The 56423-nt window shown below is 40.2% G+C and carries 63 protein-coding genes and 2 pseudogenes (1 of these 65 running past the window's edge); 22 read left to right on the top strand and 43 right to left on the bottom strand.

Annotation, left to right across the window (positions count from 1 at the left end):
* On the bottom strand, positions 1-656 hold the 5' portion of the coding sequence (locus C6Y06_RS16815) for a LysR family transcriptional regulator (protein WP_106037263.1). Its footprint begins 199 nt before the window's first position; only the first 656 of its 855 coding nucleotides appear in the window; its start codon is at positions 654-656; the stop codon falls past the left edge of the window.
* Between the two features lie 134 nt (positions 657-790).
* Here C6Y06_RS16815 and C6Y06_RS16810 point away from each other — a divergent pair, with 134 nt between their 5' ends.
* A complete protein-coding gene (locus C6Y06_RS16810; RefSeq protein ID WP_106037262.1) occupies positions 791-1885 on the top strand; it encodes an NADH:flavin oxidoreductase in 1095 nt (364 codons plus the stop codon).
* A 29-nt stretch (positions 1886-1914) separates the two neighbouring features.
* On the opposite strand, the gene C6Y06_RS16805 is transcribed toward C6Y06_RS16810, so the two are convergent.
* Positions 1915-2274 carry a winged helix-turn-helix transcriptional regulator gene (locus C6Y06_RS16805; protein WP_106037261.1) on the bottom strand — a complete coding sequence of 120 codons (360 nt, stop codon included), beginning with the start codon at positions 2272-2274 and terminating at the stop codon, positions 1915-1917.
* A gap of 193 nt (positions 2275-2467) precedes the next feature.
* Between C6Y06_RS16805 and C6Y06_RS16800 the strand changes: the two genes are divergently transcribed.
* Together C6Y06_RS16800 and C6Y06_RS16795 are read left to right on the top strand one after the other, a co-directional pair.
* Positions 2468-3325, top strand: a complete 858-nt coding sequence (locus C6Y06_RS16800) for an arginase family protein (RefSeq protein ID WP_106037260.1) — start codon at positions 2468-2470, stop codon at positions 3323-3325.
* Positions 3326-3373: 48 nt separating this feature from the next.
* Positions 3374-4243, top strand: coding sequence for an arginase family protein (locus C6Y06_RS16795; RefSeq protein ID WP_223251471.1), 870 nt, complete (start codon positions 3374-3376; stop codon positions 4241-4243).
* A gap of 408 nt (positions 4244-4651) precedes the next feature.
* Here the strand turns inward: C6Y06_RS16795 and C6Y06_RS20365 are convergent.
* A pseudogene (locus C6Y06_RS20365) lies at positions 4652-4930 on the bottom strand (maltose acetyltransferase domain-containing protein); the annotation flags it as partial.
* Between the two features lie 16 nt (positions 4931-4946).
* Positions 4947-6023 (bottom strand): isocitrate/isopropylmalate dehydrogenase family protein, encoded by a 1077-nt coding sequence (locus C6Y06_RS16785; RefSeq protein WP_060596432.1) that lies wholly within the window; start codon positions 6021-6023, stop codon positions 4947-4949.
* Positions 6024-6200: 177 nt separating this feature from the next.
* On the opposite strand from C6Y06_RS16785, the gene C6Y06_RS16780 reads away from it, so the two are divergent.
* The 3 genes from C6Y06_RS16780 (at position 6201) to C6Y06_RS20460 (ending at position 8072) form a co-directional block, all read left to right on the top strand.
* Positions 6201-7373, top strand: coding sequence for an MFS transporter (locus C6Y06_RS16780; protein ID WP_034660790.1), 1173 nt, complete (start codon positions 6201-6203; stop codon positions 7371-7373).
* A gap of 194 nt (positions 7374-7567) precedes the next feature.
* The gene (locus C6Y06_RS16775) at positions 7568-7903 is read left to right on the top strand and encodes a hypothetical protein (protein ID WP_034660789.1); all 336 of its coding nucleotides are present in this window, start codon (positions 7568-7570) and stop codon (positions 7901-7903) included.
* 43 nt (positions 7904-7946) lie between these two features.
* A complete protein-coding gene (locus C6Y06_RS20460) occupies positions 7947-8072 on the top strand; it encodes a hypothetical protein (RefSeq protein WP_008343787.1) in 126 nt (41 codons plus the stop codon).
* A gap of 53 nt (positions 8073-8125) precedes the next feature.
* On the opposite strand, the gene parC is transcribed toward C6Y06_RS20460, so the two are convergent.
* The 3 genes from parC to C6Y06_RS16755 all read right to left on the bottom strand — a co-directional run bounded on the left by parC (position 8126) and on the right by C6Y06_RS16755 (position 13364).
* Entirely contained in the window at positions 8126-10564 is a 2439-nt protein-coding gene (gene parC / locus C6Y06_RS16770) for a DNA topoisomerase IV subunit A (protein ID WP_060596430.1), read from the bottom strand.
* Positions 10565-10566: 2 nt separating this feature from the next.
* On the bottom strand, positions 10567-12534 hold the full coding sequence (gene parE, locus C6Y06_RS16765) for a DNA topoisomerase IV subunit B (RefSeq protein WP_060596429.1): 1968 nt from the start codon (positions 12532-12534) through the stop codon (positions 10567-10569).
* A gap of 416 nt (positions 12535-12950) precedes the next feature.
* On the bottom strand, positions 12951-13364 hold the full coding sequence (locus C6Y06_RS16755; RefSeq protein WP_034660785.1) for a CoA-binding protein: 414 nt from the start codon (positions 13362-13364) through the stop codon (positions 12951-12953).
* Between the two features lie 154 nt (positions 13365-13518).
* On the opposite strand from C6Y06_RS16755, the gene plsY reads away from it, so the two are divergent.
* Together plsY and C6Y06_RS16745 are read left to right on the top strand one after the other, a co-directional pair.
* Positions 13519-14100, top strand: coding sequence for a glycerol-3-phosphate 1-O-acyltransferase PlsY (gene plsY, locus C6Y06_RS16750; RefSeq protein WP_060596428.1), 582 nt, complete (start codon positions 13519-13521; stop codon positions 14098-14100).
* A gap of 98 nt (positions 14101-14198) precedes the next feature.
* The gene (locus C6Y06_RS16745; protein WP_003210876.1) at positions 14199-14486 is read left to right on the top strand and encodes a HesB/YadR/YfhF family protein; all 288 of its coding nucleotides are present in this window, start codon (positions 14199-14201) and stop codon (positions 14484-14486) included.
* A gap of 39 nt (positions 14487-14525) precedes the next feature.
* Here C6Y06_RS16745 and C6Y06_RS16740 read toward each other — a convergent pair whose 3' ends face one another.
* The 7 genes from C6Y06_RS16740 to acnA form a co-directional block, all read right to left on the bottom strand.
* Complete coding sequence (locus tag C6Y06_RS16740; protein WP_034660782.1) at positions 14526-14837, bottom strand: hypothetical protein; 312 nt, start codon at positions 14835-14837, stop codon at positions 14526-14528.
* A 3-nt stretch (positions 14838-14840) separates the two neighbouring features.
* The gene (locus C6Y06_RS16735) at positions 14841-15263 is read right to left on the bottom strand and encodes an acyl-CoA thioesterase (protein ID WP_034660781.1); all 423 of its coding nucleotides are present in this window, start codon (positions 15261-15263) and stop codon (positions 14841-14843) included.
* Positions 15264-15366: 103 nt separating this feature from the next.
* Complete coding sequence (tlp, locus tag C6Y06_RS16730) at positions 15367-15609, bottom strand: small acid-soluble spore protein Tlp (RefSeq protein WP_003211760.1); 243 nt, start codon at positions 15607-15609, stop codon at positions 15367-15369.
* Between the two features lie 13 nt (positions 15610-15622).
* Positions 15623-15766: an acid-soluble spore protein N gene (locus tag C6Y06_RS16725; RefSeq protein ID WP_008357830.1), complete on the bottom strand. Its 144-nt coding sequence runs from the start codon at positions 15764-15766 to the stop codon at positions 15623-15625.
* 51 nt (positions 15767-15817) lie between these two features.
* Complete coding sequence (locus C6Y06_RS16720; protein ID WP_003211002.1) at positions 15818-15943, bottom strand: FbpB family small basic protein; 126 nt, start codon at positions 15941-15943, stop codon at positions 15818-15820.
* A gap of 71 nt (positions 15944-16014) precedes the next feature.
* Positions 16015-16518 (bottom strand): TlpA family protein disulfide reductase, encoded by a 504-nt coding sequence (locus C6Y06_RS16715; protein ID WP_106037258.1) that lies wholly within the window; start codon positions 16516-16518, stop codon positions 16015-16017.
* A 72-nt stretch (positions 16519-16590) separates the two neighbouring features.
* Entirely contained in the window at positions 16591-19320 is a 2730-nt protein-coding gene (gene acnA, locus C6Y06_RS16710; RefSeq protein WP_034660778.1) for an aconitate hydratase AcnA, read from the bottom strand.
* Positions 19321-19540: 220 nt separating this feature from the next.
* Here acnA and sspO point away from each other — a divergent pair, with 220 nt between their 5' ends.
* The 4 genes from sspO to C6Y06_RS16690 all read left to right on the top strand — a co-directional run bounded on the left by sspO (position 19541) and on the right by C6Y06_RS16690 (position 21043).
* The gene (sspO, locus tag C6Y06_RS16705) at positions 19541-19687 is read left to right on the top strand and encodes a small acid-soluble spore protein SspO (RefSeq protein WP_003210995.1); all 147 of its coding nucleotides are present in this window, start codon (positions 19541-19543) and stop codon (positions 19685-19687) included.
* 16 nt (positions 19688-19703) lie between these two features.
* Positions 19704-19850 (top strand): small acid-soluble spore protein P, encoded by a 147-nt coding sequence (locus C6Y06_RS16700; RefSeq protein WP_066030853.1) that lies wholly within the window; start codon positions 19704-19706, stop codon positions 19848-19850.
* A gap of 102 nt (positions 19851-19952) precedes the next feature.
* Positions 19953-20354, top strand: coding sequence for an Hsp20/alpha crystallin family protein (locus C6Y06_RS16695; RefSeq protein WP_066030854.1), 402 nt, complete (start codon positions 19953-19955; stop codon positions 20352-20354).
* Positions 20355-20614: 260 nt separating this feature from the next.
* A complete protein-coding gene (locus tag C6Y06_RS16690) occupies positions 20615-21043 on the top strand; it encodes a DUF2621 domain-containing protein (RefSeq protein ID WP_034660775.1) in 429 nt (142 codons plus the stop codon).
* A 21-nt stretch (positions 21044-21064) separates the two neighbouring features.
* On the opposite strand, the gene C6Y06_RS16685 is transcribed toward C6Y06_RS16690, so the two are convergent.
* Together C6Y06_RS16685 and C6Y06_RS16680 are read right to left on the bottom strand one after the other, a co-directional pair.
* Entirely contained in the window at positions 21065-21547 is a 483-nt protein-coding gene (locus tag C6Y06_RS16685) for a CcdC family protein (RefSeq protein ID WP_034660774.1), read from the bottom strand.
* 94 nt (positions 21548-21641) lie between these two features.
* Positions 21642-22349 carry a cytochrome c biogenesis CcdA family protein gene (locus C6Y06_RS16680; protein WP_034660773.1) on the bottom strand — a complete coding sequence of 236 codons (708 nt, stop codon included), beginning with the start codon at positions 22347-22349 and terminating at the stop codon, positions 21642-21644.
* Between the two features lie 208 nt (positions 22350-22557).
* On the opposite strand from C6Y06_RS16680, the gene C6Y06_RS16675 reads away from it, so the two are divergent.
* Complete coding sequence (locus C6Y06_RS16675) at positions 22558-22731, top strand: aspartyl-phosphate phosphatase Spo0E family protein (protein WP_369810454.1); 174 nt, start codon at positions 22558-22560, stop codon at positions 22729-22731.
* Between the two features lie 261 nt (positions 22732-22992).
* Here the strand turns inward: C6Y06_RS16675 and C6Y06_RS16670 are convergent, their stop codons facing one another.
* The 6 genes from C6Y06_RS16670 to yneA form a co-directional block, all read right to left on the bottom strand.
* The gene (locus C6Y06_RS16670) at positions 22993-23211 is read right to left on the bottom strand and encodes a YneF family protein (protein ID WP_003212379.1); all 219 of its coding nucleotides are present in this window, start codon (positions 23209-23211) and stop codon (positions 22993-22995) included.
* 84 nt (positions 23212-23295) lie between these two features.
* Positions 23296-23742 carry a sporulation inhibitor of replication protein SirA gene (gene sirA / locus C6Y06_RS16665; protein ID WP_012010100.1) on the bottom strand — a complete coding sequence of 149 codons (447 nt, stop codon included), beginning with the start codon at positions 23740-23742 and terminating at the stop codon, positions 23296-23298.
* 197 nt (positions 23743-23939) lie between these two features.
* Positions 23940-25943 carry a transketolase gene (gene tkt, locus C6Y06_RS16660; protein WP_034660772.1) on the bottom strand — a complete coding sequence of 668 codons (2004 nt, stop codon included), beginning with the start codon at positions 25941-25943 and terminating at the stop codon, positions 23940-23942.
* Positions 25944-26130: 187 nt separating this feature from the next.
* Complete coding sequence (locus C6Y06_RS16655; protein WP_034660771.1) at positions 26131-26361, bottom strand: DUF896 domain-containing protein; 231 nt, start codon at positions 26359-26361, stop codon at positions 26131-26133.
* A 69-nt stretch (positions 26362-26430) separates the two neighbouring features.
* Complete coding sequence (locus tag C6Y06_RS16650; protein ID WP_003211322.1) at positions 26431-27078, bottom strand: YneB family resolvase-like protein; 648 nt, start codon at positions 27076-27078, stop codon at positions 26431-26433.
* Positions 27079-27095: 17 nt separating this feature from the next.
* The gene (gene yneA, locus C6Y06_RS16645; RefSeq protein WP_034660770.1) at positions 27096-27407 is read right to left on the bottom strand and encodes a cell division suppressor protein YneA; all 312 of its coding nucleotides are present in this window, start codon (positions 27405-27407) and stop codon (positions 27096-27098) included.
* A gap of 159 nt (positions 27408-27566) precedes the next feature.
* Here yneA and lexA point away from each other — a divergent pair, with 159 nt between their 5' ends.
* Positions 27567-28187 (top strand): transcriptional repressor LexA, encoded by a 621-nt coding sequence (lexA, locus tag C6Y06_RS16640; RefSeq protein ID WP_003212311.1) that lies wholly within the window; start codon positions 27567-27569, stop codon positions 28185-28187.
* Positions 28188-28234: 47 nt separating this feature from the next.
* Here lexA and C6Y06_RS16635 read toward each other — a convergent pair whose 3' ends face one another.
* Entirely contained in the window at positions 28235-28672 is a 438-nt protein-coding gene (locus tag C6Y06_RS16635) for a hypothetical protein (RefSeq protein ID WP_034660769.1), read from the bottom strand.
* A 294-nt stretch (positions 28673-28966) separates the two neighbouring features.
* On the opposite strand from C6Y06_RS16635, the gene C6Y06_RS16630 reads away from it, so the two are divergent.
* Positions 28967-29509 (top strand): IseA DL-endopeptidase inhibitor family protein, encoded by a 543-nt coding sequence (locus tag C6Y06_RS16630; protein WP_034660768.1) that lies wholly within the window; start codon positions 28967-28969, stop codon positions 29507-29509.
* Between the two features lie 33 nt (positions 29510-29542).
* Here the strand turns inward: C6Y06_RS16630 and C6Y06_RS16625 are convergent, their stop codons facing one another.
* From C6Y06_RS16625 to C6Y06_RS16595, 6 genes are all read right to left on the bottom strand, one after another.
* The gene (locus C6Y06_RS16625) at positions 29543-30391 is read right to left on the bottom strand and encodes an STAS domain-containing protein (protein ID WP_095285214.1); all 849 of its coding nucleotides are present in this window, start codon (positions 30389-30391) and stop codon (positions 29543-29545) included.
* Between the two features lie 147 nt (positions 30392-30538).
* Complete coding sequence (locus C6Y06_RS16620) at positions 30539-30919, bottom strand: NucA/NucB deoxyribonuclease domain-containing protein (RefSeq protein ID WP_045210079.1); 381 nt, start codon at positions 30917-30919, stop codon at positions 30539-30541.
* 267 nt (positions 30920-31186) lie between these two features.
* Positions 31187-32095: a trypsin-like serine peptidase gene (locus C6Y06_RS16615; protein ID WP_095285213.1), complete on the bottom strand. Its 909-nt coding sequence runs from the start codon at positions 32093-32095 to the stop codon at positions 31187-31189.
* A gap of 192 nt (positions 32096-32287) precedes the next feature.
* Complete coding sequence (locus C6Y06_RS16610) at positions 32288-35431, bottom strand: bifunctional cytochrome P450/NADPH--P450 reductase (RefSeq protein ID WP_106037257.1); 3144 nt, start codon at positions 35429-35431, stop codon at positions 32288-32290.
* Positions 35432-35452: 21 nt separating this feature from the next.
* Entirely contained in the window at positions 35453-35998 is a 546-nt protein-coding gene (locus C6Y06_RS16605; RefSeq protein WP_249114887.1) for a TetR/AcrR family transcriptional regulator, read from the bottom strand.
* A 455-nt stretch (positions 35999-36453) separates the two neighbouring features.
* Entirely contained in the window at positions 36454-38670 is a 2217-nt protein-coding gene (locus tag C6Y06_RS16595) for an RNA ligase (RefSeq protein ID WP_106037256.1), read from the bottom strand.
* Positions 38671-38780: 110 nt separating this feature from the next.
* On the opposite strand from C6Y06_RS16595, the gene C6Y06_RS16590 reads away from it, so the two are divergent.
* Positions 38781-38972, top strand: a complete 192-nt coding sequence (locus tag C6Y06_RS16590) for a hypothetical protein (RefSeq protein ID WP_060596417.1) — start codon at positions 38781-38783, stop codon at positions 38970-38972.
* 12 nt (positions 38973-38984) lie between these two features.
* On the opposite strand, the gene C6Y06_RS16585 is transcribed toward C6Y06_RS16590, so the two are convergent.
* From C6Y06_RS16585 to C6Y06_RS16555, 7 genes are all read right to left on the bottom strand, one after another.
* Positions 38985-39893 (bottom strand): DMT family transporter, encoded by a 909-nt coding sequence (locus C6Y06_RS16585; protein WP_106030936.1) that lies wholly within the window; start codon positions 39891-39893, stop codon positions 38985-38987.
* A 143-nt stretch (positions 39894-40036) separates the two neighbouring features.
* Positions 40037-40759: a LutC/YkgG family protein gene (locus tag C6Y06_RS16580; protein WP_106037255.1), complete on the bottom strand. Its 723-nt coding sequence runs from the start codon at positions 40757-40759 to the stop codon at positions 40037-40039.
* The gene (locus tag C6Y06_RS16575) at positions 40759-42180 is read right to left on the bottom strand and encodes a LutB/LldF family L-lactate oxidation iron-sulfur protein (RefSeq protein WP_106037254.1); all 1422 of its coding nucleotides are present in this window, start codon (positions 42178-42180) and stop codon (positions 40759-40761) included. Before C6Y06_RS16575 ends, C6Y06_RS16580 begins: the two co-directional genes overlap by 1 nt.
* Before the next feature lie 21 nt (positions 42181-42201).
* Positions 42202-42918 (bottom strand): (Fe-S)-binding protein, encoded by a 717-nt coding sequence (locus C6Y06_RS16570; RefSeq protein ID WP_106037354.1) that lies wholly within the window; start codon positions 42916-42918, stop codon positions 42202-42204.
* Positions 42919-43108: 190 nt separating this feature from the next.
* Positions 43109-43960: an SDR family oxidoreductase gene (locus C6Y06_RS16565; protein ID WP_106037253.1), complete on the bottom strand. Its 852-nt coding sequence runs from the start codon at positions 43958-43960 to the stop codon at positions 43109-43111.
* A 131-nt stretch (positions 43961-44091) separates the two neighbouring features.
* Entirely contained in the window at positions 44092-44505 is a 414-nt protein-coding gene (locus tag C6Y06_RS16560; RefSeq protein WP_106037252.1) for an Rrf2 family transcriptional regulator, read from the bottom strand.
* A 48-nt stretch (positions 44506-44553) separates the two neighbouring features.
* Positions 44554-45027 carry a VOC family protein gene (locus tag C6Y06_RS16555; protein ID WP_106037251.1) on the bottom strand — a complete coding sequence of 158 codons (474 nt, stop codon included), beginning with the start codon at positions 45025-45027 and terminating at the stop codon, positions 44554-44556.
* A 160-nt stretch (positions 45028-45187) separates the two neighbouring features.
* Between C6Y06_RS16555 and C6Y06_RS16550 the strand changes: the two genes are divergently transcribed.
* Positions 45188-45631 (top strand): DUF2188 domain-containing protein, encoded by a 444-nt coding sequence (locus tag C6Y06_RS16550; protein ID WP_106037250.1) that lies wholly within the window; start codon positions 45188-45190, stop codon positions 45629-45631.
* A gap of 23 nt (positions 45632-45654) precedes the next feature.
* Here the strand turns inward: C6Y06_RS16550 and ku are convergent, their stop codons facing one another.
* Positions 45655-46503 carry a non-homologous end joining protein Ku gene (gene ku, locus C6Y06_RS16545; protein WP_106037249.1) on the bottom strand — a complete coding sequence of 283 codons (849 nt, stop codon included), beginning with the start codon at positions 46501-46503 and terminating at the stop codon, positions 45655-45657.
* Positions 46504-46617: 114 nt separating this feature from the next.
* Between ku and C6Y06_RS16540 the strand changes: the two genes are divergently transcribed.
* On the top strand, positions 46618-48483 hold the full coding sequence (locus C6Y06_RS16540) for a DNA ligase D (RefSeq protein WP_106037248.1): 1866 nt from the start codon (positions 46618-46620) through the stop codon (positions 48481-48483).
* A 34-nt stretch (positions 48484-48517) separates the two neighbouring features.
* Complete coding sequence (locus tag C6Y06_RS16535; RefSeq protein WP_106030930.1) at positions 48518-49213, top strand: YoaK family protein; 696 nt, start codon at positions 48518-48520, stop codon at positions 49211-49213.
* Positions 49214-49240: 27 nt separating this feature from the next.
* Here the strand turns inward: C6Y06_RS16535 and C6Y06_RS16530 are convergent, their stop codons facing one another.
* Together C6Y06_RS16530 and C6Y06_RS16525 are read right to left on the bottom strand one after the other, a co-directional pair.
* Positions 49241-49477 carry a hypothetical protein gene (locus C6Y06_RS16530; protein WP_060596409.1) on the bottom strand — a complete coding sequence of 79 codons (237 nt, stop codon included), beginning with the start codon at positions 49475-49477 and terminating at the stop codon, positions 49241-49243.
* A 461-nt stretch (positions 49478-49938) separates the two neighbouring features.
* Positions 49939-51051 (bottom strand): response regulator aspartate phosphatase, encoded by a 1113-nt coding sequence (locus C6Y06_RS16525; protein WP_060596408.1) that lies wholly within the window; start codon positions 51049-51051, stop codon positions 49939-49941.
* Positions 51052-51809: 758 nt separating this feature from the next.
* Here C6Y06_RS16525 and C6Y06_RS16520 point away from each other — a divergent pair.
* Both C6Y06_RS16520 and C6Y06_RS16510 read left to right on the top strand, forming a co-directional pair.
* A complete protein-coding gene (locus C6Y06_RS16520) occupies positions 51810-52055 on the top strand; it encodes a hypothetical protein (protein WP_034660753.1) in 246 nt (81 codons plus the stop codon).
* 508 nt (positions 52056-52563) lie between these two features.
* Positions 52564-52935: an iron chaperone gene (locus tag C6Y06_RS16510; protein ID WP_034660752.1), complete on the top strand. Its 372-nt coding sequence runs from the start codon at positions 52564-52566 to the stop codon at positions 52933-52935.
* 52 nt (positions 52936-52987) lie between these two features.
* Here the strand turns inward: C6Y06_RS16510 and C6Y06_RS16505 are convergent, their stop codons facing one another.
* Positions 52988-53569, bottom strand: coding sequence for an undecaprenyl-diphosphatase (locus C6Y06_RS16505; RefSeq protein WP_060596382.1), 582 nt, complete (start codon positions 53567-53569; stop codon positions 52988-52990).
* A gap of 141 nt (positions 53570-53710) precedes the next feature.
* A complete protein-coding gene (locus C6Y06_RS16500) occupies positions 53711-54253 on the bottom strand; it encodes a GNAT family N-acetyltransferase (RefSeq protein WP_034660750.1) in 543 nt (180 codons plus the stop codon).
* A 113-nt stretch (positions 54254-54366) separates the two neighbouring features.
* On the opposite strand from C6Y06_RS16500, the pseudogene C6Y06_RS16495 reads away from it, so the two are divergent.
* Positions 54367-54753: pseudogene (locus tag C6Y06_RS16495) on the top strand (macro domain-containing protein); the annotation flags it as partial.
* A 271-nt stretch (positions 54754-55024) separates the two neighbouring features.
* Here the strand turns inward: C6Y06_RS16495 and C6Y06_RS16490 are convergent.
* A complete protein-coding gene (locus C6Y06_RS16490) occupies positions 55025-55498 on the bottom strand; it encodes an antitoxin YezG family protein (protein WP_034660749.1) in 474 nt (157 codons plus the stop codon).
* Positions 55498-56423, bottom strand: a 926-nt coding sequence (locus C6Y06_RS16485) for a DNA/RNA non-specific endonuclease (protein WP_223251469.1), incomplete at its 5' end; no start/stop codon positions are given. The genes C6Y06_RS16485 and C6Y06_RS16490, both read right to left, overlap by 1 nt.

The raw sequence follows: 56423 nt of genomic DNA, 5'->3' as shown, positions 1-56423 counted from the left end.
TTAACACAGTGTTTTATTGCTTCAATGCTTTGAAACTCTATACTATCTTTTATATAAAGTTCATTTGATATAATGTAATCATCGAAAACTGATTTATAACTACATCTTAAATCAGAATATAATGCAGTATTTAATGTGTCCCCTTTGCTGTGTGGACTAATGAAGACCATTCTCTCTCGTACTAATTCTTCGATATACAACTCCTCCTGTGTCCAGTTCTTGTTTTCCAAAATCAAAGCTAAATCAATGTCACCACTTTGAAGGCTCTTGGTAACATCGTAATTTTCTAATGACTTAACGTAAAGACTCACTTTCGGATATTTCTGCTTAAATTCGAGGAGAATAAGAGGAATCCGGCAAATAGTTAAGGATTCTGATATTCCTATAGTTAGATCTCCTTGAGGTTCCTTATCAATAGTTAGTGATTGTTCATATAGTTCAATTATTTGATTTGCATAAGGAAGATATTGCTCTCCGAAGTGAGTCAATATTACTCTCTTTCCTAATCGGTCGAAAAGGGGCCTACCTAATTCTTTTTCTAATTCTTTAACATGTGTAGTTATAGAAGATTGAGCATAACCCAAATGCTCAGCTGCTTTATTAAAACCATTTTTGTTAACAATTGTCTTGAAAGTAATTAAATGTCGAAGTTCCAACTTAATATCTCCTTTTAGGATAGTTTAATAATATTGAACTACCCTATCTAATATATTCATTTTACTAAACTGTATTATTCATTTAAGCTAATAACCAAGAGGTTGTCAAACAATAATTTTAGGAGGTAAAAGAAATGAAAAAAAATATATTATTTGATACTTTTAAAATTAATAAAACGGAGTTAAGAAATAGAATTGGACTAGCACCAATGACACGAATTAGTGCTACAAAGGATGGTTATGTTACAGACAAGATGGTTAAATACTACCGTTCTTTCGCAAAAGGGGGATTTGGGTTAATAATAACTGAAGGTACGTATATTGATGATAAAAATAGCCAGACATATCAATATCAACCAGGTATTGCATTCGACGGACAAGCAGTAGTTTGGAAAAAGATTGTAGATGCAGTTCATGAAGAAGGTAGCAAGATTTTTATGCAATTACAGCATAGTGGACCACTTTCACAAGGAAATCATTTTTCAGAGGAAACGATTGCTCCGTCGTCAGTAAAGCCACAAGGGGAACAACTTAAATTCTATTTCGGAGAAGGAGAGTATAAAATACCTCGAGCAATGACTAAAGAGGAAATGGATAATGTGAAAAAAAGCTTTGTAAAAGCTGCTCAGAGGGCAGAATCTGCTGGATTTGATGGGGTTGAAATCCATGGGGCCAATGGTTATCTCTTAGATGCTTTTCTTACAGAGTATACCAACCTACGTACAGATGAATACGGAGGAAGCACAGAAAATCGTGTAAGGTTTTTAGTTGAAATTGCATCCGAAGTAACTAAATCTGTAGGAGATGATTTCATAGTTGGCATGCGAATCTCTCAATCGCAAGTAAATGATTATACCTATAAATGGTCAGGAAAAGAGGAAGATGCAAAAATCATTTTTGGTTCTCTAGGTCAATCAGGATTAGACTATATTCACGTAACGGAGTATAAAGCCTGGCAGCATGCATTTGATGGAGGAGAAAAATCCTTAGTTTCTTTAGCAAAGAAATATAGCCAGTTACCAATAATAGCAAACGGTCAATTAGATAATATTGAAAGAGCAACTGAAATGTTAAGTAACGGTGATGCTGATGTTGTAACAATAGGAAAAGGTGCTTTAGCTAATCACGACTGGGTAAAAAAAGTTGAAAAGGAAGAACCATTAACCGTTTTTAATCCAGACGAAGTTCTTTATCCAGTAGCTAATATAAAAGATTTTGAAATCAATTAAACCAAATAAGCTAACCCAAACGCGTTAGCTTATTGTGGTTCTATTTCAGAAGGCGGTTGATTTTCTATACCCCATTCACACATTTCTTCCAAAATCGGAATGAGTGAAGCTCCTTTAGCTGAAAGATAATATTCAACTTTTGGGGGAATCTGTGGATATTCTTTCCTAACTATTAATTCACTCAATTCTAGTTCCTTGAGTTGTGAACTAAGTGTCTTAAATGTTATGTTACCAATCATTCTATGCAACTCATTGTAGCGGATCGGATGGTTTTCTGCTAGTAAATATAGGATTACCATCTTCCATTTTCCGCCAATCAAGGACAAAGTATAACCAAAAGGAGTATCCTGTATATTCTTGATTTTACCACGATATCCATTCATTGTCATTGAGATCATCCTTTCAAATAAACATCTGTATGAACTAAAATGATTGTATAGACGTCTTTTATTAGTTTACAGTGAACTGTAAGACTTGAAAAGGTACTATCTTTTTAGATAGTACCTTTCATTTTAGTGCGTACTATTAATTGATTTTAATTGGTTTATACTGAAATTAGTTGAAAAGTAAAGGAGATTAAAAATGACAAATAAAACAATTCGTCTTCTAATGCCGCAATGGCAAGGTGGAAATAATCCTAATTATTCATTTGGTGCTGAACTTCTCGCTTGGTTAGCTCCACAAAATGAACAGCCGCTTATAAAAGTTCCTGTTTATGACCCGGATGAGAGTCCCCTTGAATTGGAAAGAGGGGTTCGCGGTAGAACCCAAGTAATAAATCAGTTGAAGTCTGCTCAACAAATTATTGCTGCCCATCAGCCAGATAGCATCATTATGTTTGGTGGTGATTGTCTGGTTGAACAAGCACCTTTTGCTTATTTAAACGAACGCTATAATGGAGAACTAGGACTGATATGGATTGATTCACATCCTGATGTATCTAGTCCAAAAGATTTTGAGAACAGCCATACTATGGTATTAGGGAATTTATTAGGAGAGGGAGATGCGGAATTTGCAAATGAAGTAAAAGTTCCATTAAAGCCAAGCAATGTCTTTTTTGCTGGACTTGAAGAAACATTTTCCCATGAAACAGAATTAATACAAAGACTCGGTATGAAAACGGCAAGTACAAAAGAACTGATAAATAATCCTAATGCTATTAAAGAGTGGATTGTTGAACAAAATATTAAACATCTAGCTATTCACCTTGATTTAGATGTTCTTGATCCTAGTGCATTCCGTTCTTTGATTTTTGCAAATCCGGATTCAAAAGAAACGATAGACTTTCCTATGGGTAAAATGCATTTTCCACAATTGACGGAGATAATCCAGGATGCATCAAAAGAAACAAATGTGGTAGGATTGGGCATCACGGAGCATTTGCCTTGGGATTCTATTAATTTAAAAAAGCTTTTAAGTACTATACCTATCTTTGTTTAAGTAACAATCCTATCTTACTAAACATGTATTAATTTAAATGGAGGTATTATGGATAACGAAGAGAAGACATTACGATTGATCATGCCACAATGGCAGGGCGGTAACAACCTTTCGTATCACTTTGGAGCTCAGTTACTAGCATGGCTTGCTCCACCCACAGATGATGAAACAATCGAAGTACCTATTTCCACGGATCCTACTAATGATGAAAAAGAAGAGGGAATCGTAGCCAAAAAGCAAATCATTAAGCAAACTTCTTTAGCTTTAAATATTCTTCATGAACGAAATCCAGACCGGGTGGTTGTTTTAGGAGGAGACTGTAGCGTAGAACTTGCACCGTTCGCTTATCTTACAGAAAAATATAAAGAGGAATTGGCTATACTTTGGATAGATGCCCATCCGGACATTAAAACAGCAGAGCTATATCCGCATTATCATGCCATGGTACTGGCAACACTTCTTGGAGAAGGGGATCCTAATTTCGCTTCGCTTGTCCCTCGAAAAGTTAATCCAAGCAATTTACTATTTGTAGGGATTAATGATGAGAAAGAAAAAGCACCTTCAGTTTACGAAAAATATAAATTTCCTAATGTGAGTTCAGAGGAATTTGCTTCATCTAGCGAAAATGTACTGGCAGCATTGCGAGCAACAGGTGCTTCTCGGATTGCCGTTCATTTTGATCTGGATGTATTGGATTTACGCGAGTTCCGTTCGCAAGGTATTGCTAAACCAGAGCGCTATGGTGAATATGTAAGTAAAGGGTTAAAACGTTCATCCATTCAATCTGTAACTCGCCTGATTCAAGATGTTAGCAATGAATTTGATATTGTTGGGTTAGGTATTACGGAACATCTGCCTTGGGATGCACTTACACTTTCAAATATGCTTAATAACTTACCGTTGTTGAAAAAGCATTGAGTATAAATATAAAAATGAAAAAGAAGTTCTTGAGCAGCTTATAAAGTTGCTCTTTTTTATGCTTAATAGCAATCCTTTTGGAAGGTTACAAAAATGCATATTTTTTGAACCTAGAAGAGTGTATTAGTGAAGAAAATGGTGGAAGTTGGAGATCATTTTCTATTCGACACCCCAACTACTGAATATAAAAAGAACTTAGGTGTAGTAGCTGTCAAGGAAATATTATGAATACAACCAAAACTTAAACTTGAGCTGAGCTCTCTTAGTTTACATAATATATATTCTAGGAAGTTACAGTGCAAATGAATTTCTCTTGTCTCAAATCTAAGTATACTTATCTTATTGAGACAAAAAAGAAAAAATCAAAATCCCACGTTTATTCGCCAGATTTTGATTTATCAAGATATTTATTGTGACATCTGGATTAATAATGGCGCCACCGCCAATCCATACATAGTTCCAATGGTGACTGGTTTGCCGAATTCAATGCCTTTTGCACGTTCTATTAGGTCAAGCGGGTGTCCAGCCGATGCATCAAAATTTGCAAAAAAATGCTCGCCAACCTCTAATTCCTTTAAAATGGATGTTCTTTTTTCTGGCTGATTGGTTTGCTGGTATGCAAATGTCAATTTCTCGATCTGCGATCAGGGTTTGGTCACTAGAAACATAATGTTCTCCTTGGATCATTTTTTCCTTTTCACTTCTATTTATCCTGATTCATCATTTGAATGAATGCATCTGTGAATTGTGTCGTGGTTTCGCTTCCTCCTAAATCCTTCGTTTTTATGTTCATTTTCATCATCTCATCCAGAGTGCGTCTTATAAGAACAGCCGTCTTTTTCAGCCTGTCATCATGATATTTCACATATAACCAGTCAAAAAGCATGACTGTAGAAAGAATTAACCCCATGGGATTGGCGATATTTTGCCCAGCAATATCCGGTGCTGATCCATGTGCTGCCTGTGCCATCGCTTGGTTTTCGTTACAATTTAATGAAGGGGCGATCCCTAAACTTCCGACTAGTTCCCCTGTTAAATCCGATAAAATATCCCCAAACATATTCTCTGTCACAATGACATCAAAATCACCGGCACGTCTTACTAAGTGAGCTGCCATTGCATCGATATGTAGATCTTCTACTGTCACGTGCGGATATGCTTTTGCCACCTCTTGGCATGTTCGCAGAAATAAACCAGATCCTAATTTGATTACGTTTGCCTTGTGAACAATGGTCACCTTTCGCCTGCGCTCCATTGCACTTTGAAAAGCTGCATGAGCAATACGTGTAATCGCTTTTTTGGTAAACACACCTGTGGATATAGCGACCTCTGGCGTAATCATCCACTCTCCTACCCCATGATACATGTTCCGATCTGGATAAAAGCCTTCTGTGTTCTCTCGAAAAATCACGAGATCGACGTTTTGCACAAGGCCCTGTACCCCAGGTAATGATTGAGATGGACGAATGTTTGCAAATAAATCAAACGTATGACGGAGCTCTCCGCTTGGATTTCTCCTCTCTGTCAATATCTCTGGATATGAGGCAGAATCATGAGGCCCTAAAATCCACCCATGGCACTTTTTTAATTCTTCTATAGTAGATGCTGGCACAGGATCTTGGTGAGAATGGATGGCTTCAAAGCCAATTGGACATTCGACATATTCCACAAATGACTCCTGAAACTGTGATAGCGCTGCCTTTAAGATGCGCATATTTGCTTGTACAATTTCTGGCCCAATCCCGTCTCCTTTCAACACACCGATACGATATGAATTCATGCTTCCTCCCCCTTTATGTTTATTTTACCTTCTCGTCAGAAGAATTGGGAAGGCAAGATTTCTTTTGACTAGAATTGTTCATGTTCCTGCCTCAAGTTATTTACGAATCAGCCCATCTCATTTATAATCGAGTAGATTTGTTCAGTAACAGATACATCTTTAAATGTGAGGGATTAGATGGAATTAAAGTGGTATAAAGCGATTATAGTTATTTTCACGATGTCTGGTATTTCCATCTCTACATGGTTTTCACGGACACCGGAAGTTAGAGATTTATTACAAGCCAATACAGGAACGATGGGACTTATTTTACTTGGCTTATCCGTTGGTTCAATTGTCGGGCTTATTCTTTCAAATGTATTTGTTCGAAAAAAAGGCGGCCGCGTGGCGATTGTGATTAGTGCTTTTTTGATGTTCCTTGGATTCACCACTCTTGCCATTGGTTCAACACTCTCTTCTATCTTTGTCGTCACTGCCGGTCTATTTCTTTTTGGAGCAGGCTCAGGTATGTGCAATGTGGCGATGAACCTAGAAGGGACAGAAATTGAATACAGTATCAAGAAAACCATTTTGCCTATATTGCACGCTTCCTTTAGCATTGGCACTTTAATTGGAGCAGGAGCTGGCATTCTTTTTATTCATCTAGGGGTCTCTGTGCTGAATCACCTACTTGTCATTGCCCTTCTTTTCTTTCTCAGCATCTTGATTTGCACACGGTTTATTCCGCACGGTACAGGAAAGGATCAGCATGAGAAGCAGTCGGATACAATAGATGATACTCAAACGCCATGGCTGAACAAACGAACGGTCTCTCTTGCGATGATCGCCTTATGTCTTGCGTTTGTCGAAGGGTCTGCCAATGATTGGATTCCACTTGCGATGGTGGATGGCTACCAGGTTTCACATTCCATGAGTACAGTCATCTATGCTTTATTTTTATGCGGGATGATTAGCGGCAGACTAATCAGCGGACGTTTGATCGATCGTTTCGGCAGGGTGTTATTGCTAAGAATTGCGATTTTATCAGCCGCCGCCGGACTATTTCTGGTCATTTTAAAGATTTCACTTGTTGTATGTATGATATCGATCTTTTTATGGGGACTTGGCGCTTCTTTAGGCTTCCCGCTAACCATTTCTGCAGCTGGTGATGATAGCCGGTACGCCGTGAAACGCGTCAGCATTGTGACCTTATCAGGTTATACAGCCTCTCTTTCTGGGCCGCCTATATTAGGGCTGCTTGCCAATCAAGTAGGACTGCTTCATGCCTTTATTTTTGTTTTATTCGCCATATGTATTGCAGGAATCTTTACAAAAGCTGTAGCAAAACCGCGTTCATTACAAGTTCACTAAAAGTGTCTGATCCTCGATCATGGCACTTTTTTTAAATTTAAAAAATAAAATTGAAACCTTTCATGAAGTGAAACAGTCCTATAAATGTCCTGATGTTTATCGCTTTTTTAAAGAGGGAAAGTAAAAAAATAAGACTTTTCAAATAACAGAAAACGTGATAAGATCATGAAAATAAACAGGAAGGGGTGAGAAAAATGAAAAAAAATATGCTGCTAAAATTAGCTGTCTTATTTATAGCACTCGCAAGTTTTCATTTGTTCTCAATGCCTCATTCCGTTCAGGTATACCATCATGCAAAGGTGGTTGCCGATCAAGAATCACATGAAATGAAAATCGCTCAGACAATGGGCGATGAAAAGAAACAAAAACATGTGAGCGCAGTATTTGCCGCATTTACAGTACTGCTGATGATTGGCAGTATGACAGCTGGATTTGCACGCATCACTCATACTGATCAATTTGACCGGAAAAAGAAGCATTTACTTGCAGTATTCTATCAATCTTCTTATTTCCGACTATCTCGTGTTTAACCCAACCATCTAAATCAAAACAAAAATTGGGAGGTTTTACACGATGTTATTTTTCTTAAGAGTATTCATTCTAGGTCTATTCTCTGTCACTTCACTTTCTCTTTTCGTCTACCAAGGAATTGAAGTAGTGCACGCCATTACAAGCATGTTTGGCAACCACGAGAGCTAAATGACCCGTATATAAAAGAAACCCCCTGTTTATCGCAGGGGGTTTTCGTTTGCTTATTTATTATCATCTGGCGCAGGTTGAGGTGTGACAAGGACATGTGTTACTTCTCCCTGCTCTTCCTCATCTACAATAAATGATCCATTGCTATAGCGGTCATTCGCTCTTAAAGTAGAGATATCAAGCGGAATCGTTGCACCCTTATCCGTATCAATCTCAAGTGTATCGTGCAGTGATGCAGCAATAACAGCCACAATACGGTGCGGGTTTTTCTTTAATTCTCTTAGCATCAGAACTCCGCGTTTGGCTCTAGATGTTTTATCAAATTCAGAGAGGTTCATTCGCTTCACAGCCCCTCTTTGAGTCGTCAGCACGAGGACATCGTTTTTCGGATCAATGATCTGGCCAGAGACTACTTCGTCCCCATCCTTCAAGTTGATTCCTTTGACACCAGCCGCTCTCGGACCAACAACACTTACTTCTTCTTCATCAAACCACAATCCATAGCCATTCTTCGTCGCAATAAACAATTCCTGCTGTCCTGTTGTCACATGAACATCCACGAGTTCATCGTCCCCTTTTAGGTTCAAGGCGACAAGCGGTTTCGAATAGCGCTGCGCTTTATATTGAAGAAGCTCTGTTTTCTTCACCATTCCACCTTTTGTAAAGAACAGAAGATACGACGTTTCATCAAATTCTTTAATTGGAATGGCTTTTTGAATTGATTCATCACGATCAATTGAAATGATATTCGTAATATGCTGCCCCATGTCTTTCCAGCGTATGTCTGGCAGCTGATGAACTGGACAATAAATATAGCTCCCTTTATTCGTGAACAATAGGAGGACATCCGTTGTATTCATTTCAAACTGATGAATCAGGCGGTCTGTATCCTTCATGCCAAAGTCCTTACCGTTAGATGCAGCATAGGAGCGCTGACTTGTCCGTTTGATGTACCCATCCTTCGTCACCGTGACGTAAACATCCTCTGAGGCGATCATCACTTCAAGGTTAATCTTAATTTCTTCGATTTTTTCCTCAATGACAGATCGTCTCTCATCAGCATATGTCTTTTTGAGCTTTTTCAAACTGTTTGTAATGACCTTTAGCAGCTTTTTCTCGTTACCTAAAATGTCTTCAAGTTCTGTTATACGCACATCAAGCTCACTAGCTTCGTCTCTTAATTGCGTAATATCCGTATTCGTTAAACGATATAACTGGAGGGAAACAATCGCTTCTGATTGTGCTTCTGTAAAGTCATATTTCTCCATCAAGTTGTTTTTCGCATCTCGCTTATCATTAGAGGAGCGGATTGTGGCAATGACTTCATCTAAGATGGAAAGCGCCTTAATTAATCCGTCTACAATATGGTGGCGTTCCTTCGCTTTTCGAAGCTCATATGCTGAGCGGTTCGTCACCACTTCTTTTTGATGGGCAATATATGCATCAAGTATAGTTGTCAGCGTCATTAAGGTTGGTCTACGATTATGTATCGCCACCATATTAAAGTTATATGGAATTTGCAGATCTGAGTTTTTATATAAGAAATTCAAGACACCATTTGCATCTGCTTCTTTTTTCAGCTCTACCACGATTCGAAGCCCAGTTCGGTCAGTCTCATCTCGAACCTCTGAAATTCCTTCAACTTTTCTTTCAATTCGGAACTCGTCCATCTTTTTGACAAGATTGGCTTTATTCACTTCATAAGGAATTTCTGTGATCACGATTTGCTGGCGTCCGCCGCGGATGGTTTCAATTTCCGCTTTTCCGCGAATCATAATCTTTCCTTTTCCTGTTTCATAAGCCTTCTTAATGCCGTCGACCCCTTGAATGATACCGCCTGTTGGGAAATCTGGACCTTTGATGACTGTCATTAAATCCTCAACCGTACAATGCGGCTGTTCGATTCGTTTAATGACACCATCAATCACTTCTCCCAGATGATGCGGCGGGATATCGGTGGCATAACCTGCTGAAATCCCTGTTGATCCATTCACGAGAAGGTTTGGAAACATCGCTGGTAAAACAACTGGCTCCTTGCTTGTATCATCAAAGTTTGCGACAAATTCGACCGTTTCCTTGTCTAAGTCCTTTAATAGCTCTGAAGCAATGGCAGAAAGCCTTGCTTCCGTATAACGCATGGCAGCAGGCGGATCTCCATCGATACTCCCGTTATTCCCATGCATCTCAATGAGCACATTTCGTACTTTCCAATTCTGACTCATTCTCACCATCGCTTCATAAACAGATGAGTCACCGTGCGGATGATAGTTACCAATCACGTTACCGACTGTTTTCGCGGCTTTACGGAAGTTTTTATCTTGCGTGTTTCCTTCTGCGTACATCGCATATAAGATTCTTCGTTGTACAGGCTTTAGTCCATCTCGCGCATCTGGAAGCGCACGGTCTTGGATAATATATTTACTATAGCGACCAAACCGGTCTCCGATCACTTCTTCTAATGGTAAATCATGAAATCGTTCTTGTTGTGCCATGTTTAAACCTCCTCAGCTAGCGACAAGTTTTCATTTTCAAGAATGTTGCTTTCCTCATCAAGTCCAAAGGCGACATTCTTTTCAATCCATTTACGTCGTGGTTCTACTTTGTCACCCATCAATGTCGTGACGCGGCGTTCCACACGTGCAGCATCGTCGATTTTGACCCTGACAAGTGTTCTCGATTCTGGATTCATTGTCGTTTCCCATAGCTGGTCGGCGTTCATTTCACCTAAACCTTTATAGCGCTGAATCGTGTACCCTTTTCCAACTTTCTTCAGTACGTCATCCATTTCTTCATCAGACCATGCGTACTCAATGATTTCTTTTTTCCCTGAGCCCTTGCTGACTTTATATAAAGGGGGTAGTGCAATAAACACTTTGCCATGCTCAATCAGCGGCTTCATATAGCGGTAGAAGAACGTCAGTAGAAGCACTTGAATATGCGCTCCATCTGTATCAGCATCTGTCATGATCACGATTTTGTCATAATTGATGTCTTCTACATTAAAATCGACACCGACGCCTCCACCGATCGCATGAATAATGGTGTTGATTTCTTCATTTTTGAAAATATCAGCAAGCTTCGCTTTTTCTGTGTTGATGACCTTTCCACGAAGCGGCAGCACCGCTTGGAATTTACGGTCACGCCCTTGCTTTGCTGATCCGCCCGCTGAGTCGCCCTCTACTAGGTACAATTCGTTTCTTGCTGGGTTTCTAGATTGAGCAGGTGTTAATTTTCCGCTCAGTGTTGCTTCGGACTTTTTCCGTTTCTTGCCGCTCCTTGCTTCTTCACGTGCTCTTCTAGCAGCTTCTCTTGCCTGCTGCGCTTTAATCGCTTTTTTCACAAGAAGAGTGGCTGTTTCCCGGTTTTCTTCAAGGAAATAAGCCAGCTTTTCAGAAATAACAGCATCAACAGCCGAGCGAGCCTCACTTGTCCCAAGCTTTCCTTTTGTCTGGCCTTCAAATTGAAGCAGTTCTTCAGGAATTCTGACAGAAATAATGGCTGACAGTCCTTCGCGAATATCAGTGCCTTCTAAATTTTTGTCTTTTTCTTTTAAAAGGGCTACTTTGCGTGCATATTCATTAAAGGCTCTCGTCATCGCCGTTTTGGCACCAGACTCATGCGTACCGCCATCTTTCGTTCTGACGTTATTGACGAAAGAAAGAATATTCTCCGAGTAGCCGTCATTGAATTGAAAAGCAAAATCTACTTCGATGGATTGATGCTCTCCTTCAAATGAGACCACTTCACTCAGAACATCTTTTTCTTCATTTAAATAAGCAACGAAGGCTTCAATGCCCGTCTCATAATAAAAGGTTTCTTGTACATCATGTCGTTCATCAATCAGCTCTATTTTTAATCCTTTTAATAAAAAGGCAGATTCTCTTAAACGTTCTGATAAAGTATCGAAGTTATAGGTCGTGACACTGAACATAGTTGGATCAGGTTTAAAATGAATCAGTGTTCCTGTTTTTTTCGTTTTTCCGACTTTTTCAAGTGATGTGGCAGGCTTTCCGCCGTTTTCAAAGCGCTGATGATAAATAAAGCCGTCGCGTTCAATTGTGACAGTGAGCCATTCTGACAGCGCGTTTACTACAGATGCCCCAACTCCGTGAAGCCCACCACTTGTTTTATATCCGCCTTGACCAAATTTTCCGCCTGCGTGAAGGACCGTTAAAATGATCTCAGGTGTCGGTTTTCCAAGCTTATGCATACCAGTAGGCATCCCGCGTCCTTTATCTTGAACGGAAATGCTGTTATCTTTATGTATTTTGACAATGATATGATCTCCATGGCCAGCGAGCACTTCATCGACAGAGTTGTCTACAATCTCATAGACAAGGTGATGAAGACCGCGTGAATCCGTAGACCCAATATACATCCCTGGACGTTTACGGACCGCTTCAAGTCCCTCTAGCACCTGAATAGAATCATCGTTATAATCTACTTGCTGCTTTTTAACCAAATGCTTAATCCCCTTTCACTAACAAACATAACCGGCAAACCATCAAATGATCTCTCTAGATTTTAATGATGATCATGCTGCTCATTACTGTCCACTTTAATAAGCTGCATCATCACCATGCATGTGTGAATCAACAAAACATGCTCTTTTGCACGGCTATGAGAAATGTTCTACATTCTGCAATCAGAACTAGAAGTCCATTATAAACAAGACTGTTTGATAAGCCAAATGCAATCATATGATGGTTTTCACAAAACAGAACAAACGTTCTACCTTTATCTTATCGCTCTTTTTCTTGATATGCAAGGTCACCGCTATGTCCCTGTCGCCTTATTTTATCGCTTTCTTCTAGAATCGCAAATATATTTCTGCAACAAAAAAGCAAAAATCCTTGAAAACCAAGGATTTTTGACGATTTAATGAGTTTTTGTCATTGCATGAGCCACCTTGATACATAAATCCATGATGGCGACCTTGCCATTTTCCTCAATCAGCCTTTTCGCTTCCTCGTGATAGATGCCTTGCTGCGCCCAAAAAACAGGTGCGTCCATTTCAAGAAATTCTTCTGCCACCTCGGGCAAAAACTCTGAACGTCTAAAGACATTGACGATATCAACAGGATCTTTGATGTCCTTTAAAGAAGCGACTGCTTTCACACCAAGTGCTTCATCAATCGTTGGGTTCACCGGAATGATCTCATATCCGGCATCTTGCATCGCTTTAGACACCATATAAGACGTTCGGTGCGGCTGATCTGATAATCCAACAACAGCAATTCGTTTACTGCTCTTTAATATACGGCCAATTTCTTGTTTCGTAGGATGATTCATCCAAACACCCCTTTTCCTCTATTTTAGCGAACTTCTGCTTAAAAACAAAGCTGAATCCATCTGCTTTTGATTTTTTCAAAAAAAGATCCCCATGTTTTTCATAAGATCATGTTAAAATGTAAGACAAGAGGGAGAATATAAAGGAGTTATGCAGATGTTAATTGCTTTGATGTTTATTTTGGCTTATCTTCTCGGCAGTATTCCATCCGGTCTCATTGTCGGGAAAGCTGCAAAGGGTATCGATATCCGTGAACATGGCAGCGGAAACCTAGGTGCAACGAATGCATTTCGTACACTTGGCGTAAAAGCAGGGTCTATCGTGATTTCAGCTGATATTTTAAAGGGAACCCTTGCTTCTGCTTTACCGTTTTTCATGCAACTGGACATTCATCCCTTATTAGCAGGAGTTGCTGCTGTTATCGGTCACAGCTTTCCTGTCTTTGCAAAATTTAAAGGGGGAAAAGCAGTCGCTACATCTGGCGGCGTGTTATTATTTTATGCCCCATTCTTATTTATCACGATGATCGCTGCTTTTTTCTTATTTTTATACATTAGTAAATATGTTTCACTATCATCTATGCTGACCGGTATCTATACATTCATTTACAGCATTTTCACCAAAGACGTATTCTTAATCATTGTTGTTGCCGTTCTAGCTGGTTTTGTGATCTACAGACACATCGCCAACCTCAAACGAATCCTCAACAAAACTGAACCGAAAATCAAATGGCTCTAGCCGTTTCATAAGTTTCATTATGTGGTAAAAGGAAAGAAAAGCTGTTTTTGCATCCTGCATTTAAAAAAACAGCATGACTTCAAAAAGGGGCGATCACATTGAAATTAACGATAAAAGAAGATGCACTCAATTGGTACAAGGATGAACTAGATTTAGAAAAAGGTGATCAAGTTCGCTTTTTTGTGAGATATGGCGGGTGCAGTAATGTACAAAAAGGCTTTTCTCTCGGCGTCGCAAAAGATGAACCTCAAAATGCCGGCGCAACCGCTGAAATAGAAGGTATTACTTTCTTTGTTGAAGAAAGTGATATTTGGTATTTTGACAACCATGATCTGCATATTGATTATAACGAGTCCGTGAAAGAACCAGAGTTTCATTATGAATAAACAAAAAAGATACCTCATCCCTCGGGTATCTTTTTTGTTTTATCCTTCAATATATAGCCCATACTCATGAATGTTTCCTAAAGACCGCTCCTTTTGCAGGATTCTTTTTTGTGGTTCACCAATCAAGTCAAAGTGTGGAAACCCTGCGCGGTCATGAATCCATTCTTTTTTGAGTCCATGTTTTTCTCCCCACTCAATTAACTGCTTCATATCCTGACAGGCTGCTTTAGTGACGGTATTGGCATGCGGGAAACGGTCATCAAGCCAATAATGGGTTAAAAAGGCCAGTTCTCCTTGCTGGACAGCTGATTTCCACGCATTTAGATCGCTTCTTTTAATACCAAACGCCATGAATTAAACCTGCTTCTTCGACTGTTCGTATACTTTGTGCCAGGCAGGAAAAGCTTTTCTAAATTGAATAGGTCTAAAGGTTTCTTTGTCTACACAAATATGTGAGGTTGTCCCTGTAATCGCTGTTTGCCCATCAGGCTTTTGAATTTCGTAGCCATACACCGTTTTGAGTCCATTGTATTCTTCAATCCACGTATGAACTGTCGCTGTTTCACCGTACAGCAATGGTTTTTTATATTGCACCTGTAAATCTATAACGGGTGCAAGAGCGCCGTCTGCTTCTAGCTGCGCATAGGAAAATCCTAATTCTTTAATCAGTGCTGTTCTGCCGACTTCCATCCAGATTAAATAATTGGCATGATACACGATGCCCATTTGGTCTGTTTCTGCATAACGGACTTCTATTTCTTTTTTAGATACATACACGTTTTCATCGCTCTCCTATCAAAACCTAAGGTCTCTGCCATTTTACCACAATCGAAATGGTTCTTCTAAAAGGAGGCAATAAAATAAACCAGGAATCCCTGGTTTATTCGGTATAGCCATTTTTTCTTGCTGCTTCTTCGTCCTTGATCTCAGAGCGCATGGCATCAATACTCATTTTTCTATTTTCATTTTTTTGCTTGATCATCTGTTTTTCTTGATCTGTCGAAAGGGCCATCGCTGCTTCAGATTCATCGATATTGTCAAGGGTGTTTTCGATCATATCTTGCAGCTTTTCAACATTATCAGAACGATCATCTGGATTGGATTGATATGACTTTCCATTCATCATGATTCCCTCCTTATTCGCCCTTCGTCTGTATGACATCAGGCTGTTCATTTGATTTATTATGCATCTTTTTTCCTTTATTACGTTTGTACGCTACAGGTTTTGTCCCTAAATGGTCTGGTGTAAACTGCGCTTGTTTATCATGCTCTCTGCCCATCATTCATCCCTCCCTCTTCTTTAGGATGAACGAAAAAGGATAATTCATAACTTATTTCTGTCTAAAACGCTCTTCCAACTTTTCTTCAAGCTGGTTTAAAAATTCCTCATTGCTTAATAATTCTTTTTTATTTTCAAGTACAAGCTCTTCAAATGTACGTCGTTTTCTTCTTCTCATTGTACTCACCTCCAGTGTTTGTATTTCATTTTCGCCAAAACATTTAGAAAATAAGCAAAAAAGCTGAATCATTATAGACCCAGCTCTTGCTCAATTTCTTTTTTTGTCAGCATTTGATGCTTTACAGACACGATTCGTCCTTTTTCATCTAATATGTATGTCGTGGGGTATGAAAGCACCTGATATCGTGCTTGAATGCCTTTTTGATCCAATAAAATAGGAAAGCTCAGCTTTAATTCATCTGCAAATGCTGCAACATGATCTACACTTTTTTCAGTGGTCGTCAAATTCACCGCAAGTACTTCGACCTGATCATATTCGCTTCTAATTGCGTCTAGATCCGGCATTTCTGTCCTGCATGGCTTACACCATGTCGCCCAAAAATTGACGAGCACCTTTTTCCCTTGATAATCAGATAACGAGGCCTTTTGACCATCTAGGGTTTTAAGTTCAAAATCAGGGGCTTGATCCCCTTTTTCAAGACCGATTGCTGGCTCTTTTGGTTCAAGTAAATTCCACACAAGTAAACCAATCAACACAAGTAAAACAGCGATTGCCATTCCTTTTTTCCACATGATTGATCCTCCACTATTTTAAAAAAGAAGAGAAAGCTGTCTAGGCGCCTTCTCTTCTTTGCTGTATGAGTATTAGTTGCTTGCCAATTTTTCACGAAGTACCATTTGAAGGATACCGCCATGACGATAGTAGTCAATTTCGACTTCACTATCAAAACGAACAACCACTTCAAATATTTTCTCATTGCCATCTGTATCAATTGCTTTCACAGTGACAAGATCACGTGGACGAACTGTTTCATCAACATGAACTTCAAATGTTTCTGTTCCTGTTAGACCATGAGTTTCTGCACTTTCTCCGTCTTTAAACTGTAAAGGAAGTACGCCCATGAAGACAAGGTTACTTCTATGGATACGCTCAAAGCTTTCAGCTAGAACGAATTTAATTCCAAGAAGGTTTGTTCCTTTTGCAGCCCAGTCACGCGAAGAACCCATTCCGTAGTCTTTACCTGCTAAGATCGCAAGACCTGTTCCATCTTCTTTATAACGCATGCATGCATCATAAATGGATGTCACTTCACCAGTTGGCCAATAAGTTGTATATCCGCCTTCAGTTCCTGGTGCAATTTGGTTCTTAATACGGATGTTTGCAAAAGTACCTCTCATCATGACATGGTGGTTACCACGGCGAGATCCGTATGAGTTAAAGTCTCTAGGCGATACGCCTCTTTCTTGCAAGTATTTACCCGCAGGTGTGTCTTTGCCAATCGCTCCAGCAGGAGAAATATGGTCAGTTGTCACAGAGTCACCGAACTTGGCAACGACGCGCAAGCCTTTAAGCGGTTCAACTTTACCAGGTTCAACTGATAGGTTTTCAAAGAATGGCGGGTTATCAATGTATGTGGAATTTTCATCCCATTTATACAGTGCATCATCTGTCGTTTTAATTTCATTCCAGCGGTCATTGTTGTCAAAAACAGTTTCATACTCTGAACGGAATAACTCAGGTGTGACAGTGCTTTTGACGACGCTGTTGATTTCGTCCATTGATGGCCAAATATCATCGAAATAAACGTTCTCACCATTTTTATCCACACCGATAGGGTCTTTTGTTAAATCAATATTCACCGTACCAGCAAGTGCATACGCCACAACTAATGGTGGAGATGCAAGGTAGTTTCCTTTCACAAGCGGATGGATACGCCCTTCAAAGTTACGGTTACCTGATAAAACAGAAGTGATCAGCAGATCATTTTCAGAGACAGCATCCTCAATTTCTTGCGCAAGCGGTCCTGAGTTTCCGATACATGTTGTACAGCCATACCCAACGATGTTAAATCCGAGGTCTCTTAAGTATGGAAGAAGTCCTGAGTTCACGAGGTATCCTGTCACAACCTTAGAACCTGGTGCTAGTGACGTTTTCACGTAGTTTGGCACCTTCATACCAAGCTCACTTGCTTTCTTCGCAACAAGACCTGCTCCGATTAAGACGTATGGGTTCGATGTATTCGTACAGCTCGTAATCGCTGCAATCGCAATCGCACCTGTCTTCATCACAGCTTTTTCACCATTTGCTAGATCAAATTCAATTTGTTTATCCAGCTCTGATTTTTCTAAGCCAAACCCTTGGTTACCAGCTGGGCTTTCAATGTGCTGATGGAACGTCTCTTTCATTTCAGAAAGTGGAATCAAATCTTGTGGACGCTTTGGACCAGATAAGTTTGATTCAATTTGAGAAAGGTCAATTTCCACAACATCCGTAAAAATTGGCTCTTCTGCATCTGGCGTATAGAATAAGCCATTTGCGCGAGAATATTCTTCAACGATATTAATTTGCTCTTCATCACGTCCAGTAAGGCGAAGGTAAGCAAGAGCTTCCTCGTCTACTGGGAAGAATCCGCAAGTAGCACCGTATTCAGGCGCCATATTCGCAATCGTTGCACGATCCGCTAACGGCAGCTGTGCAACTCCAGGTCCGAAGAATTCAACGAATTTGTTCACTACGCCTTTTTCACGCAGAACTTGTGTCACTTTTAATGCAAGGTCAGTTGCAGTCGTTCCGTTTGGAAGCTCTCCAACTAATTTAGCACCAATGACTTCTGGTACTGGGAAGTATGAAGGCTGACCGAGCATACCAGCTTCCGCTTCAATACCGCCAACGCCCCATCCAAGTACGCCGATACCGTTGATCATGGTTGTATGTGAGTCGGTACCAACCAATGTATCTGGGTAAGTGATGATCTCGCCATCTTCTTCAATCGCATGAACAACACTTGCAAGGTACTCTAAGTTTACTTGGTGAACAATCCCTGTTGCAGGCGGAACAGCTTGATAGTTATTAAACGCTTTCTTTGCCCAGCTAAGGAAGTTATAACGCTCTGCGTTACGTTCGAATTCTAAATCCATGTTAATGTTTAAAGCATCTTCAGTTCCAGCTTTATCAACTTGTACTGAGTGGTCAATGACAAGGTCAACTGGAATTTCAGGGTTGATTTTATCCGGGTCCCCGCCTACATCTGCCATTGCTTTTCTTAAAGAAGCAAGGTCAACGACGGCTGGTACACCCGTGAAGTCTTGTAAAATAACACGAGAAGGTTTAAATGGAACATCAATTTCTTTGACCTCGGCAGTTCCCCATTTTGCCAAGTTTTCAACGTGTTCCTTCTTGATCACTCTACCGTCTACTTGGCGAAGCACTGATTCTAAAAGTACCTTAATGGAATAAGGCAGCTTAGAAACATTTCCGATTCCTTGTTTCTCTAGTGCTTCTAACGAATAATAGTGATACGTTTTCCCATTTGTCGAAAACGTTTTTCTAGATTGAAAAGCGTCTTGTTTAGCGACTTGCTGCTGTTTCGACATGTCCAAAATCCCCCTTTTGATGATCAAGATCAATTTCAATTCTCAGAAAAATCGTCGTATTTCACCACAATTTTCTCACAATTTCATCTTAAAACAAATTCATACATAAGTAAATAACAATGCTTTTATTAAATTCAATAAGTTTATCTTATCATTAGGAAATGATTACTCTTCATAATCCAAGCAGAGCGGGTTCATACTACAATTGAGGTGATAGAACATGACAAAACGTAAAGCAAATCATGTGATTGACGGCATGAACGCAGCCAAAAGCCAAGGAAATGGTGCAGGCTATATTGAAAATGATCAACTCGTTTTAACAGAAGAACAAAGACAAAATAATAAAAAACGTAAAAAAAACCAATAAGAAAGGAGCAAACATTATGACGAATAAAAACACAGGAAAAGACATCCGTCAAAACTCGCCTAAGGAACATCAAAGCGGACAGCCGGAGCCATTATCAGGCAGTAAAAAAGTAAAAAACCGCAACCATTCAAGACAAAAGCACAATTCTCATCATGATATGTAAACATCCTCCTCTCATCCCGTGGCAAAGCGGGATGTTTTAGGTCTTTCACACATTTCAGTTCTCAACATATCATTTATTATGAGATGTGATGGAGGAGTGTTTATGGAGAATGAAAAACAATCGAATTCCTCTGATTTTCTAGAAATAGATGATTGGCTCAATGTCTTAATGGATGATCCATTTGCCTGGTATGATGAACACCTCCCAATTGATCTTTATGAAACAAGCCGCGATTATATTATTGAGATTGATGTCTCCACCCTGTCGATCACTGATGTAAAGCTGACCTTCGCTGGACATGAGCTGACTCTCTGTTACACGGTACAAAAGCCAAATGATGAAGGCGAACAGCCAATTGAAAAAAGTGTCATGCTCCCTTTTTATTTGAACGACAAAGAGATTGAAACAGAATACGAAAACCGAATCATTTCGATAAGAATTAAAAAAAGTTCTGACTATCCAAGCGGGGCATTTTCCTTTCAAATCCCGCACTTCAAACATTAAGAGCCCACCTTCATTTGGTGGGCTCTCTTCCGTTCGTGTCAAGCCAATACCTTTTGCGAACCACCATGGCCAAATAGTAGAGTCGCTATATGATAATGTATTCTTTTTCTACTAGATGGTTTGGGTCTTTCTAGTAAATGGGCAGTTATGAATGAAAAAAGGCGTTCATAGAGATGAGAGACATACATTTTTGTTATTTTCTTCTATCATCTCTTCATGTAAAATAAGATAGAGAGACGAGGGGTATAAGGAGTGAGAACATGTTAAGCGGCTGGTTTTTGTGGTTCATTTTATTTTGGGGTACGGTGATGATCGGATTACTCGCAATCGGTGGCTTTTTTATGTTTCGCAAATTTTTAAAACGATTGCCGAAGGAAGATGGGAAATCAGAGCTTGATTGGCAGGATGAATATATTCAAAAGAGCCTCCACCTATGGCGGGAAGAAGACAAAAAGCTTTTAAATGAACTCGTATTACCTGTTCCAGAGCTGTTTAGAGATGTCGCCAAAGAAAAAATTGCGGGAAAGATTGGCGAGCTGGCTTTAAAAGAACAAGCTGCCAGCATTAATTTAGATTTAATCATTCGCGGCTATATTATCGCTACCCCAAAGCGGGATCATAAGTTTTTACTGAAGCGCCTTCAAGAAAAAGACATCGATCACACGCCATATGAATCGTTATTAAAATAACCTCCTTTATCAAAAGGAGGTTTAATTCATTTGAACCTGCTGCGGATCTAATTGCTTAGACAGCTTTCTAAACGACAAATACATAGCAACGCGCCAAGGTACGATCATGCCAAAGGCAAGAATCCAAAACATCCCGCTTAGAGAACCATAATCAATAGAAGAACTCAGGATGGTCTTCATCCCGATACGAAGAACAAGAAGTCCAATGAGAATAAACACAAATGCTTTTGATCGCTTTAAATAAATGTCATTCCCTCTAATTTCAAACTTCGATGTTTTGATTAAAAATATGGAGAAAAACATCCCCACTGTGATCGCCTCTAGAAATTCAGCCCCAGTTACTCGAAACATAGGAACAAAAAACATTAGTGCCCCAGTGCTCATGAAAATAGGAGGTAATATAATTTTTTTTGCGGTTGCAGGTTTTGCAGATGACTTAATGCGAATAAACATGACGGCTACCGCCATACATATCGCAATTATAGAAGAGATCAAGACCATCATATCAAATCATTCCTTTATTCTTTAAGGTCAGCCTATGTATAATATACTCCAATTGACGAAAAAAAACCATTCGCCGCGACTGTAGAAAACGATTTCAAAAGCCTGTAAATCCGCCGAACAATGAGGAGAACATGATGATAATCCATGTCAGAAGATCAAAGAACAGCAATATCCCTACCACAATCATAATGATCCCGCCAATTCTCATGATAAGCTGCTGGCGCTTTCTGATCCACGTCATTTTCGTGATGAAAAAGGATAGAACAAAAAACGGAACGGCAAATCCGAATACATACGCAATCATATATGTGACAGCCGACTCCGGATTGTTACCAGCAAGTGTGATAACAGCAGATAAAATAGGTCCTGTACAAGGTGTCCATCCAGCGGCAAAGCCCATTCCGATGAGAATTGACCCAAAAAAACCAGCAGGACGATTTTTGAACTGCATTCTCTTTTCCCCCATAAGGAAAGAAGGCTGGAAGACACCAAGAATCATAAAACCAAAGAAAATAATGAGAATGGCTCCAACCTGGCGAATTGCTTGATGGTAATCATAAAAAAACTTCCCAACATACGATGTCCCAAAGCCAATCGCAATAAATATAATAGAGAATCCAACTAAAAAGAATAAGGTATGAAGCAGACTTCTTCTTCTCAGCATCACCTTCTCAGATTTCACTTCATCTATACTAACGCCCGTAATATACGATAAAAAGGCTGGATAAAGCGGCAGACAGCATGGTGAGATAAAAGAAAGAAACCCTGCTCCAAAAGCTAAAAAGTAATTCAAATCTGTCAAAAGAACACCCCCTTCTTACAATATACAATAAGAGATGACAAAATCATTTCATTTTTTTTACATCCTCTCAATAAAGATGGTCTATTCTCTTAAAACCTTATATAATTTAATTTGACATCAAGATAACGAATCCTTTAAATTTGAAAATAAACCTTAAAATGGATATAATAAAATCGATTCTTTTTATCAAGATTTGCATGAAAGGAACATGACTTTGGTAAAAACATCATTATTAACTCAAATCGAAGAAAAAAGAGAAGAGCTGATGAAAGTTGTCTTGCATAATGGGATGACATCAACAGTGACCATCGAACATAGCCAGCAGCTAGATCATCTTCTCTTACAATATCAACGACACTTACACTCAAACTCAGCCAACTAATCATATCTCATGATATCTATCATGCTGCACGATTTTTAGAACAGTTGATATGTGACCATAAACGAAACAAAAACCTCTGATTACAGGGGTTTTTTGTTTTTAACAGGAGGCTGACGCAAAAATAAAAACCACCTTCCCTGCTTCATTCATGCAAGTACAGTGGTTTTAAAGCGTCTGATGAAGGTGAATTCAATAAAGATAGGACAACGCTTGTCCATTCTTTATAACCATGTTCCATCTATGATCATAATATCGTACGTATTATTTCGCTTGGTTGTTCATGGCTTTCATCATTTGATTGATTTTCTTCTGGGACGGTTTCATGCCCATTTGCATCATCATCATTCGAAGCATTTGTTCATTAATTGGTGGATTCTTTTTCAAGTAGCTCATCATATACTTACGAGCAATAAAGAATCCGAGTGCAACTCCTGCAAGCAGTGCAACAACGCCTACAAGGATGACAACCCATAAATCCATAATTCTTCCTCCTTCATGTTGTCTCGTATAAAGTGTACTAAACAAAAGGCTATTATACAACATTTCACGTTCAATTTTATTTTTTTAAACAAAATTCCTCACTTTTACCGGATTGAGCCACCCATGCTTCTTTGAACCAAAGTCCATCGCAAGAAAGCAAGGACTAATTTTTCTCAGCACTTCAAAAAACACCGCTTCTGCCTCGTAACTGCCGGTGGCAGACATTTGGATATAACGGTCTTTTATAATAAATGCAGCCGTTCCTTTTCCATCAGGTAAGGAAGCGCTGTATATCGAGCCAATTTGTGTATAGTGAATGTTCGTTAAGTTGTTCATTAATCGCTGGTGCATATGAAAAGCAGGGATTCGTTTCGTCACGTAATCCACTTGTTTCACAAGCATCACCAATTCATCTTCCGTGCGGTTCGTCCAGTGTAACGACTCAAACAAATGAAACAAAATCGATTCTCTGCCAAAATAATGATGTGCAAATTCATCCTCAATCCAATAAATATAATAATGGCGTTCCATGTCTATCCCTTCCTTTCACATTTCGTCAATCTCGTATATTGCTTGTATTATACAAAAATGCGAAAGAAAGAATTGTCTATATATGAAGCAAGAAGAAACTAGTTTTGTCAAAAAAACAAGAAAAAAGAAAAAAGTTTGCAGAGCGGATGAAAATGCTCTGCAAACAGATGAAAAAAAGCATGATGCTTGGAGACTGATTATTTGTTCAGCTTCGCTTTCACACGGCTGACCACATTGCTGACCGTAAATCCGTATTTCTCAATAATGGTTTCACCAGGTGCAGAAGCGCCAAATTTATCAATGGCAATCACGTCACCATCAAGACCAGTGTAACGCTCCCAGCCAAGTGAAGCTCCCATTTCAATCGCAATACGTGCCCGCACTGCTGTAGGTAGAACGGATTCTTTGTATTCGTCTGACTGCTGATCGAAACGATCCCATGCAGGAAGACTGACAACAGACGCACGGATCCCTTCTTTTTCAAGTGCTTTTTGCGCTTCAATCGCTAAACCGACTTCAGATCCAGAAGCGAGTAGAAGTGCTTCGGGCTGTGCATCAGCAGCTTCAACGACGACGTATCCACCTTTTTCTACTCCCTCATACGCCTTCTCTGGTGCTTGGTCAATCGTTGGAAGGTTTTGACGAGTCAGAACTAGTGCTGTCGGTTTATCCGTTGAAGATACAGCAAGTTTCCACGCTGCAGCTGTTTCGTTTCCATCCGCTGGGCGAATGACAGAAAGATTAGGCATCGCACGTAATGAAGCAAGCTGTTCAACCGGCTCATGTGTCGGACCATCTTCACCAACAGCGATACTGTCATGAGTAAAAACATATGTGACTGGAAGTCCCATTAAGGCAGCAAGACGAATAGCTGGTCTTAAGTAATCTGAGAAAACAAAGAACGTTCCGCCGAATACACGAAGGCCGCCGTGAAGTGCCATACCGTTTAACGCGGCACCCATTGCAAATTCTCTGACACCGAACCAAATATTCTTGCCGGCATAATTATCTTTACCAAAATCGTCTGTGTTTTTAATCGTTGTTTTGTTTGAACCTGCAAGGTCAGCAGACCCGCCAATAAAGAAAGGTACTTGCTTCGCAATGCCATTTAATACTTCGCCTGAAGAAGCGCGGGAGGCAAGACTTGAACCTGCTTCATAAACAGGAATCTCTTGTTCCCAATTCTCAGGAAGCTTTCCTTCAATCGCAAGCTTCAGTTGAGCTGCAAGCTCAGGGTATTCTTTTTCATATTGTTCAAATAGTTCATTCCAAGCTGCTTCTTTTTTCTGACCAGCGTCTTTTACAGCTTCTTTGAAATGATCGTACACTTCAGAAGGTACATGGAAATCTTCTTCAAACGTCCAAGAGTAAGCTTCCTTCGTCAGCTTGGCTTCATCGCTGCCAAGCGGTGCACCATGCACACCAGACGTTCCTGCACGGTTAGGCGATCCGAAACCAATCGTTGTTTTCACTTCAATCAATGTAGGTCTGTCTGTACTTTGTTTCGCCTTTTCGATAGCAGCCGTCACTTCTTCAATGTTGTTGCCGTCTTTCACATAGAGAACTTCCCAGTTCATCGCTTCAAAACGATTCTTCACATTTTCAGAGAATGAACGATCTAGGTCGCCATCTAATGAAATATCATTTGAATCATAAAGAACAATTAAACGGCCTAAGCCTAAATGACCAGCAAGTGAAGCAGCTTCAGAGGAAATTCCCTCCATTAAGTCCCCATCTCCGCAAATGCTGTATGTATAGTGATCTACAACATTAAAGTTGTCTTTGTTATACGTTTCCGCAAGATGTCTTTCTGCAAGTGCCATACCAACTGCCATGGCAATCCCCTGCCCTAAAGGACCTGTTGTAGCATCTACGCCCTCTGTATGTCCAAATTCAGGGTGTCCAGGTGTTTTGCTACCCCATTGGCGGAATTGTTTTAGATCATCGATGCTCAGGTTGTATCCGCTTAAATGAAGCATGCTATATAGAAGCATAGAACCATGCCCCGCAGATAAAACAAAACGGTCTCTGTTAAACCAATTAGGGTTTTGCGGACTTACGTTTAAGTGATTCGTCCATAAAGCGTATGCCATTGGTGCAGCACCCATTGGCATTCCAGGGTGACCGGAATTCGCTTTTTCAATTGCGTCTATGGAGAGAGTACGTATTGTTGCAATAGATTTCAATTCAATCGTTTCCATATAAATCCCCTTCCGTATCTTGTGTACACCATTATCATAAATCTACTGTCCTTTTTTCACAACTATTTCACGCTGAAAAAGAGTGATTTTGTCACATTTAGTTTATCGATCACCTAAAAAGTTATGCAAATATGAAAAAAGATGAGAATATACTTCCCATCTTTTCAAAATTTAAGAAATCACAGACTTAGTGAAGATTTTGATCTCTTTCTCTTTTTAATTTTTCTGGTGTGACATCGTTTCCTTCAGGATCAACGATTTTCACGGTTTTAAGTGTATTTTTCATAGAAGAACGAAAAGCTTTTAAATACTCTTCTCTCAATAGCTTTTGTTCTGTTTTTTCAGCGTCTGATAAACCGGTCTCTTTCGACTTTTTTGAAAGCTCATTGATTCTTGCAAGCTGCTTTTTAGAAATCATGACAAACTCCTTTAAAACATTTTCTCTACATACTACTAAATATCAATCATTTTGACAACAAATCAAGCTTTAGGTGGTCAGACCTTTTTCATATTCTTGATACCTTCTATGGACCGTTGCTTTTGAAATGTCAAAACCTAGTGCCTGAAGAGTTGCTGCAATTTCTGCGAATGTCATGTTGTTTTTTCTTAATCGAACAATTTCTGAAATCGGCACTTCAATACGCTCACGGCCAGGCGCATGATCCTGCTGTTTTAAATTCAGTTCGGGCTGATACCCGCGCTCAACAGCTCTTCTCATTCCCCGCTTGATTTTCAGGTTATGAATTTTTCGTTGATACTCTTCAACTACTCCTACGATCTCAATAACCATTTCATCTGCTTCTGAAAGCTCAAGCTCGCCTCTATGAAACGTACTGTACACCTTTACGTTCTCTTTAAAAAGACAATGAAGAAGCGCAATTTTTGCTTGTCCTCTTCCGAGACGCGTTTCATCCTGGATAAGAACGGCATCAATTGACTCTTCTTTTAGTGTAGCTAGCATATCAAACACACCATCACGATCTAGATCATATCCGCTTGCTTTTTCTTTGATGACTTTCACCACATTCATCTTGTGCATAGCAGCTAAAGCCAGCAGTTCTTCTTCTTGTCTCTTCAGCGAGGTTTCCTGCTCTTCTTTGACAGTGCTTACTCTCGCATAGATGATTGCATTCATGACTTCAATCGACCTTTCTATTGTACTGTTGCAAGTTGATATACGACTGGATGCTCTTTTTTGACTGGTATGACAAGAATGTCACCAGGCTGGATTTCCGTTGAAGCAAGATCATTGTGTTCTGTGACCCAGTCAATAAACGCATTTTTGTCGATTGATTTGCTGTCGTTTACTTGATCAGCTAACCCCCAAAGAGTATCACCTGATTGAACCTCTATTTTAACATACTGATTTGGATCATTATGGCTTGTGACTGCAATAAGTGAGAGAAATATGCCAACGATGAATGAGAATACCCCAATAAAAATAATAGATTCTTTTAACCTCATAATGTCATCTCTCCTAACAGAATATGTGTTCGCTCTTTCTGTCACTCATTATAAATACGAACAAACGTTTCTGTCAAACGTTTTTTTCGAACCTATGTTTGTACTGTTAGGAAAAACATGCTATAATTTCTTTAAAATTGACGTTTTGAGGTGCAAAAGATGACGAAGCTATCAAAAAGACAACTCGATATCCTGACATTCATCAAAGAAGAAGTAAAAAGTAAGGGCTATCCCCCATCCGTTCGTGAAATTGGAGAAGCTGTCGGTCTAGCATCCAGTTCAACGGTTCATGGACATTTAGCTAGACTAGAAACAAAGGGCTTAATTAGAAGAGACCCGACAAAACCTAGAGCGATCGAAGTACTAGATGAAGAGGAAATGAATATTCCTAAGAGTGCTGTAATGAACGTACCAGTCATCGGAAAAGTAACAGCAGGCCTGCCTATTACGGCTGTTGAGAATGTAGAAGAATACTTCCCTCTTCCAGAGACTTTTGCAGCACCAGATGAACAAGTATTTATGCTTGAAATTATGGGAGAAAGTATGATTGATGCAGGAATTTTGGACAAGGACTATGTCATTGTGCGTCAGCAAAGCACCGCTAACAATGGAGATATTGTCGTCGCCATGACAGAGGAAGATGAAGCGACAGTGAAACGTTTCTATAAAGAAGATACACACTTTAGATTACAGCCAGAGAACCCATCTATGGAACCGATTATTTTACAGAATGTAAGTATACTAGGTAAAGTGATTGGCGTATTTAGAAATATTCACTAAAAAAAGCCGGTATTTCATCAGCTGCTGATGAGAACCGGCTTTTTCTTTTATGAACAAGAATATGCTAGAATACGCGAGCTTGGGAAGGAACCAAATGTAAAGTTTGGCCAAATAAAGCCAGTTGTCCTCCCGAAAGGCTGTGAGGATAGGACATACATTAAAAACACTTGACCGTTTCTCATGAACACAATCGTCCATCTTCTATTACATCCCGCTGCAAATTGAACAGATTGCTGGCCTCCACCTGTTTGCCCTGAAATAAGTGACTGCATGCTTTGAGGCTGTGATAATGCTTGCTGATACTGCGAAATGATATGCTGCGGCGGAGCTGGCGGAGCTGATCCGCTTGATCCGGGTCCAGTGCCTCCTCCTCCGATTGGAAACCCTGGAAATCCTCCAACTTGAGGAATAGGGAGTGATGGCCATCCTTGCATCTGCCTGTCATATGAGTACCCATTCCACATACCTTCATACGGATAATACATATTCAACACCACTTTCTTAGACATTCATCACGATAGTATATGTCATAAATGAAAAAGCGTGTTGAACGTCCAAACAAAAATTTTTCCAAAAAACGTTTTGTTCTTCTTTAGAACGGTTAAATAGTAGATATAAAGAAAAAATAAAAAAATGAAAACTTTTTGTCTCCCTCAAACGTTATATATATAGAAAGAAAAGAAATAAAAAACATTTAGAATTAATACTTGTAATATCACTGTAATTATTGTAACATTTGTAACATAAGAAGTTTTCATTGAGAAAAGGAGGCAATCGCCTTGAAAAAATTATTCGTTTTATTAACTGCTATTATGCTTATGATCTCATTACAATCTACAACATTGGCCGCTTCTAAAAAACCAGCCGCTTTGACAAATAAAGAAGCGTTACATATTGCCCTTGACGCACGAGAACACTTTTGGAGTGCGATGTCAGGCTACAAAATTAATGAACATTCCGATTACAAATTAAAATCATTTAGCTATAAAGACATGACATACAACTATCTTTCTAAAACATTTGATACAAAGAAAAAACTAAACAGCTACCTATCTCAAGTTTTCACAAAAGATGCCATCAATCAAGGTTTAAAAGACTACCAGTTCATTGTTCATAAAGGCAAAATGGCTGTTCCAGTCGGTGACGGAGACAACATGCTTAATTGGGATAAAGCCACACCTAAACTTGTCTCTAAAAAACAAACGGTCCGCACATATGAATTCACCGTCCCAACACTTGATGGACGCAAAGTAAAACGAACTGTTACGTACGAAAAAGTACAAAAAGATTGGAAAGTCACAAAAATTGACGCTGTCATCTAAATCAAAAACCAGGCCATTCAATCGGCCTGGTTTTTATATTGGAGAAAATTCAGTCATGCGGTCCAGCGCGTGAGCAAGTGATGATGCCGTGCGAAATTCATTAAAAGGAAGCCCAAGCTGCACGGCTGTTTGGGCAATTTCTGGTCTGATGCCTGAAATGGTCGTCTCTACTCCAATTAACCGAAGTGATGTGACAAGATCAAAGATTTGATGAGCCACCATTGTATCAATAATGACAACGCCCGATAAATCAATACATAAATGCTGTACGCCTTTTTGCGAGCACTGTTTCAGCGTATTTTCTAAAATCATCTTTGCTCTCGCTGTATCAATGTCACCTACTAACGGCAATAACGCAATATGATTTTTTAAAACAATGACAGGTGAGCTCAGCTCGTAAATCATGTCTCTTTGTGCCACGAGCTTCCTCGTTGTATTTTTCACATATTGCTGGATAAACACATGAATTGAAATATTAAACGCCTCTGAAATTAAATCATACCAATAAAAGATGCGGTCAATATCAATTTCATCTTGACGCTGTTTAATAAATTCTTTTAAGTAATGAAGGACTACTCTTTGATTGGACATGTATTCTCTCACAACATAATCTAATGGTGTATTTAAATGCTTCGGGTCACTGGCTAAGTCTTCAGACCACTTTTTAAACTCAGTATGTAAATATGTCTTGTCTTCAATAAGAGCACGTATAAAATGCTGGTAATAATCTTGATTTTGCCGTTTCAGCTCTGCTATGATGCTGGAATCTGTTGAACGATAGATTGATTCTGGATCATCATCCTCAATTGATTCATACCAAGTTTCAGTCAGTTTCTCTGCATGTTGCATAAAAAAATCGTATAATGCACGGTTCTTATCCATAAGCATATGTCCCTTCACATTTTCTTCTTGACAGTCTTTGTACCTTAAAGATCCATTGTACCACTGAATCTTTTGTCCCTGCTAGCTCCAATACGCTCTGATCATCAACAAAAAAGGCACCTACTCACAGGTGCCTCTCATCCAGTTTTATTTCACAATAAATAAAATTCTTTTCCCATCAGGATAACCGCTGATCTGGTGTCCAACCCATGAGCCTGCTCCCCTATTATCAGATGGGCTGACATATTGAACACTCGCACCTTTTCCTCCCTCAAGACAAACCGCCATCGGCCACTCATCCCGGTCAAAGCCAGGTTTAGTCGGAATTCCTTTTAATGATTCTTGCCTGCGGGCATCTGCTCCATTTCGGTCTATCGTACACACATCTGAATGCCCTTTTCGAATGGCTTCTTGAATATGGCTGCCTGTTTCAGGGTACCGTTCCTTTGGAAATTGAATGACATGATCATATCGATCCGCACCTTTTGCCGCATGTTTCTCCCCAAATCCACCTAACAACGTGCCCATCCATATCACAAAGCATAAGGCGACACCAGTGATCCAGCCTCTTCTCATTTTCAAAAGTGTGAGACCTCCTCATTTTTCTCAAGCAGAATCTTGACTTAAAGGAAATGTGTTATTTTAATGTATGAGCGGTTCACGAATGACATGTGAAAAAAATGATGAGGCTGAGAACTCAATGAATCTCTCAGGTTAGACAGATAGAAACCAGTGATTCTATCCATATAAAAAAGCTTGTCCCCTATGAAGGAAACAAGCTTTGTGCTCTAGCTTTTATTGCGCTTTTGCATAGTTGATAAATTCAACAAAGGCAGCTGTCGCTTTTGGACCGCCATTAATCGTTCCGTTTGAATACCCTGCGTTATGAACCCCAACGATTTGCTGATTTTGATCTAGCATCGCTGAGCCTGAATTTCCGCTAAATGTATCAATCGTATAGTATGCGAGATTTGTATCTTCTCTTGTCACAGAACCTGACATCTCCCACTGCGACACCTTGCCAGTCGATCTCATTTTATCACCTGGATATCCAGAAATTTTAATCGTTGTCCCAGTTAAGTTTGTCACCTGACGGATAGAGCGGTAACCGACCGTATTGCCAATGTTCGTATCTGTTTTGATCACGGCAAAATCATATTGGCTCGCGCCAGTATTGATATATCCGCTTGGTACATAGAACTCCGTCATGTTTGCTGAGCCATTCACCGCTGTACTATCGTTCATGCCTGGATACACCGATCCTTTTGCACTATAACTTCTCGATGCTGTATTGTACACGCAGTGCCCGTTTGTCAAAATTTTGTTAGGGGCAATGAGTGTCCCCGTGCAGCTTGAGCCGCCAAATGTAATATAAGCAATTGAATTATATGGTGCCACTCTTGTGTTTGCTACTTTTGTTCTTCCATCGTCTCCAATGACGACTTTTGTTTGAAAGTCTTTTAAATATTTTGAGAGTGGTTTTACTTTTTCGCCAACAGTAGAAGAAAGATCATCCACTTTGTCAAAGGATGAGGGGGATTTCGTATCATTGTGGAAATCACTTGAAGAGATCACCTTTCCATCAGAAGTCACCATGTCATAATCAGACGTTAGTACTGAATCCGATGTGGCATGGGCAAAACTAGGCACACTTAAAGCACCAAAAACGAGTAGAGAAGGGAGTAACATTTTCACCTTTTTCATCATATTCCTCCTTTATGTCCTATATCAAAAATCATACGATTGTTTCATATTGGAGTAAATGAGAGAATATTCTTATTTTTTACAAAATATTTCATTTTTAAATTAGGTGTTTTGTATCTTTCCAACCTTCATTCTATTGATCTCTCTCTATGAAATAGAAAAAACCGCCTAATTGGCGGTCTTCCTAATTTTTCAGCTCCACACATCTTTTACATATCTATTGTCATTTGCAAGGGTTGTCAGCCAATTTTCAGCTGTTTCCTTCGAGCAATGTTTCTCGTTTTGATAAAGGTCGATAAGCGTAGCCTCTACGTCTGGTGCCATAACTTTTCCGTCCCCGCACACGTAAAGATACCCACCTTGGTCAAGTAACTTGATCAGCATGTCGCCGTCTTCTTTCAACAAATGCTGGACATATACTTTTTGCTCTTTGTGACGAGAATAAGCCCGGTGGATGTGAACAACTCCTTTTTGCGCTGCAAGCTGCATTTCCTCAAAATACAGATCATCTTCAAGAGGGTGACGGCAGCCAAAATACAGGTGAGCTTCGCCTAGTGGTTTTCCTTCCTTCTGCCACACTTCTCTTGCCTGAACAAACCCTCTAAATGGAGCGATTCCTGTACCCGGTCCGATCATGATCATCGGTACTTCAGATGAAGGTGGCAGCTGGAATCCTGCCTGCGCTTCGTGGAGGAAGCAGGCGACTTCTTCTCCTGCCTGCAGACCGCATAAATAGTTTGATGCGACTCCGGCATATTCTCCGCGGCCGCTCCACGCTTTACCTTTCACAACCGCCACTGTGATACTGACTCTTTTTTCTTCGACTTTTGGTGAGCTAGAAATTGAGTAATAGCGCGGCTTCAAACCTGGTAAAAGTGCTAAAAAGTGCACAAACGGCAGCTCACACGCTTCATATTGATCTAATAAGTCCAGCATGGTTACTCGTTTCTTTAAAACGGCTTCTTGATATGCTTCACCAGCCATTTGCTCAAGCTCCACGCGGTGAGGCGGACAAACTGTATATGCTGCGAGCTCTCTTAGCTGCGTACGTGTTGCAGGCTCTTGAAGCTCAACATGTGACGCAAGTAATTCTCTCATTTGAATCGGCTGATCTAAAGGTAAATGACTTGCTTCTTTCTGAGAAGAAAGCTTGATGTGCTGCTTAGGATCAAGATTGAAGCGATTGATCACCCGCTGCACGAGTGCATCACTATTTTTCGGAACAATTCCGATATGATCCCCTTCTTTGTATTGTTTCCCTTCAGGCAATTGCAGTTCAATATGTCTTGTTTGCCGCTCACTTTTTTCAGATTGTAATTCCTCATTTTTCAGTACAACAGCTGAAAAAGCACCATACGTTTTCGCCACAGGACGTTCTACTAGCTCATTTGTATAAACAACTGATAGTTTTGGCTTTTCCTTACCTTTCTCTTGGAAGGTGAGCTTAAATTCTTTTGCAAGCTGCTTGAAGACCGTTTTCTGGAATGTTTCTTTATCCTCATCCATATCTCCGCCTGCATCGCCTTCTCCTAAATCAGCTACACGCTTTGCACCTTTACTTTCAAGTGCTTCATCAATGAGACGAGGAATACGCTGGTACGTACTCGCCCAATTTCGATCTCCGCATCCAAAAACAGCAAATGTCACGTTTGATAAATCCTGCTCTTCATCCTGCGTGACCCAATCCACAAATTTTTTCGCATGGTCAGGCGGATGTCCATTGTATGAAGCAGTCACGATTAAGACTGCACCTTTATCTGGTAATTGGCGTGTATAGTCATCAAGCGGAGCAGTGGTCACGTCAAACCCTTTTGCTTTCCCGTCTTCAGCAAATTCGTTTGCGATTTGCTGCGCCGTGCCAAGATTTGATCCATATAGAACAAGCAGTGGTGTACCGTGACTGGCCACTTTTGACTCATCAGATTTTGTGCTTTTTTTCGCCTCTTCTTTCGGTGGTGCCATAAAGAGTTGCTGCTTCCTTGGCCGCACTTTGATTTTAAAATCGTTTGGCTTAATCGTCAGAGATTCTTTTAAATCAAGTTCATATGATGTGTGATCAATCAATTCCAGATTGTGCAGGACCATCGCTAGCACCATAGTGGCTTCATGAAGGGCGAATTGCATACCAATACATGCACGCTGCCCATTCCCAAAAGGCTTGTAGGCATGCTGCGGGATCTTTTCAGGGTGTAGAAACCGCTCTGGTTTAAATTCTTCCGCATCCTCTCCCCATACCGCTTGATCACGATGTAACTTAGGGAGCAGCACGGAGACACTTTGATTCTTTTCAATCGAGTATTTCCCTCCGATGACGGTGTCCTCTTTCGCATAAAGAGAGAACGTAGGCGCTGTTGGCCAGAGGCGAAGTGATTCATTTAAAACCATACGAGTGTAATTTAGTTTTTGTACCTGCTTAAATGTTGGCAGTCCGCCTTGCAGCACATCATCTGCTTCTTGGACGGCTTTCTTTAATTTTTCTGGATTCTTTAATAAGAAATAAATCGCAAAGGATAGCAGCCCGCTTGTTGTTTCGTGCCCAGCTATTAAGAAGGTAATGATTTGATAGCGGATATTTTCATCTGACAGGCGCTCTCCTGTTTCAGGATCCTTTGCATGCAGCATGAGGGACAGTAAATCATCGCCCGTTTTATCTTGTTTTTTTCGTTCTTGAATAATGTCATCTACTAATTGCTTCATAAAATCGACATTTTGGTCAAATTTTTTTCTTCTTTTGATCATTAGCTTATCTGCAACCGGCAACCGGCTCGCCTGATCCATCGCTTCGTTTAAACCATTCAGCATACTTTCGATGAATGGATGCTGATTTTCTTTATAAAAGCTGTTAAATCGAAAATCAAAACCGCAAAGTCCGATCGTATCTAAAGTAAGCTTTGTCATATCCTCTGCTACTTCAATTTCTTCATCACGGCCTGTTCTTTGCCATTTTTGTACAAGCTGTGTGGCAATATCGAGCATCATCTCATGATAGCCCTTCATGGCCTGCTGGCTAAACGCCGGCATCAAGATGTGGTGAGCCTTTCTCCAGTTCGGTTCTTCTGTCCAGCTCGTAAATAACCCATCTCCTGCAAATGCTCTTACTTTATTGAGACTGCTCCCAATGTATTTATCAAAACGGCTCTCATCACATATTTCTTGGACAAGTTCATGGCTGGAAACAAAAATACTTGTTGCTTTTGAAAATTCAAACTGAAAGATCGGTCCTAATTCATCTGCAAGACGCCAAAAGGTTTGAGAAAGCTCCCCCTTTTTGATATGGGGAATATTTTTAAAAGGTCCGTATGTTTTTGGTTTTGGAATGATTGATGTTTGTTGCATGTGCCCACTCCCTTTATATCATTAAGAAGCAACGCTAATGGCGCGCCATAAACATTGCTCAATGTCCTCTAGAAATTCAATCGTTGGCTCTATTTCTTCTGCAAGAATTTGTTTATGCAGCTGTACAAAGGCACCAAATACAATCGATAAAATGGTTCTACCTGAGAGATTTGGATGAATCCCATCCTTTTTCCCTTCTTCAAAGATAAGGAATAGCTCATGTAACAAAAGCTGCATTTTCTCTTTGCTCGTCTCGTCTAAGTAATGGGATCGTTTATCAATTTCTAAGAAATATAGCCCGCTTGGATTCTCCTTTGTAAATAAAACCAAGCAATAAAATACATGCTTAAAGTACGCCCGAATACTTGCCTTTGGATCTGGACTGTTTGTGTTCATTTTTTCGATAAATGCAGAAAGGCTGCGCTGGTACAAAATATTAACGAGGGCCTCTTTACTGTCGAAATAACGGTAAATGGTTCCTGCTCCGACGTTTGCTCTTTTTGATATCATCGGCATCGTGGTCCCATCAAAGCCCCGTTCAATAAATAAATCTAGTGAAGCCTTCATAATCTGTTCTTGTTTATCAGTCACTGCTGGCACTTCATCCCCTCCTCATTTCAGGAATGAATGTTCATTCCGTATGCGGTATATTATATTAATATTTTAATTTCTTCTATATATACTTAAACACACTTATTTTTCTCCGTCATCACATTTTCTGAAAATAATAATAATTGAGAAATGATGCCTAGTCAGACAGCATCCAAAGGACTTAGAAATCTTGGCAGATATGTGTCATGCGGGTGACCTCTGCACTACACGTTCATTCTTGATCAATCGGAGACTGAATATGGCCGTCATATGTATCAATATGTTTGCTTTCCAAGAAGACGTGCTCCACCAAATAAAATCGCAAAAGCAAACATCGTTCGAAGAATCACTTTAATATGATCAGGCATATATGGGTCTACCTTCAATTGCATCAAAAAAAGCCTTTTCTTTAGAAAAGACTCATGTTTAGACTATGCATTTATTTCATCATTATTCAATTGGGCAGCATCGCTTTGCTCAAATTGTGTTCGCAGCTCAATAATTGAGCTATTCCTGACATCATTGGCATCTTGCTCAAGAAGCCACGTATAAAATCTAGCTTGCTCCGCTGTTTGCAAAGCCTGCATATATTTTTGCGAGGAACGATTCTCTGCGACGCGCTGCTTGATCGCGCGCATCTGCTTCCAGAATTGATAATAAGGGAGCTTGAGCTTGGTCATGAATCCGCGATGATCCTCTATGACAAATCCCTCTTCTTTAATCGAGTCGTCATGAGAGACAGCCTGATACCATTTATAAAAAGACGTCCAATCATGGAACACAGCCACTTCCTGCTTGCAGGACATTCCAAGCCGTTCGCTTAACCTTTTCACTTCAGTGAATGGTGCTTTTTCATAGCTTAGCTGACGCTTCACAATATCAAGCAAAATGAGTTGATCTTGATCATATGTGATAATATGTGGGTCTTTCTCTGGTAAAATGACCTCAAACACAAGAGATACATTGTTGTCACGTACGTATGATTTGATGTAGTCGACCTGCACATCGTCAAAGGTTGCATAAAATAGCTCTTCGACCCAGGAAGCATGCTGATTTTGTTTCACATGAGATGTATACGATTTGGACGTAAACACCAATTCATCATCCATTTCGTTATACCCAACCGTTCCTAAATATCCATTTGCTTTATCATAGACGGTAACAGGGAATTGAAGATGGTTCACTAGATGATGCATTTTTGTCTCTGGACGCTCGTCAATATTAAAAAATTTGTTGTAGCTTCTTGAAACAATCTGCTTTGACACCATATTGACAAACAAACCTCTTGCCTTCACATTCACATCATCCCACTGCCGTTCACTAAAAGCTTTTTTCGTAAAATTAAAAGATGAAATATGGTGCGGAAGCTTTAATTCCTGTACATATTCATGCTGATCTAAGTGAGCTAAAAAGTCATCCAGTGAGATATCTGGTTGAAGAGCAGCCGATGTTTTTTTCTCAGAAGCTCTATAGACTGGGTTGTCAATTTCATGAGCCTCAATCCCGTCAGCTGTGATTTTCAAGACCCTCAGCTGCCCCCCGAATTCAACCTGGCCTTCTAGATTATAAGATCTTTCCGCTGCTTGAATTGGCAGCCTGTATAAATTACGATGCCCGTGAATTTGAATGACATCTAATCCAGCGGTGTTTTGAACAAACAAGTGGTCAATGTCATCTGAATATTCACCTACACCGTGAATGAGCTGCTGGGTTGAGACATGCAGAAGCTCTTCTGGCAAATGAGCAAGCCCCCCGTGGGTAACAAGAAATGTCTTGCTATGGTACGTAAAATAAGTAAGCTGATGAAATGTTCTGACAAACTTCCGTACTTCTTTTAAATCAAAGTCTGCTGCTTCGATTTCAGGTGCAGTATGCCGGTTAAACATATTGCTTCTTACTTTCTCACCATGTGCAAACCGGTATAAATGCTGATCATGATTGCCCTCAATCACGATGACATTCCGGCATTCTCTATGTGCGAGCATCCATTCTAATACTTCCTTGTTTTCTATTCCTCTATCAAGCAAATCACCTGCAAAGATATAAAGTTCGTTTTCTTTAATGTCTCCTTGTAAATAGGTGGTCAGAGCGGTATGACAGCCGTGAATATCTCCAAAGACATGAATGGCCTCATATTGATCGAAGGATCGAGGCTGATAGGTTATCACTTGCGGATACTCCTCAGGCTGCAAAACAGTCACCCATGATGGGACCTTTTCTGTTTTTAACCGCTCGTTCATTTGATATAAAACAGACTCCCGCACAACTTTGTGAGGTTCCCGTGAGCGATTTTGCAGGAGAGCTGTTTCAAGCGGCACCTGCGTGAAATCGACGACATACACCCTGTAACGATACGATGTGGCTAACGATTTATATTGAGATATCGATTTGCTTGAAATATGTGTCGCATCAATCACAGTAAAGTCTCCGCGTTCCATACGTGCTGTAAGCAATTCAAATAACAAAGACCAGACTTTGTGGTCATGCTTGCTTGAAATTTCTGGTTTCCCATTGACAGATAACTGCGGCGGCTGGGTCAAAAGACGGATCTGATCCGCTGATAAAGTGTAGGGCTCTAAGCCTTGAGCTTTGATCCAAGTTGATTTACCTACGCCTGGGAGACCTCGTAAAAGGACTAAAGTTCTCATATTGGTTCTCCTTTAATGAGTGATATTTTACCTATTATAGATAAATTATGGATAAATCTCAATCTTTTATTGATTATGGTAATATATAGATAGAAAGGGAGGTTTTACGTATGTCTAATGGAGAGAATATGGCATTCAATCTTGGAGATTTTTTATTTCAAGTGTTCTCTCTTCTATTCATTGCTGTTATCGTGACTATGATTGTCACCTCTTTTCGAATGATCAGAAGAAGACGAATGGAATTGAAGAAGGTTGAGGAAAGATTGAACAAAGTGATTGAAAAAAATGATTTAAAAGAGTAAAAAATCCGGGATTTAACCGGATTTTTTTGGTTTCATCACAATTCCTTGACGCTGCTGCATCAAAAAGAAAAAGACGCCTAAAAGGACAAGAAGACCGCCACACATTTGAAGCAGTGTAATCTTCTCTCCAAGCAGCCACACAGCAAGAATCGTGGCCCCAACAGGTTCGCCAAGTATACTCATTGAAATCGTTGTGGCATTGACATAAGTTAAAAGCCAATTATTAATGACATGAGACATGGTGGGAATGATGGCAAGCAATAAAAAAATCCCCCACTCTTTACCCGGATAGCCTGTAAAAGGAGTTTGCTGCATTAGGTTGAATAGAATTAAAAAAAGACCAGCAAAACCAAACACACAAAAACTATAAATCCAATGAGATATTTTCCTTACAGCCTGTTGACCTATTAATAAATAACAAACAACCGCGATCACACTTAAAAAGGATAAAATGTCTCCTAGGATGGCTTCCTGGCTATGACCTATGTCTCCCCATCCAATCATGAGTGCACCAGCAATCGCTGCACACATCGTCAAGAGTACGGGCAGCGTGGTTCGTTCACGGAAAATGAGAAAGCCGCCTAATAAGGAGACCATCGGCTGAAGGGCGATAATAATAGTAGAGCTTGCCACAGTCGTCAGCTTCAGTGAGCCAAACCACAACACAAAGTGGAGTCCTAAAAAGAAGCCTGACATACATAAGAAAAACCAGTCTCTGCGCTTTATTGAAAGAAATTCTTTTTTACGTGGCAGGATAAACGGCAGCATAAAAGCCGCGGCAAAGATCATTCGATACATGCTTAAAATAGCAGCAGGTGCATTTGACCATTTCACAATGATAGCAGAAAACGAAATGGCAATAATTGAAATCACAAGCGGTAGTGCAATTGATTTCTTTTGAGCAGTTGACTTCATTTCCATAAGCAGCTTCCTTTACATCAGCAGTAGATGAGAAGTTCATCTTGTATGTCGTCATCTTACTATGTCCAATCCGCTAGAGGCAAGATGATTTTAAAACTTGTGTGAGCTTTTTTGCATGAAAAAAGCTTTCAGCACGAAAGCCCTCATTCATCATCTATTAACAGATAAACGGCCCGAACTGGACCATGAACACCTACCACTAAATTCATCTCAATATCCGCAGAGTTACTTGGACCTGATATGAAATGAATAGCACCTTTCGCCTGCTCCCCCTCTTCTACCGAGCGATTAAGAGCCGAAACAGCCTGAATCATCCGCGGAACCACTGTGCTTTTTTCGATACACACGATATACATCATCGGTAAAAAATGCAGCGCTCTGCCTTGGCCTTGATGGGATGAAAGGACGACTGTACCTGATTCTGCTAGGGTGTAATCACTGAATACAACCGAATATGTCGCTTGTTCTGCCATCCTGATATTTTCTTCCCTTGATGCCTCAGCATTCCAGCTGGTGACTGCGAATCCTTCGTGCTGCAAGCTGTCAAACATCGGATGAAATCCATATTGTTCAAAACGATGATCGCCCGATATCATCACAGAACCCTCTCCATACTCTGTCATCAATAATCTTAATACAGAGGGCGCTTCCTGTGGTGTTGTTTCGACCACTCTTGTGTGAATTCGTTGACATTGCTTCTTCAGTTGCTCGACTAGTTCTTCTTTAGACAAAAGTCCGTTTGTTTCCCACTGGACTTGATGCTTCCAAGCTGGACGCTGAATAGATGCAGACGGGGAGGAATCTTTACCTAATTGCTTACGGATATGAGCTAAAAACGACTCTCGGTGAGAAATGGTTCCCTTCATCACTGCTCCTCCTTCTGTCTCTTTTTAAACCAATCCCTGAATCTTTCTTTACTTGGAGCTGGCAGATCACGAATATCTGTCCAATTCTTTAAAGGACCTATTCCTTTTGAAATCTGTCCGTTTGAAGCCATACGATTCATCAATACAGGGGCTGCTTTTGTTCCGAATTGATACATTCCGGGAGTCGATGCGCCCATTCCGAACATTTTCATCGCCATCATTTCAGTTTTAGACGCTCTCCCCTCTTTTTCAACGATGACTTGTCGATGTTTTATTAATAACTCGTGAAGCGGGATCTTTACTGGACAAGCATCTGTGCAGGCTGCGCAAAGGCTTGATGCAAAGGGGAGCTCTTGGTAGTCATCATAGCCTCCAAGAAGCGGCGAAAGAACAGCGCCAATTGGCCCCGGATAAATCGATCCGTATGAATGTCCGCCCACATGCCGGTAAACTGGGCACACATTAATACAGGCTGCGCACCGGATACATTGGAGAACAGGCTGAAAGGCAGTACCTAATATATTGGACCGCCCATTGTCCACAATGACCAAGTGAAATTCTTCTGGTCCATCCACTTCTTCTTCTCCTTTTGGCCCGACGACAGAAATATAACTTGTTAATTTCTGACCAACTGCACTTCTGCACAAAAGACCAACAAGGACATCCAGTTCCTCCATCGTTGGAACAATCCGTTCCATGCCCATAACGGAGATATGTGTCTTCGGGATAGCCGTGACAAGATCCGCATTCCCTTCATTTGTCACAAGGCAGATGGAACCTGTATTGGCGACAGCAAAATTACAGCCAGTGACACCAATGTCAGCTTCGAGGAATTTTTCACGTAATATGGCTCTCACAAAACTCGTCATGTCTTCAGGTGTCTCTGACATCTCATACCCTAGCTTCTCATGAAATACTTCCCGTATTTGTTCTTTCGTCATATGAAGAGCAGGTGCCACAATATGTGAAGGAGGTTCATGATCATCTACTTGCAGAATATACTCGCCAAGATCGCTTTCCACCACCTCACAGCCGATCTCTTCAAGCGCTTGATTCATTTCAATTTCTTCTGTGACCATTGATTTTGATTTAACGATCTTTTTGGCCGCTTTTTTCTGTGCCACATTTTGTATATACGCCGATGCCTCTTCCTTTGTTTTTGCAAAAAAGACATGTCCTCCACGTGCACTAACGCTTTCACTTAATTGGTATAAGTAGTCATCAAGATGCGTCAGCGTATGCTGCCGGATTTCCTCGCCAAGTTCTCGCCACTTTTCCCAGTTGCCAAGCTCTTCGCTCGCAGATAGCCGCCTTTCATACAGGCGTTCCTGCGCTGAGGAAACAGCACCTCTCATGACAGTATCTTCTAACCCTTCCCCGATTCGTTCTTTAAAGCCCTTCTCTCCAATTTTCATACTCATTTGCCGTTCCCCCTCTTAAAGTCAGCGGCTATTTAATACTTCTGCGATATGCATCACTTGAATGGGCTTATCAAGACGATTCAGCCTCCCGCCAATATTCAGCAGACATCCGCAGTCAGCACCAATAATGTATTCAGCGCCTGTCTCCTCTATGCTTTGGACTTTCTCATCGACCATTTGCTCAGAAATAGGTGTCATTTTTACTGAAAAGGTTCCTCCAAATCCGCAGCAATTTTCTGCACGCAGCAATGGTGTCATCGTCAAATCTTTGACATTTGACAACAGTGTGATAGGTGCTTCCTTAATTCGCAGCAGTCTCGTCATATGACAGGATGTGTGATAGGTTGCGTTTCCTTTCAGGCTCGCCCCTACATCTGTGACGTGTAATATATCAACAATAAACTCGGTTAATTCATATGTTTTCTCAGTAAGTGCCTCAGCTTTTGCTGACCACACTGGGTCTTCTTTTAAAAGATGAGGATATTCTAAAAACATCGCCTTACAAGAACCTGACGGCGTCACGACATATTCAGCTGATTCAAAGGCTTTGATCATGTTTTTTGCTGCTTTGATGGTTTCTTTTGTATAGCCGCTGTTAAAGGCTGGCTGTCCGCAGCACACTTGTGCCTCTGGAAATTCCACCTCTACACCGAGCCTTTCTAGTACTTTCACTGTCGCCTTTCCTACACTTGGCTGCATGGTGTCAATTAAACAGGTAACGAATAAATGGACTTTCATCGGCGAACTTCCCTTCTTTGCTGCAATTTGATTCATTAATTTGGTCATCTGATGACGAAATAACAGACCCTATTTTCATTTTAATCCCAAATTTCTGAAATTTCAACGAAGTGATTTGTCTAAATTTGGACATATGGCATGTGTAGCTTGAATGAAAAAAACGCCCTTTTGATAGGGCGCTTGAGAAGATTTATTTTGAAATCAATTCACGAATTCTTTCTTCGATAGGTGTTAAGGGCCGGCCTAATAATGTTTCGAAATCACGGCTTTCAACAGCTAAGGCACCATCGCGAATGCCGCTTTGAATGGCTTTGACGAACGGAACAGCTTCTTTTGGTACACCATTTGAAGCTAAAAACTCTCCAAATGTGTCGACATCAATTTGCTCGACTTTGATCTCTTTTCCGCTTACCTCACTGACAATGTGTGCAAGTTCAGTATGCGTCCGAAGAGGTCCTGACAGCTCATATATCTCCTGGTCATGTACAGGAAGTGTTAACGCATTTGCGGCCGCTTCTGCGTAGTCATTTCTTGTTGCCCAGCCAACCTTGCCATCACCAATTGGACTTAAAAATGGTGCGCCGCTAACGGCTGCTAGAATCGTATCTTTTTCGTTTTCTACATACCAATTGTTTCTTAAAAACACATGAGGAATGCCAGAGGCCACAATCGCTTCTTCTGTTTTTGCATGGTCATGTGCAAGGACAAGCTGACTCTCTCTTGCACTCACAACGCTTGTATAAGCAATAAAGGATACACCAGCTGCTTTCGCCGCTTGGATGGCAGCCGTATGTTGCTGCACGCGGTCTCCTTCTGCAGTTGAAATCATCAAAAGATGGTCAATGCCTTGAAAGGCTGCCTTAAGGGTGTCTGGCTGAGTAAAGTCTCCGTGGCGTACATCCACCCCAGATTCCTTCAAATGTGCTGCTTTTTGCGGGTTTCGAACACTGACCGCAATTTGTTCAGCCGGTACCTTTGTAAGCAAATGCTGGACGACGAGCGATCCAAGTTGTCCTGTTGCGCCTGTTACTAATAACTTCATTTGTTTGACCTCCTCATTTTGTGATTCGACGGTGATGTTTTGGTACAGCTTTACGTATCCGTTTATTCGTTATAACCATCTCGATTACAACAACTGGTGTAAAAAAAGCTCAAGTTCAGCCTGAGCTTCTTTTATTCTGACTCTGTCAACAATTGCTGGATGGTCACTTGTTTGAGGTGATTTTCAAGCGCTGCCTGAGCTTCTTTTAGTTCACTCCTCAGTCTTGTATCCATTGCTTGACCAATCGGACATGCGATGACTGGCTGATGGAAGTTAAATAAATCTTCATCCTCGCTTACATCGACAGCACGGTACACATCTAACAGCGTGATTTCCTCTGCCGGCCTTTTTAAGTAAGCACCGCCTACTCCGCGGCGTATCTCAATAAGTCCCGCCCGTTTGAGCATTGCCATCATTTTTCGAACAATGGTTGGATTTGAATTCACACTTTCCGCAATAAAATCCCCTGTACACTCTTTTGGAACACCTGCAATAAATGACAAAATATGAACAGCAATCGGATACCTGCTGCTAATTTGTTTCACAATCTTTCACCACCGTTGTAATCAATATAGTTACAATGAGTGATTTTGTCAATCAATAAACGGATTTTTCTTTCTATCCCAGTCCTCATATGTCATGATATCGTAGTCTTCTGCTGTATCAAGTTCAAGCGGGGCAATGCATTCAAGCAAATTCTCATCTGGGTCAAGAAAATAGATCGCTGCATGAAATTGCGGCGGATTATCCAGAACTAAAGGCTGTTCCTCTTCTGAAAAACCAAACATTGGGTGAATACTGATGCCTTTTTCAACAAGCCAAGCCTTGATCTGTTCGATACTGGACGTTGTAATTTGAAAGGCAACGTGCCGAGTCGAGGGATGGTATGGAAAAGCATTTATATCTACTTTCCACAAGCCAAGCCAGCTCTTTCCTTTTTCAATCCATAAAAAAGCAACTCGTTCATTTTCGTGAGCAAGTGTCAATTCCAATTTTTCATAAAACGCAATAGATGCCTTCAAATCACTCACAGGTAAATGGGCTTCATACAAACCTTTTATCATCATCCAAACCACTCCTTTTCTCCCTTCTATTCTGCGGGATTTGATGAGATTCCGCCTCAGCAAAACGATGTATTTTATCCCATTCATTGGTTTGAGAAGAATGATATGTTTGATCCATTGCAGATGGGGGAAGGTGTTCAAATAAAAGAAAGGAGCGGTTCATATGCCTTGGACGATGAATGATTATCCGGCTTCATTTCAATCGTTAGATAACGTCATTCGAAAAAAAGCGCTTGAGATTGCCAACAAAATGATACAGGAAGGCTATGACGAAAATAGAGCCATCCCAATTGCGATCAGTCAAGCGAAAGAGTGGAAGAAAAACGCAACGGAGAAAGAGATAGAGAATTTCTCATCTCATGGTTCTGTCAAACCTTCTAAGGGCAGCAGCTCTGCACGACCAGAGCTCATGGATCATGCGCAGCATGTCGTCAAGCACGAAGAAGGCTGGGCGGTTCAGACAGAGAAAGCGAAACGAGCAAGTGAGGTCAAAGAAACGAAACAAGAAGCAATTGACCGGGCAAAGGAGATTGCTTCTAATAAAGGGACTTCTGTTGTTATCCACAGAAAAGATGGAACAATTCAGGACGTGTTAAAGCCGCAATAAGACCGCCCGTAAGCGGTCTTTTCTTATGCATTCTTTTCTTTTTTCGCTGGTGTTTTTCTTTTTTTAGGTGCTGCTTTTTTCGCTTTGGCAGGTTTTGATCGATCGATTGAAGCCTGTAGAGCCGCCATTAAATCAGTCACATTGGATGCAGGATCTTTTTTGCCTGTCGTTTCTGGCTGAACCGTACGTTCTCCAGATATTTTATCGCCAATTAAGTTCATCAGCTGTTCTCTGTATTCATCTTGATATGCCGCTGGATCGAATGTCGTGGTCAGCTGCTCGATTAAAAGGAGCGCTGTATCTAACTCTTTCTTTACAATGTTCTCCTCTTGGGGGATATTCGGTACATCAGATACTTGTCTAATTTCATCAGGGAAATGAATGGTTTCCATCAGCAAAATATGTTCATAGCACCTAACGATTGCTAATTGCTCCTTTGAGCGGATCATAATCTTCGCCACACCAATTTTTCCCGATTCCTCTAAAGCTTTTCTTAATAATGAATAAGCCTTCGCACCGCCAGTATCCGGGGATAAGAAGTAACTTCTTTCATAATAGATTGGATCAATCTCTTCTATCTTCACAAAATCAATGATTTCGACGGCTTTTTCTTCATTTTCTTTTCGCAGTTTTTCTAGCTCTTCATCGTCTAATTCAATGAATTTATTTTTCGCATACTCGTACGCTTTGACGATTTGTTCTGGTGCCACCTCTTCCCCGCAGTTGGCACAAACCTTTTTATAGTTAATGGGCGTGTGACACTCTTTATGCAGCTGTCTTAATTTAATATCTTTGTTCTCTGTAGCAGTAAACAGCTTAACTGGAATATTGACTAGTCCAAAGCTAATGCCGCCTTTCCAAACTGTATGCATCGCGTCGCCTCCGTTCTTTTCTCCTTACTATGTAATGTTTTCGTTAGACTTATGTATGCAAATGAAAATTTCATCCCACTCTAAGAACACATCATATGAGGAAGTGACATGACAATGAAACCTATGCGATTAACGGCGGCACATGATATTCCTACCGGTTCAGACTGGGTGTATGAATTAAAATATGATGGCTTTCGGACCATCCTGATGTGGGAGGAAAACGAGATTCATTTAGAAAGTAGAGCCGGAAAACGATTAAACGAACAGTTTCCTGAGGTTATTGAACAGTGCGAACAATTAAGGGACCAATTTGCTCCTTTTTTACCACTTACGTTTGATGGGGAATTGGTCTTTTTACTGGATGAACAGCAAAGCGATTTTGCGAGGGTTCAGCAAAGAGGCAGGCTGAAAAACAAAGAGGCTATTAAGCTGCAGGCTGAGCGGTTTCCATGTCATTTGATTGCATTTGATCTATTAAGATGTACAGGGAGATCCCTTGTTGATTTACCGTTGATGGATAGGAAAAAACAGTTACAGCAAGTTTTCCAAGAAGCAAAACTTCCGCCATCTGTTCAGCTGGAGCACCCTTCCCTTCTTCAACTTATTCATACAGACACAAATCATGAATATATGAAAAAGCTGATGACGACGTATTTAGCAGAAGGACTCGTTGCGAAAAAAAAGACGAGTAAATGGCACGACAATACCCGGTCAAAAGAATGGCTGAAAGTCAAAAACTGGCGCTATGTCTCTGTCATTGTGACTCGTTTTGATAAAGAAAATGGCTATTTCCAAGGCTGTATTTATCAAGATCATCATCTCACCGAGGTTGTCCAATTCAAGCATGGGTTTTCTAAAGAAGAAGAACAAACGCTGCGTACACTCTTTCAAACAAAAGGCCAGCTAAAAGGAGCATCAGGATATGAAATCCCTCCTTCTATCGTCGCCAGCATTGCTTGTATATCCTTTGATGGATCCGCCTTAAGAGAGCCGCGTTTTTCTTCCTTTTTACTAGATACTGACCCAGCAGCATGTACGTTTCAGCAAATGCTCAAACAGCTGTATCAGCTCCCTGCCGTGATTGAGGTCACTCATCCTGAAAAACCGATTGTGCCGGCTCTTCATCTGAACAAGGCAGATTACTTACTTTATTTGAGACAAGCGGCTCCCTATCTCTTGCCCTTTTTACGTGAAAGACGACTTACTTTAATTCGGTTCCCCCATGGCGCTGGGGATGAATTCTTTTATCAAAAGTCGACACCTGATTATGCACCAGATTTTGTGTTGACCGATCAAGTTGATGATATTGCTTACACGGTCTGTAATGACCCGCAGACGCTTCTTTGGCTCGGTAACCAGCTGGCGATGGAATTTCATATTCCTTTTGAAACAAGGGATACGGACCGGCCGGTCGAAATCGTCTTTGATTTAGACCCGCCATCTGTTAACGAGTTTCATCTAGCCATAGAGGCTGCCAAGCGAATCAAAGCGCTTTTAGACGGTCTCTTTCTCACAGCCTTTATTAAAACAAGCGGCGGTAAAGGACTGCAAGTGTATATTCCATTAAAGAAAAATGCCTTCACATACGAAGAAACGAGATCATTCACCGCGTTTATATGCCAATTTTTATGTGAACAAGCTCCTGAGCTATTTACTTTAGAACGCCTTAAGAAAAAACGCGGCAATCGCTTGTATTTAGACTATATTCAGCACGATGCTGGAAAAACAATCATCGCGCCCTATTCACCAAGAGGAAATGAGCTTGGACTTGTAGCGACACCGCTTGAATGGGACGAACTCCATCAAGATGGACTTCATCCTTCTTTGTTTACCATGCCAGCTGTTATAGAGCGTCTAAAGGAAAAAGGCGATCCATTCCGCCGCATGAGGCATCTTGTAAATGATGACACTTTCAGACAAGTCTTACATCGGCTTGAAGACATCATACCGGCACATAAGATGGACATACGCGGTCATTAAGCGTTACACTTATTCATTAGAGAGTAAGAAAGGGATGACCATTTTGACCGCACATTCATTTCGAAATATAGCACTAATCTTCTTGTGCCTTTCCGCAGGAATTGTGGATGTGATTGGCTATTTGAGCCTAGGGCATGTGTTTACAGCCAATATGACAGGTAATATTGTGCTGCTTGGCATTGCAGCAGGAAGCTCCTTGCAGCTAACAGCCCTTCATTCCATCACTGCACTGAGTGGATTCGTTCTAGGGGTTTTACTTGCTGTTGTGATAGGCGGAAAACATGAGAAAACATTTTGGCCAAAAGCCGTTACACGTATCTTTATCATAGAAGTCATGATACTACTTCTATTTGCTCTCATGACCATATTCCCTTATACACAAGGTGCTTATTTTATGCTGATTATCCTTTTAAGTATGGCCATGGGTCTCCAGACAGCGGCCGCCCGCAAATTAAATGTGGCTGGCATTTCCACAACGGTTCTAACGAGTACACTCGCTAACCTATTTGAAGATTTGGCTCAGCGCATTTCACACCGGGAAAAAAGAAAAGCTCCTATTCAGCATGTCAGTTTCATGCGAATAGGCTCTATTGTCTTTTACTGCCTAGGTGCCGCTTTAGCGGCATACACAGATGCGTACGATCCGTTTATCATCATTTGGCTGCCTATCTCTATCCTTGGGGTGATTGTGATCACTGCTGCATTGAAGCATTTTCACCAATTGAAATAGCCAATCGTTAGATGGCTATTTCAACGTTCACTCATAACTTCTCACATAAAAACCAGGAGGACGCCCCATAATGAACGTGGAGCCATACGGATATCCAGAAAATGTCCCGAATCCACCGTATCCAGGGAAACCGCCTAAACCAGAAAACACACCAGGGCTCACATAATACCCGCCAAAGCCGATATGAGAACCAACCGATCCGATATGTGCTCCCCCACCGCTAAAACCGCCTCCATGAAAACCTCCATAAACTCGTGGATACATACAATCACCTGCTTTCGTCTAACAACTCATCACATCATATGCATGACAAATGGAGCGGTGTTCCGACTTTTTCTTTTACTTCTATGTACAATAGACCAATTTGATAAAATGTGAATGAAAAGTCCTGCAAAAAATTAAATTAAGCAAAGAAAGGTGACCTTTTTAACTTGTTGCGCTGCCCTATGTTTATTTAGAATAATGGGGCAGGTAACAAATTTGCACACCCCCTTTGTTGCGAATTCTTCTTATTAAACGTTCTTGTAGCGTTTAATAAGAAGAGCCTATTAACAACATACAAAAAACCCTTGCTGACGATGATCAACAAGGGCGAGAGATAAATGGTGGATTAACCACCAATGATTTTTTCTGCTACTTCGAAAGAACCCGCAACGTTTTGAGTCAGAACTGACGCAGCGATCGCTAAACCTACAACGAATAATACTTTTAAACCTGTTTTCATCTTAAATCAACCCCATTCTTTTCATATGTAAATCCGCTTCTAAACTTTTGTTCAAGTAAAAAACAGACTGCTCATAAAGTGCTTGCTTTTCACAATACTTAGCAGCAAAATGTGAAAGCTCTTTTACTTCATGATATTCATTCTTCTCTTCTAACTTTCTTAATTTCTCATCAATTTGCTGAAATCTTTGTGGTGCATTCGTTAAGTAAAGGTCATGGACGATGCCTATTTTCAGCTGAAACACTTCATGAGAAGCATCTTTTATTCTGGCATACGCAGCCTCTATATATTGGCTTGCACGCTGCTTTTCACCAATCACACAGAGTTCCCGGCTGATCAGATACGTAGAATGGAAAAAGAAATCCGACTCATAATATTCTTGATGGGACAGTGCTTTTTCAAGATGACGTATTGATTCTTTCGGTTTGTTCCAAAATGAATATAAAATGGCTACATTGTGATGGAGCTGAGCCAGCATAAAGTCATCCTGCTCGCTTGTCAAAACCTCTTCCGCCAGGCGATAATTTTCAAGCGCCTCTTCATACCGGCCGATCTCTGTTTGATTCGCCGCAATGAGAGAGTATGAAAGGGCTGTTCTTCTTTCATAATGCTTGTGCCGTTTATAGACGTGAAGTGCTCTGCGGATATAGCTTAATGAGAGCATGATATGACTAAGCCGGTAGTAAAGCCAGGCCACCTTAAAATCGAAATCAGCACGTTCGATCTCACTTGGAATTTTATCTAAGAGCTTTTCAGCACTTTGATACATTTGCAATGCAACCTCGTAATTTCCTTGATGCTGCTCATACACACCCTCATAAAAATCAAAATAGTAGGCAAGTCGGTTAGACAAGTCATCCTCTTTTTTTCCGTGATGACCTTCTATACTTCTCGTTGAAACACTGCCCTTTTGCCCTCTTAAATTGTACATGAGAATGTGATGCCTCTTCTCAAGAAGAGAATAGTACATAAGGATGTCCGCATCGTCAATTTCCTCTACCGCTTGTTTCGCTTTAGCAAATAACCGTTCTGCCTCATCTGCATGATCTTTTTTGATTTCCATGTTCCAGTCATTTAATAATGATGCCAATTCCGCAACAGGAATCTTGCTCATTCTACACCCCCAATCACTTTCAGCTGCATCACATGATTTCACTAAATATGGAACTTCTATTAGCAATTGCTAATTGTCCATTTGAGATCATTTTAATATGAATCACTTGAATCTTCAATAACCGTTTCCATTGAAAATGCGTTTCTTTCTTCTAGTCAATGATGTTTGCGTAAATATTTCACCTTTTTTCGGTTTTAAAGTACCCAATCATCTCGTGATGAAATGAAAAAAGCCCTTTTTTGGGGCTTTTTGTCCTTGAACGCTTGTGAGTAACGCCTTCATTTTTGTTTGATAGTTTATCTCTTTCAGTTTACTCATCAACAGGTTTGTCACCTTCTATCAGCCCAATTCAATGCTGTATACAAATCCATATGGTCTTTTATCATATGTGCCTTTGACTATTTTGTGCGATTCGCGTAAAGATCAGCGGCAGAAAGAGAACCCATGGAACTAATCGCAAAATTTACCGAACGAAAAGTCACTTTTAAAAGCTGTTCAATTAATCTATCGCATAATACGATATTACGTCATGCTCCGCCAAAAACGACGCCAGTTATACGCAAATAAAAAAACAAATCAATACACCTTTAAAAGTGTTAAAAGATTTATTCATACATTGTGAAAATTATCACCTTATATAAATAGGTAAATTTAAGGCATTTTTACAAAATTCGACACAAAATGCTTTTTCTCTTTGATACTATTGAATTAACCTATTTACAAATAATAGGTTAATTCAAATTAAGGAGTTGTTTTGTTTGAAAAAATCAACATTAAAAAAAGCTGTATTATCTATCGCCTTTTCTGCAACAATGTTATTTTCTATGAATACTGCAAGTGCTGCTCCGTTAGAGTGGGTCAGAGATGCTTATCCTGATCAGTGGGATTACGTATTAATTAAACAAAATGGGGTAAGTTACACTCAAGTTTGGACAAGTAGTAACAGTTATTTCCTTGTAAAATGCGAAGTATTATCTAACGGAAAATGCTTTGTTTCAAAATAAAAATATTTACAAAACGACTTCCAATTTTGGGGTCGTTTTTTACTTCAAAGTCAAACTCCTCTAAACGGGTGCTTTAAATTAAACCTCAATGAGAGCATAATCCAGGTCTAGGAAAGTCTTTGCTTTTAAACGTGTATACAATCTTTCACTCATACCGATTTCATTATATACCTTGTAATAGTTAATTTTGGAGCATATTTTGGTTTAATCTCCCTAATCTCTTTATACATAGGTTTTTCTTTACAATAACCCTATTAGCATTTTACTATATATAATAAGATCAATAACTTCCGCGCCTCAGCAGCTCTAGAAGGCTAGAGCACTGTAAAACGAATTATAGCTGGCGAGCCGCAAGGTAAGGGTTCAGAAGCATCGAAAAGAACACTAGCTGCGACAGGTGAAATTCCGTAGAGCGGCGTGTTGCCCCTAACCTATGCTTACGAAAGGAGTGCGGGTTCGAATCCCGTCTGAGACGTATGAGGTCGATGGAATTGGAGGATAAAACATCATGCATGTGTTTGAAGAATATGTAAGCAATATCGGTAATCCAAAGCTGAAGCAGCGCACACAAGACATTTTACAATGGATTTTAGACACATTCCCTCAATTAGAGCCAAGAATTGCTTGGAATCAGCCCATGTTCACAGACCACGGCACATTTATTATTGGGTTTAGCGTAGCAAAACATCACATTTCTGTCGCACCAGAAGGTAAAGGAATCGATCACTTTTCAGCTGACATTGTACAAGCGGGTTACGATCATGGAAAAAAGATGTTTCGCATGAAGGAAAGCTTGCCAGTTGATTATCCTCTCCTAAAAAAAATCATCGAATTTAATATCGAAGACAAAGCGGATTGTTCAACGTTTTGGCGAAAATAAAAAGCACCCCGATCTGAGCCATTAACAGATCGGGGTATTTTGCTGCAACATGTTATTTTGTTCTCTTCCTTACAACTTTCTGCTCAAGCCACTCATAACATGACAAAATGGCATTAACGCTCCTTTGGCATATCGGCAAATATACAACAGCGACCGCTGTTAAACACGCTATGACAGCACCTGCTAAGACATCAAATGGATAATGGACACCTACCCAAATCCTTGAAAAACCAACGGCGCACGCAATGATCAGCCAATAAACATGGCGCTTGTGAAAAAGCCAAAAGATCAGACAAACAGAAAAAATAAAGATGGTATGATCACTCGGAAAAGAGTTATTTACTTCCTTTTGAATCAAAAGATTGACATGACTCATTTCGGCAAAGGGCTGCTGGTTGGAATAAAAAATTCCTGCAATTTTGCCAATTAACTCTGCCAATATGAAAGTAAATCCGGCAGATACGACCACCCGCCTATTGGTTCTGCTCCGATTTTGAAACCATATGAACAGACACATGAGCGCTGCTAACAGCACTGTATATTCAGCTAGTCCAATGAATAACGGATTCAAGTAACCATGATCGATACTGAGCTGATTCACCCACCTAAATAAATCTTCATTATACCCCTGCATCTCATTTCATCCCTTTTTCCTCGATTTATGACAAGGATAATTGAAATGAGATGACCGCTCCATCGATCGAACGAACAAACCATGGAATCATATGACATGTTTGTCACTTTGCTGTCACCTGCACATCATTCACTGAGTGCTCTATAGAGAGTGATGCTGCTCCCATTCCTTTTTTAGCAAAGCATATTGATACGTGTTTTCATATTTAGGGGTGCCGTCCTCATAAGTAGTAAATGAAATAAACTCAAGAAAAAGGCCTTCTTTCCGCATGCCTAATCGCTCACATAATGCCTGTGAACGGACATTATCATCTTCTACATAGGCATAAAGCCGCCTTGCTCCCTTTTCTACAAATAAATAGGTCAAGAATGCTTCAGCACTCTCACGTGCATACCCCTTTCCTTCATATGCTGCATTGAAATTCCAGCCGATTGAATACGTATCAGGCTCCTCTTTTAAATGAAACAACTCACCGATAATTAGTTGACTTTCTTTTAAACAAACCGCTACATATGAATGATCTTCTTTTCTCTTTTGCACTTTAGCCACAGCTTCTTCTAATGAAAAAATTCGATCACTAAGAAAACAATTTACTCTTGGATTAGACAAGTACTCCAGCATCCCTGCCGCATCTTCTTCGCAAAACGGTCTAAGAATTAAACGATTCGTTTCTAATTGATTCATAAATGACTCCTCTTTGCATCATTTCGTGTTTTCTAGTCTCTCCATATTTTAGATGACATGCACCTGCTTTGACAATCAAGTTGTTGTGAAGTGTCTTCAATAACTGTAAAGGGGTCATGGGCGCTGGATTAGCCAAACAAATCAAAAGCAAATACCCCAATATATACAAAGATTATAAACAATTATGTACAGAACAAGGAGATGACTTGTTAAGCTCCGTTCAACTCATTACAACTAATGACGGAAAAACAATTGCCAACTTATTTGCTCAAACTGGATACGGTAGAAAAAGAATGCAAACGGACTACGATGCCTTACGCAGCTGCTTACAAAGCCTAAAAGACACAGTAACCCATTCAAATGAAAAGAAAAACCAAACTTCCATCGCCATTCCTTACGGGATCGGCTGCGGATTGGCGGGCGGCGATTGGACGATTGTGGAAGACATGATTGAAGAGGTATTGGGTGATTGTGAAGTGACGGTTTATTGGTTTCGATAAAGTGAAAAGAAAGATTTAATTAGAAAAGAATATTGTGTTTTTCGATATTTTTGCTTTCGTGAATCGGTTTCTTTGACATGCTAATCAATACACAGTTGATTCCATATGTATTGATTTTTATTTTGTTGCTAAGTGTGTCTGTTTTGTTATTGATTAATAGGGGGCATTATTGAATAAGAGCACCATTTCTGCTTGGAATGATGCTCTCAATATGTTCTCTAGTCTTTATTTCTTTAATCTATCAAAACGAATTTTATAACATCTCTAAAAGTTACTCCAATGTAGAGAAGTATTTTTCTAAATGTTTTTTACCAGAATTACTTTTAGGTATAATACCTAGATGATTATATTTCCAAATAGTTTTTCTTTCATGAGGGTTTGTATTCAAAAGGTCATCATAATTAAATTCTATATTAAAATGCCCCGTTTCATCAAATATCATTGTGAAGTTTGTCCAAGGTTCTTGACCATTTTGTTCAAACTCTCTCTTAAGTTCTTGGATACAGTCAACTAATTGATGCCATCTTTCTTTGTATTCATGTTCACTCACTTCAAAAAGTTCAGTGATCTCATGACTATATACCAGTTTACCCTCATTTTCTTTAGATGAAAAATAAAAGTAAACAGTTTGAGAACCTTTAACTACCTCACCATATAAATACACCTTTCCCCATTCAATTGGTATTGTTCCCACTACAACATCAACTATCTCTTTATATAAATGTTCTATTTTTTCTTCATTCATTACTTTTTACCTCCATACACATTGTCGAACCTTTTGATTTCCCATTCATCATCACCGATTTTATATTTAATATCAAAAGTTTCTGGGCGTAGAGAATCCGCTTTATAGTTAGGTGTAATCTTCACTTTAACTTCATCACCATTTTGAAGAGCATCAGCCCAAGTATTTTCAAGCTTTTTCCACTCACCTTTGTTTAAATTCCCATTCATCGGCACAAGATTATCAATATCTCCAGATCCTTTAAAAATTGAAGCAATTAAATGCCCACCATCATCATCTAGTAATCTGTCAGGCTTCCCTGAATTGGATTGGGCATATTGGTTTCTTTTGATCTCTCCGTATTTTAAATCACTTGCTTCGACTTTGACAATCCTTCCGTAGTGGTCGGTTGTGTAGGTGTACCCTTGCTTTGTTGAATAAACGACATTGGGTTTTAATACTTTTTTACGTTTCCATCTCACATAGTGATCTCCGTAACTGACAACGGTTGGCGGTGATTTTGGTGCTGGTAATCGTCTGCCTGTCTTAGAGATTCCGTATCCTGAGTTGTTGTCTAGACGCTTTGCCATGGAGAGGAGTTTATTTTTAAGATTTTCTCCGTCAAATACATTGTACGGCAGCTTGGGTCCGCCAGCCATTTGAAACTTTGGTGAATATGGCAATAGGCTAGGAATGGAGACTCTGTCTAATGATTTTGCTCCTTGTTCAAGCCCTTTCTTCACCGTAGTTTTGGCCGCTGTTGTCCCCGTTTTTGTGATGACTCCTGCCCCTTTAGAACCAAAGACGATTTCTGCTAGTGAACCAGTCGCATAGGCAAACCAGTGTGACCGAGAATACGCATCACCATCTATGACTTCTTTTTGGAATGAGTCTGAAATTGATTTTCCAATTGCTTTCGATGTTTCAATTGGGTGAGAAACAGCCG

Origin of the sequence: Bacillus sp. MZGC1, assembly GCF_002998605.1 — a bacterium.
Taxonomy (GTDB): domain Bacteria; phylum Bacillota; class Bacilli; order Bacillales; family Bacillaceae; genus Bacillus.
The sequence above is the reverse complement of the archived record's forward strand: the minus strand, read 5'-3'. Positions and strand labels throughout refer to the sequence as shown.

Excerpts from the sequence above, each read along its gene's own strand:
- C6Y06_RS16810 (WP_106037262.1), top strand. The coding sequence starts at position 791 with ATGAAAAAAAATATATTATTTGATACTTTTAAAATTAATAAAACGGAG.
- C6Y06_RS16805 (WP_106037261.1), bottom strand. The coding sequence starts at position 2,274 with ATGACAATGAATGGATATCGTGGTAAAATCAAGAATATACAGGATACT.
- C6Y06_RS16800 (WP_106037260.1), top strand. The coding sequence starts at position 2,468 with ATGACAAATAAAACAATTCGTCTTCTAATGCCGCAATGGCAAGGTGGA.
- C6Y06_RS16795 (WP_223251471.1), top strand. The coding sequence starts at position 3,374 with ATGGATAACGAAGAGAAGACATTACGATTGATCATGCCACAATGGCAG.
- C6Y06_RS16785 (WP_060596432.1), bottom strand. The coding sequence starts at position 6,023 with ATGAATTCATATCGTATCGGTGTGTTGAAAGGAGACGGGATTGGGCCA.
- C6Y06_RS16780 (WP_034660790.1), top strand. The coding sequence starts at position 6,201 with ATGGAATTAAAGTGGTATAAAGCGATTATAGTTATTTTCACGATGTCT.
- C6Y06_RS16775 (WP_034660789.1), top strand. The coding sequence starts at position 7,568 with ATGAAAAAAAATATGCTGCTAAAATTAGCTGTCTTATTTATAGCACTC.
- C6Y06_RS20460 (WP_008343787.1), top strand. The coding sequence starts at position 7,947 with ATGTTATTTTTCTTAAGAGTATTCATTCTAGGTCTATTCTCTGTCACT.
- parC (WP_060596430.1), bottom strand. The coding sequence starts at position 10,564 with ATGGCACAACAAGAACGATTTCATGATTTACCATTAGAAGAAGTGATC.
- C6Y06_RS16755 (WP_034660785.1), bottom strand. The coding sequence starts at position 13,364 with ATGAATCATCCTACGAAACAAGAAATTGGCCGTATATTAAAGAGCAGT.
- plsY (WP_060596428.1), top strand. The coding sequence starts at position 13,519 with ATGTTAATTGCTTTGATGTTTATTTTGGCTTATCTTCTCGGCAGTATT.
- C6Y06_RS16740 (WP_034660782.1), bottom strand. The coding sequence starts at position 14,837 with ATGGCGTTTGGTATTAAAAGAAGCGATCTAAATGCGTGGAAATCAGCT.
- tlp (WP_003211760.1), bottom strand. The coding sequence starts at position 15,609 with ATGAATGGAAAGTCATATCAATCCAATCCAGATGATCGTTCTGATAAT.
- C6Y06_RS16725 (WP_008357830.1), bottom strand. The coding sequence starts at position 15,766 with ATGGGCAGAGAGCATGATAAACAAGCGCAGTTTACACCAGACCATTTA.
- C6Y06_RS16720 (WP_003211002.1), bottom strand. The coding sequence starts at position 15,943 with ATGAGAAGAAGAAAACGACGTACATTTGAAGAGCTTGTACTTGAAAAT.
- C6Y06_RS16715 (WP_106037258.1), bottom strand. The coding sequence starts at position 16,518 with ATGTGGAAAAAAGGAATGGCAATCGCTGTTTTACTTGTGTTGATTGGT.
- acnA (WP_034660778.1), bottom strand. The coding sequence starts at position 19,320 with ATGTCGAAACAGCAGCAAGTCGCTAAACAAGACGCTTTTCAATCTAGA.
- sspO (WP_003210995.1), top strand. The coding sequence starts at position 19,541 with ATGACAAAACGTAAAGCAAATCATGTGATTGACGGCATGAACGCAGCC.
- C6Y06_RS16700 (WP_066030853.1), top strand. The coding sequence starts at position 19,704 with ATGACGAATAAAAACACAGGAAAAGACATCCGTCAAAACTCGCCTAAG.
- C6Y06_RS16695 (WP_066030854.1), top strand. The coding sequence starts at position 19,953 with ATGGAGAATGAAAAACAATCGAATTCCTCTGATTTTCTAGAAATAGAT.
- C6Y06_RS16690 (WP_034660775.1), top strand. The coding sequence starts at position 20,615 with ATGTTAAGCGGCTGGTTTTTGTGGTTCATTTTATTTTGGGGTACGGTG.
- C6Y06_RS16685 (WP_034660774.1), bottom strand. The coding sequence starts at position 21,547 with ATGATGGTCTTGATCTCTTCTATAATTGCGATATGTATGGCGGTAGCC.
- C6Y06_RS16675 (WP_369810454.1), top strand. The coding sequence starts at position 22,558 with ATGACTTTGGTAAAAACATCATTATTAACTCAAATCGAAGAAAAAAGA.
- C6Y06_RS16670 (WP_003212379.1), bottom strand. The coding sequence starts at position 23,211 with ATGGATTTATGGGTTGTCATCCTTGTAGGCGTTGTTGCACTGCTTGCA.
- sirA (WP_012010100.1), bottom strand. The coding sequence starts at position 23,742 with ATGGAACGCCATTATTATATTTATTGGATTGAGGATGAATTTGCACAT.
- tkt (WP_034660772.1), bottom strand. The coding sequence starts at position 25,943 with ATGGAAACGATTGAATTGAAATCTATTGCAACAATACGTACTCTCTCC.
- C6Y06_RS16655 (WP_034660771.1), bottom strand. The coding sequence starts at position 26,361 with ATGATTTCTAAAAAGCAGCTTGCAAGAATCAATGAGCTTTCAAAAAAG.
- C6Y06_RS16650 (WP_003211322.1), bottom strand. The coding sequence starts at position 27,078 with ATGAATGCAATCATCTATGCGAGAGTAAGCACTGTCAAAGAAGAGCAG.
- yneA (WP_034660770.1), bottom strand. The coding sequence starts at position 27,407 with ATGAGGTTAAAAGAATCTATTATTTTTATTGGGGTATTCTCATTCATC.
- lexA (WP_003212311.1), top strand. The coding sequence starts at position 27,567 with ATGACGAAGCTATCAAAAAGACAACTCGATATCCTGACATTCATCAAA.
- C6Y06_RS16635 (WP_034660769.1), bottom strand. The coding sequence starts at position 28,672 with ATGTATTATCCGTATGAAGGTATGTGGAATGGGTACTCATATGACAGG.
- C6Y06_RS16625 (WP_095285214.1), bottom strand. The coding sequence starts at position 30,391 with ATGGATAAGAACCGTGCATTATACGATTTTTTTATGCAACATGCAGAG.
- C6Y06_RS16620 (WP_045210079.1), bottom strand. The coding sequence starts at position 30,919 with ATGGGCACGTTGTTAGGTGGATTTGGGGAGAAACATGCGGCAAAAGGT.
- C6Y06_RS16615 (WP_095285213.1), bottom strand. The coding sequence starts at position 32,095 with ATGAAAAAGGTGAAAATGTTACTCCCTTCTCTACTCGTTTTTGGTGCT.
- C6Y06_RS16610 (WP_106037257.1), bottom strand. The coding sequence starts at position 35,431 with ATGCAACAAACATCAATCATTCCAAAACCAAAAACATACGGACCTTTT.
- C6Y06_RS16605 (WP_249114887.1), bottom strand. The coding sequence starts at position 35,998 with ATGAAGGCTTCACTAGATTTATTTATTGAACGGGGCTTTGATGGGACC.
- C6Y06_RS16595 (WP_106037256.1), bottom strand. The coding sequence starts at position 38,670 with ATGAGAACTTTAGTCCTTTTACGAGGTCTCCCAGGCGTAGGTAAATCA.
- C6Y06_RS16590 (WP_060596417.1), top strand. The coding sequence starts at position 38,781 with ATGTCTAATGGAGAGAATATGGCATTCAATCTTGGAGATTTTTTATTT.
- C6Y06_RS16585 (WP_106030936.1), bottom strand. The coding sequence starts at position 39,893 with ATGGAAATGAAGTCAACTGCTCAAAAGAAATCAATTGCACTACCGCTT.
- C6Y06_RS16580 (WP_106037255.1), bottom strand. The coding sequence starts at position 40,759 with ATGAAGGGAACCATTTCTCACCGAGAGTCGTTTTTAGCTCATATCCGT.
- C6Y06_RS16575 (WP_106037254.1), bottom strand. The coding sequence starts at position 42,180 with ATGAGTATGAAAATTGGAGAGAAGGGCTTTAAAGAACGAATCGGGGAA.
- C6Y06_RS16570 (WP_106037354.1), bottom strand. The coding sequence starts at position 42,918 with ATGAAAGTCCATTTATTCGTTACCTGTTTAATTGACACCATGCAGCCA.
- C6Y06_RS16565 (WP_106037253.1), bottom strand. The coding sequence starts at position 43,960 with ATGAAGTTATTAGTAACAGGCGCAACAGGACAACTTGGATCGCTCGTC.
- C6Y06_RS16555 (WP_106037251.1), bottom strand. The coding sequence starts at position 45,027 with ATGATGATAAAAGGTTTGTATGAAGCCCATTTACCTGTGAGTGATTTG.
- C6Y06_RS16550 (WP_106037250.1), top strand. The coding sequence starts at position 45,188 with ATGCCTTGGACGATGAATGATTATCCGGCTTCATTTCAATCGTTAGAT.
- ku (WP_106037249.1), bottom strand. The coding sequence starts at position 46,503 with ATGCATACAGTTTGGAAAGGCGGCATTAGCTTTGGACTAGTCAATATT.
- C6Y06_RS16540 (WP_106037248.1), top strand. The coding sequence starts at position 46,618 with ATGAAACCTATGCGATTAACGGCGGCACATGATATTCCTACCGGTTCA.
- C6Y06_RS16535 (WP_106030930.1), top strand. The coding sequence starts at position 48,518 with ATGACCATTTTGACCGCACATTCATTTCGAAATATAGCACTAATCTTC.
- C6Y06_RS16530 (WP_060596409.1), bottom strand. The coding sequence starts at position 49,477 with ATGTATCCACGAGTTTATGGAGGTTTTCATGGAGGCGGTTTTAGCGGT.
- C6Y06_RS16525 (WP_060596408.1), bottom strand. The coding sequence starts at position 51,051 with ATGAGCAAGATTCCTGTTGCGGAATTGGCATCATTATTAAATGACTGG.
- C6Y06_RS16510 (WP_034660752.1), top strand. The coding sequence starts at position 52,564 with ATGCATGTGTTTGAAGAATATGTAAGCAATATCGGTAATCCAAAGCTG.
- C6Y06_RS16505 (WP_060596382.1), bottom strand. The coding sequence starts at position 53,569 with ATGCAGGGGTATAATGAAGATTTATTTAGGTGGGTGAATCAGCTCAGT.
- C6Y06_RS16500 (WP_034660750.1), bottom strand. The coding sequence starts at position 54,253 with ATGAATCAATTAGAAACGAATCGTTTAATTCTTAGACCGTTTTGCGAA.
- C6Y06_RS16490 (WP_034660749.1), bottom strand. The coding sequence starts at position 55,498 with ATGAATGAAGAAAAAATAGAACATTTATATAAAGAGATAGTTGATGTT.